The following is a 55,052-nucleotide window of genomic DNA, read 5'->3' as shown; positions in this document are numbered from 1 at the left end:
GCGATGCACTGGCCTTGCTGACCGCCGTGCCGGTTGCCGGCCTGACGACCGACCAGCTCGCCGGCCTGACCGCCAGCCAGGCGCCTGGCCTCAGCCTCGCCGAGCTGTCTTCTCTGACCCCGCAGCAGCTCGCCGCGCTGACGCCGGCCGCCCTGCACGCGCTGACCACGACTCAGTTCCAGGCTCTGCATGGCAACCAGTTCACCGGCCTGACCGGTGCGCAAATGGCCGCCCTGCCCGCTGCCGACATCAGCCTGCTGGCGACGGACGCGCTGCACCTGCTGTCAGCCAGCCAGGTGCAGGCCCTGGACAGCAGCCAGACCGCGGCGCTGAGCGTGCAGCAGCTGCAGGCCCTCGCGCCCGACAGCCTGGCAGGCATGACGGTGACGGCCCTGCACGCTTTGTCGCTGGCCGGCATCGCGGCGCTGTCGCCCGCACAGATCGGCGCCTTGACCAATGCCCAGATCACCGCGCTGGACCCGGCCCAGATCGCCGCCATCTCGCCACAAGGCCTGCTGGCCCTGAACGCCGACCAGATCGCCCGCATGAGCAGCGCGCAGCTGCAGACGCTCTCGCCCGAGCAGCTGGCGGTGCTCGAGCCCCAGCAGCTGGCGGCCTTCGGCAGCGCCGTCATCGCCAGCCTGACCGGCACCCAGCTCGCGGCGCTGAGCCCGTCGCAGTTCGCCAGCCTGAGCCCGCAGCAGTTGTCGGCCATTTCGCCCTATCACCTCAGCGGCCTGACGACGGCCGTCATCGGCACGCTGGACAGCGAGCAGGTCAGCGGCCTCACCGTGGCCCAGGTGCTGTCGCTGACGCCGGCGCAGTTCGGCGCCCTCGCCGACACGGCCATGTCGGGCCTGGCGCCCGACGCCCTGCACGCGATGTCGGTGTCCCAGTTCAGCCAGTTGCGCCCCGACCAGATCGCCATGCTGACGGCCCAGCAGTTCAGCGCGCTGACCCAGTCCGAGATCGCGACGCTGACGCCCGCCCACATCGCCGCGCTGGAGCCCAGCCAGCTGCTGGGCCTGACCGTCAACCAGGCCGAGGCCCTCAGCCCTTCGCAGCTGGCCGCCCTGCAGCCGCTGCAGCTGTCCGCCTTCAGCCCGCTGGTCATGGCCAGCCTCAGCGCCACCCAGCTGCAGGCCCTGGACCCCAGCCAGTTCGCCAGCATCAGCCCCAACCAGCTCGCCGCCATCTCGCCCTACGAGCTCAGCATGCTGTCCAGCTCGGTCATCGCGACGCTGGACGGCGAGCAGGTCAGCGGCTTCAGCGTCGCCCAGGTGCTGTCCATGAGCGCCAGCCAGCTGGCCGCGCTGGCCGACGCCGCGATGCCGGGGCTGGACCCCAGCGCCCTGCATGCGATGTCAGTCGCTCAGTTCAGCCAGCTGCGACCCGACCAGGTCGCCATGCTGAGCTCACAGCAGTTCGGCGCGCTGACGCCCACCGAGGTCGCAGCGCTGACGCCGGCCCACATGGCGGCGCTCGAGCCCTGGCAGATGTCGGCACTGACGCCTTCGCAGCTGGCCATGCTGGGCACCGACCAGGTCGCCGCGCTGAGCCCCGGCAACTTCGGCCGCCTCAGCGCCACGCAGATCACGGCACTCGGCGCGGCCGAGGTCGGCGCCCTGGACGGCAGCCAGATCAATGCGATGACGACCGATGCGCTGCAGGCCTTCACGCCGCAGCAGATCTCGGCGATGACGACCGCCGAGCTGTCGGGCATCGACATGAACCACGTCGCCGCCTTCACGGCCGCGCAGCGCTCGGCCATGTCGGCCGACCAGCTCAATGCGCTGGCCGGCGCTTCACCGCTGGTGCTGGACCTGTCCGGCCTGGGCGTGCAGACCGTGGACGCGGCCCATGGCATCGCCTTCGACATCAACGCGACCGGCCAGGCCCAGCACATCGGCTGGGTGGGCGCGGGCAGCGGCCTGCTGGCCCTGGACCGCAACGGCAACGGCAAGATCGACGACGGCAGCGAGCTGTTCGGCACCGCCACCCACCTGCCCAACGGCCAGCTGGCCGAGAACGGCTTCCAGGCCCTGGCCCAGCTGGACAGCAACCACGACGGCAAGCTCACGGCGGCCGACGCGGAGTTCGCCCACCTGAAGGTCTGGGTCGGCAGCAACGCGCAGTCCGGTGGCCAGCTGGAAAGCCTGGCCGACCTCGGCATCGTCGAGCTGGACCTGAACGCCGCGCACACCAGCACGCTGCAGAACGGCAACCTGATCGGCATGGACGCCAGCTACACGACCCAGGACAGCAGCCGCCACGAACTGGCCGACGTCTGGTTCGCCCAATCCGCTCAGGCGAGTGCGCCACCGCTGCCCGCCTTGACTGACCTGCTGGCGCCGGCCACCACGTCGCTGCTGGATGGCGGTTCCAGCATCCACACCACGCTGACGGGCGGCCACGACCCGTTGCTGCACCTGGCCCAGCTGGACCGCCAGTTGCGCGAGTTCCACGAAACGCAGCGCCAGATCAGCAGCAACGCCTGGTAACCGGTGACAGGCCGCGCTGCTGCCACAAACTGGCAGTGGGGCTGCGAGGATGTGGGGCTTAACAGCCACCGCGAGCCCCCCGCCATGCTCAAGACCTACACCGGCAGCTGCCACTGCAAGGCCGTGCGTTTCGAAGTCGACCTCGACCTCGCCGCCGGCACCGGCCGCTGCAACTGCTCCATCTGCTTCAAGACGCGCAACTGGAGCGCCAGCGTCAAGCCCGAGGCCTTCCGCCTGCTGGCCGGCGAGGACGCGCAGAGCGACTACCAGTTCGGCAGCAACAGCGTGCACAACCTGTTCTGCAAGACCTGCGGCGTGCGCTCCTACGGCCACGGCTATATCGAGCAGGTCGGCGGCGCCTTCGTGTCGGTCAAGCTCAACTGCCTGGACGACGTGTCACCCGAAGAGCTGGTGGCCGCACCCGTCCAGTATTACGACGGCCTGCACAACAACTGGTGGAACAAGCCCGACGAAACCAGGCACCTCTGACCAGAGCGCGTCCGGCGCCTGCACGGCGTGCAGGGTCACTTCCGGCTCACCATCGCGCTGGCGCCAGCGCAGCCACCAGACGGCGCCCTTCTTGACGGCCCAGTCCTGCGCTACACCTGCCAGCAGGCGCCCAAGAGCTGGTCTGCCGAGCAGGCGCGCACACGCTACCTGCTGAAGGAAGAGGCCGAGGCCTGGGCGCGCAGCGGCCTGACCGAACTGCTGGTGGCATGAAGCCACCCGGCCTCGCCGCCGGGCCGTGATGTCGCCCCCCGGACCGAGCCGGATCCGGTGGCGGGTCAGCATAAGATCACGCATCACATCTTCAATGTCTGCCTGGGAGGGCATATGGCAAAGACCTGGTTGCGGCGCAGTGTGCTGGCTTGTGGCGTTCTGCTGGCGATACCGGTCTCGGCACAAAGTATCGACGCCGCGAAACTGTCCTCTGTCGGCGTGTTTTCGCTGTTGGGCGACAGCGTGCAGGCGAGCTGGGCGGAGGACAAGCCGACCGGCACGCGCGTGGATCGCAACGGCGGCCAGAACCTGGATTTCAAGGGCATCGGCTTCGACCTCATCGCGCTGCGTGCCAGCGATGCTGCACTCAAGCGTGCCAATCCGCGAGTCCAGACCGGCCTCTACCGGGCGCCGCAGGAACTCAGCCCCGCACAGCAACGCGCGCTGTCCGAAGGCGCGGCCAAGGCCGAACTGCCGGCGTGGATGGTGGCCACGATCAACAAGGACAAGCTCGACCATCTGCTCATCATCACCCGCCAGCGCGGCACGATCTCGGCCGACACCGCCGACAGCATGGCCATCGGCCGGGGCGCCGTGGAAGGCATCGGCTTCTACCTGGACACGCTCTACACCATGCGCAACCAGACCACTGGCGCCCTGTCGAGCGGGCTGATCGCGCCGTATGCGCAGATCCGCTATCAGCTGATGGAGGTCAAGAGCGGCGACATCGTCGCGCAGTACGACGTGCGCGAGTCCTTCGCCTACGCGTCGCGCGAGGCGCAGGGCTCGCTCGACCCGTGGATGTTCATGTCCAACGAGGAGAAGGTCCGCGCACTACGCGACCTGGTGGAGAGGGGCACCGAGCGCGCCCTGCAGAACCTGCTGGCCGCCAAGCGCTGACGCGGCGCCGTTCCTACAGCGCGTCGGGGCCCTGCACCGCGTGCAGTGTCACTTCGGGCTCGCCATCGCGCTGGCGCCAGCGCAGCCACCAGACGGCGCCCTTCTTGACGGCCCAGTCCTGGTCCACGCCAGCCAGCAGATGGGCCGCGAGCTGGCCCAGCGTCGGCTGATGGCCGCAGATCAGCACGGGCTCGCTGGATTTGGGCCAGCGCGAGGCTTCGATCAAGGCAGCGATCGGCGCGTCCGGCGCGATGGACGGCACGATGCGCACCTCGCGGCCCAGGGCCTCGGCCGTCTGGCGGCAGCGCAGGGCCGGACTGACCAGCACGCGCGTCGTTGCCGCCAGGCGGTGGTTGAGCCAGGCCGCCATGCGCCGCGCCTGGCGCTCGCCCTTGGGCGTCAGCGAACGCAGCAGATCGTCCTGCCCGGGAGCGGGCACTTCGGCTTCGGCGTGGCGCCAGAGGATGAGGTCCATGTTCAAGCGCCTTCCGAATAACGCCGCATCAAAGCCTGCTGGGCGCTGACGCCGGTTTCGCTGATGCGCACCGAGCGGCCATCGGGGCCCAGCTGCCAGGCGTCCATGGTGTCGTGCAGATAGGGCTGCAGGGCCTCGTCGATGACACGCTGGCGCAGGCGGGCGTCCTGCACCGGCCAGGCCACCTCGATGCGGCGGAACATGTTGCGGCTCATCCAGTCGGCACTGGACAGGAACAGCGCCTCGCCCTCATCGCCTTCCGCCCAGCGGAAATACAAGACCCGCGTGTGCTCCAGGAAGCGGCCAACGACGGAGCGCACGACGATGTTGTCGCTGACACCTGGCAGGCCCGGTGGCAGCATGCAGGCACCGCGCACGATGAGGTCGACCCTGGCACCCGCCTTGGCCGCGCGCAGCAGGCCATGGATAAGCTCGGCATCGGTCAGCGCATTGATCTTCACGACGACGCGTGCAGGCTTGTAACCGGCCAGGGCCGCAGCCTCGACCTGGGCCAGCAGCTCCAGCATGCGGCTGTGCATGTTGAAGGGCGCCAGCAGCATGCTGCGCAGCGCCTTGAACTTGCCGAGCGATGCCAGTTGGCGGAACACCGAGTCGGCATCGGCCGTCAGGTCGGCATCCGCCGTCAGCAGGCCCAGGTCGGTGTACAGGCGCGCCGTCTTGGGGTTGTAGTTGCCGGTGGAGATGTGGGCATAGCGGCGCAGCTTGCCGTTCTCGCGCCGCGTGATCATCAGCAGCTTGGCGTGGGTCTTGTAGCCGACGATGCCGTACACCACCTGGGCACCGACCGCCTCCAGCCGCTCGGCCCAGTTGATGTTGGCCTCTTCGTCGAAGCGCGCCTTCAGCTCCACGACGGCCATGACCTCCTTGCCACGCCGTGCCGCCTCGATCAGCAGGTCCATCAGCTCCGACTTGGCACCGGTGCGGTAGATGGTCTGCTTGATGGCCAGCACGTCCGGGTCCAGCACCGCCTCACGCAGCATCTGCACGACGGGCTCGAAGCTCTCGAAGGGATGGTGCAGCAGCACATCGCCCTTCTTCAGCTTCTCGAAGATGGACTTGTGGCGCGGCAGGCGACCCGTCGGCCAGGCCGGCTCGAAGGGCGTGAAGCGCAGGGCCGGTGCGTCCGTCTGGTCGATCAGCTCGTTCAGGCGCACCAGGTTGACCGGGCCATTGACGCGGTAGAGCGCCGCATTCGGCAGGCCAAACTGCTCGAGCAAAAACTCCGACAGCTCGGCCGGGCAGGTGTTGACCACCTCCAGCCGCACCGCGCGGCCGAAATGGCGCGTCGTCAGGCCCGAGCGCAGCGCATGGCGCAGGTTGGCGATTTCTTCCTCGTCGACTTCCAGGTCGGAGTCGCGCGTGACGCGGAACTGCGAGAAGGCCTCGACCTTGCGACCGGGAAACAGCTCTTCCAGGTGGGCGCGGATGACGCTGGTCAGCAGCACGAAAGCCTGGCGGCCGTCGCTGAGATTGGCCGGCAGCTTGATGACGCGCGGCAGCACGCGCGGCACCTTGACGATGGCGATGCGGTTGTCGCGGCCAAAGGCGTCCTTGCCTGACAGCCGCGCGATGAAGTGCAGCGACTTGTTGGCCACCTGCGGAAAGGGGTGGGCGGGGTCCAGGCCCACCGGCACCAGCAGCGGCTTGACCTCGCGCTCGAAATATTTGGCCACCCAGCGCCGCTGCGGCTCGTCGCGGTCGGCGTGGTTGAGGATGACGATGCGCTGCTTCAGCAGCAGCGGCGTCAGCTGCTCGTTGAAGATCAGGTATTGCTCGTCGATCAGCGTGTGGGCGGCGCGGCCGACGCGGTCGACGTCCTGGCCGGTCACGCTGCTGAGCGGATCGCGCGCGGCCTCCAGCATGTCGGCAAAGCGCACCTCGAAGAACTCGTCCAGATTGCTGGACACGATGCAGACATAGCGCAGCCGCTCCAGCAGCGGCACGTCCTCGCGCTGGGCCTGGGCGAGCACGCGCCGGTTGAATTCGAGGATGGCCTGTTCGCGGTTGAGCAGCTTCAGCGGAGTCGGGTCGGTCATGAAGAAAAGTGTATGAAGCTTGTGTGACAAGCGCTTGAAAAGCCCCCCGGGATAATCCGGACCCATGCATCTGATGATTCCCCATGCCAGCGCCCTCGATGACGCCGCGCGGCATGCCTTCTCCAGCCTGGCCTTGCCCAACCTGGCCGCGCAACTGGCCCGCTTGAGCCCGGCTGACACCTGGGGCAGCGACGAGTACGCCCCCCAGCCGCCGCATCACCTGGCCCTCGCCGCCCTGCGTGGCCAAGCCGAGCCCAGCGCAGCCGCCTGGGCCGTGGACGCCGGCCCCGAACTGTCCTGGGCCTTGATGACGCCCCTGCATCTCGCCGTCGGCACCGATGGCGTCGACGTGTTGCCGCCGGGAGCCCTGCAGCTTTCAGAGTCGGACGCGGCCCGCTTCTTGGCTTTGCTGAAGGAGCTCTGGCCCGAAGGTGAAGGCTGGCAGTGGCGCCTGCTGGATGCCCAGCGCTGGGCCATCGGCCACGCCACCGCACTGGAGGGTTTGAGCGCCGCCAGCATCGAACGCGCCGCGGGCCGACCCATCGAACCCTGGCTGCCGCAGAGCCGCGTCTTGCGCCGCTGGCAGAACGAGGCCCAGATGCTGATGCACGAACATCCGCTCAACGTCGAGCGCGAGTCGCGCGGCCAGCACGCGATCAACTCGATCTGGATCGGCGACATCGGCCGCAGCAACGGCCAGCAGTCCGAGGTGACGGTGGACGCCCGCCTGACCGAGCCGCTGATGAACGGCGACCTCGCCGCCTGGGCCGAAGCCTGGCAGCGCCTGGACGGCGGCCCGCTGGCCCAGGAGCTGCGCAGCCTGACCCTGTGCGGCGAGCGTTTCGCGCGTCGCTTCACGGCCCAGCCGCTGTCGTTCGTCGAGAAGATCAAGCGACGCTTCCAGACGCCCGATGTGGCGGCCGTGATGGAGGCGCTGTGAACTCGCCCCGCCTTGTCGAACGCGATGTCAACCCGCGCACCGCCTGGGCGCTGGAGCAGGCCGGCGTCGCACCGCTGCTGGCCCGCCTGCTGGCCGCACGCGGCGTGCGTGAGGCCGCGGAGCTGGACGAGAACCTCAACCAGCTGCTGCCGCCCACCGGTCTCAAAGGCTTGAGCGAAGCCGCCAAGCTGCTGGCCGATGCGATCCAGTCCGGCGAGCGCCTCGTCATCGTGGCCGACTACGACTGCGACGGTGCCACTGCCTGCGCCGTCATGCTGCGCGGCCTGCGCCTGCTCGGCGCGCAGCCGGAACAGCTCGGCTATGTCGTGCCCGACCGCGCCGTGCACGGCTATGGCCTGACACCGACCATCGTCGACCTCGCCCAGGCCCAGAAGCCCGGCCTGCTGGTGACCGTGGACAACGGCATTGCCAGCCTTGCCGGCGTCGCGCATGCGCGCGCACTCGGCATCAAGGTGCTGGTGACCGACCACCACCTGCCTGCCCAGGTCGCTGACGCCATCGTCGTTCCCGAGGCGGAGGCCATCGTCAACCCCAACCAGCCCGGCTGCACCTTCGCGAGCAAGTCGCTGGCGGGCGTCGGCGTGGCCTTCTATGTGCTGATGGGCCTGCGCGCCGAGCTGCGTTCCCGCGGTGCGTTCACGGAGGTGCCACGCCTGGACGGCCTGCTGGATCTCGTCGCACTCGGCACGGTCGCCGACGTCGTCAAGCTCGACGCCAACAACCGTCGCCTCGTCGCCCAAGGCCTCAAGCGCATGCGTGCCGGCCGCGCCCAGCCGGGCGTCATGGCCCTGTTCAGCGCCGCCAAACGCGACGCGAGCAAGGCGCAGGGCTTCGACCTCGGCTTCGCTTTGGGCCCGCGCATCAACGCGGCCGGGCGGCTGTCCGACATGACGCTGGGCATTGAAGCACTGACCACCGACGACCCCGAGCGCGCCATGCAGCTCGCTACCCAGCTCGACGCCATCAACCGCGAGCGCCGCGAGATCGAGAGCGGCATGCGCGAGATGGCCGAGGCACGGCTGGATGCCCTCGTCGAAGCCCTCTCCGGCGCCCTGCCCCCGGCCGTCGCCTTGTTCGATGCGGACTTCCACGAAGGCGTGGTCGGCATCGTGGCCTCGCGCATCAAGGACCGTGTGCACCGCCCCACCTTCGTCTTCGCGCGCGGCGCCGATGGCCAATTGAAGGGCTCGGGCCGCTCCATCCCTGGATTCCATCTGCGCGACGCGCTGGACCTGGTCAGCAAGCGCGAGCCCGAGCTGCTGGCCAAGTTCGGCGGCCATGCGATGGCGGCCGGCGCGACTTTGGCCAGCCCCGAGGTCGGCGATGTGCACCGCTTTGCGCTGGCCTTCGCGCGCGTCGCCGAGGAATGGCTGAACGAGCAGGACCTGACCCGCACCCTGCGCCACGACGGCGCCCTGCCGCCCGAGGCCGCCACGGCCGAGACGGCGCGGCTGCTGGACGCCCAGGTCTGGGGCCAGGGCTTCGAGCCGCCCATCTTCTGCGACCGCTTCGAGCTGATCTCGCAGCGCCTGGTCGGCGAGAAGCACTTGAAGCTGCGCCTGCGCCGGGCCGGCCAGCTCATCGACGGCATCTGGTTCAACCATGTGGACATGCTGCCGGAGAAGGTGACCCTGGCCTATCGCCTTTCCCTCGACGAATGGCAGGGTCAGCAGCGCGTCCAGTACGTCATCGAGGCGGCAGCTTGAAGCCCCTCGCCCAGCGAGTACGCTGATCGGTCCCCCGAGGGGACGGCGATGCTCGCGGCATTGAGCCGCGAGCACATCGCCCAACGCGGGCCGGCTAGGGAGCGGCCCGTCGCTCAGCCCACAATACGTGAAGGAGTTGGCGGGGTCGCGCGCCCTGCCGCCCCAAGTCACCTGACTGTCACGGGGGACTCCAAGAATCCGCGGCGCCAGCCAGCCCGGAGTCATCCCCCATGCGCGCCACCGCGCCCGATCCCCTTGCCGACGCTCTCGATCGCCTGATCGAGCAGCGCAGTTTTGACCTGCACTTCCAGCCCCTGGTCGCCATCGACCGCGCCGAGATCTATGGCTTCGAGGCCCTGACGCGCGGGCCGGCCGACGGTCCCCTGCATTCGCCGCTGGTGCTGTTCGAGGCCGCCGCCCGCCTGGGCCGCCTCGTCGAGCTGGAGCACCTCATCGTGCAGCGCGCCCTGCAGCGCTTCAAGCAGCTCGGCCTGCCGGGCCAGCTCTTCCTGAACGTGACGGCCGACACCTTGCTCGGCGCGCGCGAGCATGCCGGCCGCCTGGCCAGCCAGTTGAGCGAGCTGGGCCTGCCGACCTCGCGCGTCGTCATCGAGCTGACCGAAACCCGGCCCATCGAGGACCTGGCCCAGCTCGACGATGCGCTGCAGGCCCTGCGCGAACGCGGCTTTCGCGTCGCCCTCGACGACCTCGGCGAGGGCTTTGCCTCGCTGCGCCGCTGGATGCAGATGCGTCCCGACTTCGTCAAGATCGACCGCCATTTCATCGACGGCATCGCCCAGGAGCCGCTGAAGCAGCAGTTCGTGCGCTCCATCATCGAGATGGCCGCCACCAGCGGCTGCGAGGTCGTGGCCGAAGGCCTGGAGCAGGAGCCCGACCTGGACGTGCTGCGCCGCCTGGGCCTGTCCATCTGCCAGGGCTATCTCTTCGCCCGCCCCTGCGCCACGCCGCGTGCGAGCTTGAGCGCGCAGTGGAGCGGCCGCCTGGCCGCCGAGGCCCAGCCCCGCCTGCTGCAGAACGACCTCGCCCTGCCGCTGGCCCAGGGCGCCATCACCAGCGCGGCCCAGCTGGCGCGCCGCGGCCTCACCGTCACACCTGCCACCAGCTGCCGCAGCATCGTCGACCTCTTCCACCGCGACGAGCAACTGCTGGCCATTCCGGTGCTGGACGACCAGCAGCGCCCCATCGGCCTGCTGCGATCGCTGCATGTGCTCAAGCGCAGCACCGAGCGCTATTTCATGGACATCTTCGACAAGCGCAGCTGCGTCGGGCTGATGGACGCGCAGCCGCTGATCTTCGACGTCGCCACGCCGCTGCGAGCCATGAGCGATGCCGTCTCCAACCTCGACGAGCGACTGCTGACCGACGGCTTCATCGTCACGCGCGACGGCGCCTATTTCGGCTCAGGCCGCAGCTCCGACCTGCTCAAGGCCGTGTCCGACCTGCAGGTGCATGCGGCCCGCTATGCCAACCCCCTGACCCTGCTGCCCGGCAATGTGCCCATCGACAACCACCTGGACCGTCTCATCGAAGCCGGCGAGACCTTTGCCGCCGTGGTCTGGGACATCGACCACTTCAAGCCCTTCAACGACGTCTACGGCTACCGCATCGGCGACGACATCATCCGCCTCGCCGCCCGCGCACTCACGCAGGCCGCTGACCCGCAGATCGACTTCGTCGGCCACATCGGCGGCGACGATTTCGTCATGGTGCTGAGTAGCAGCGACTGGGAGGACCGCCTGACGCGCGTCTGCGAGGCCTTCGACACCGGCGTGCGCAGCTTCTTCTCGGCCGAGCACCTGGCCGCCGGCGGCTATGTGACGCTGAACCGCCAGAACCAGCCCAGCTTCCATCCGCTGCCCACCATCTCGGCCGGCGCCGTGCTGCATCTGCCGGGTCATTTCGACAGCGCCCGTGCGCTGAGTGCCGCCCTGGCAGAGCCCAAGCGCGTCGCCAAGGGCCGGGCCGGCGGCAGCCGCTTCTTCGTCGACCGGCGCCAGCCGCCGCAGCGGGCCTTGTTGGCGGCCTGAGTTTTCCGTCTTCCCGCCGGCCCCTGTCTGCGGCATGCTGCCTCTCACCAATCCTTTGTGAGGTGGAGCATGCTCAGACAGATGACGATCAAGCTGCGCCTGGCGGTGGCCTTCGGCGTGATGCTGTTGTTGATGCTGGTGTTGGGCCTGGGCGGGCGCTTCGCCACCGGGGCCATGTACGGCGCCTTCAAGCAGTTCAACGAGACCGTCGTCGGCTCGCTGCGCAGCGTGGACCAGTTGCGCGCCGGCCTGCTGACCGCGCGCCGCTACGAGAAGGACATGATCTTTGCCGCCATCGGCGTGGCCGACTTCAAGCGCGCCAGCACGCGCTGGGAGGAGTCCATGGCCGAGGCCGACAAAGGGCTGAAGGACCTGGAGCAGCGCGTCAAGCGCGATGAGGTGCGCCAGGCCCTGGGCCAGGTGCGCGAGAACTTCGACGCCTACCGCAAGGAGATGAAGCCCGTCATGGAGAAGCTGTCGCAGGGCGACATGGCCAGCGACCTGAAGGCCGCCTGGGACACGCCGCGCGAGGCCAAGAAGAAGGTGGACGAGGCCGAGAAGATCCTCGACGGGGCCATCCAGCGCGTCGACGAGGCGGTCGTCGAGGCGCAGAAGAAGCTGGCCAGCGTCTACTCGACCATCTCCCTGGTGATCTGGGCCGCGCTGCTGGCCGGCGCCCTGCTGGCCGTGCTGATCGGCTGGCGCATCACGCAGTCGGTGCTGGAGCCGGTGGACGCCAGCATCCGTTTCGCCTCGGCCGTGGAAGGCGGCTCGCTGGACGAGGAGCTGCGCACCGACGGCCGCGACGAGCTGACCCGGCTGTCCAACAGCCTGGTGGAGATGCAGGCCGGCCTGCGCAGCATCGTGCTGAGGGTGCGCGAGGGCTCGGAGTCCATCCAGCTCGCCGCGGCCGAGGTGGCCACCGGCAACCTGGACCTGTCCAGCCGCACCGAGCAGGCTGCGGCCAGCCTGCAGCAGACCGCCTCATCGATGGAGCAACTGACCGAGAACGTGCGCCACAACGCCGACTCGGCCCGCCAGGCCAACCAGCTGGCGGCCAATGCCTCGGAGGTGGCCACGCGCGGCGGCGAGGTGGTGTCCCAGGTCGTCAGCACCATGGACGAGATCAGCGCCAGCGCGAAGAAGATCGCCGACATCATCGGCACCATCGACGGTATCGCCTTCCAGACCAATATCCTGGCCTTGAATGCCGCCGTCGAGGCAGCCCGCGCTGGCGAGCAGGGGCGCGGCTTTGCCGTCGTGGCCGGCGAGGTGCGGCTGCTGGCCCAGCGCAGTGCCGAAGCCGCCAAGGAGATCAAGACGCTGATCACCGCCTCCGTCGAGCGGACCGGCGCCGGCGCGACCCTGGTGCAGCAGGCCGGCGAGACGATGACCGAGATCGTCGCCTCGGTGCGGCGCGTGACCGACATCATGGGCGAGATCACCGCCTCGACGACCGAGCAGAGCCAGAGCATCGGCGAGGTCGGCCAGGCCATCACCAACCTCGACCAGATGACGCAGCAGAACGCCGCATTGGTCGAGGAAGGTGCCGCGGCGGCTTCCAGCCTCAAGGACCAGGCCCTGGGCCTGACCCATGCCATCAGCAGCTTCCGCGTGCGCACGCGCTGAGCCCCAAGGCCCTGTAACAGGCCGGGAGCGGGGCCCTTTCTACAATGGGGCCGTGAACCTCGACCCCACGCTCAACGCCGATCTGCACTGCCACTCCGTCATCTCGGACGGTACGCTGACGCCCGAGGCCCTGGCCGAACGCGCCAAGGCCGGCGGCGTGCAGTTGTGGGCGCTGACCGACCATGACGAGATCGGCGGCCAGGCCCGCGCCATCGCCGCGGCGCGCGCCAACGGCATGGCCTATCTGACCGGCACCGAAATCTCGGTGACCTTCGCCGGCCGCGTCGTGCACATCGTCGGCCTGGGTTTCGACCATGAGTCCGCCGAGATGATCGAAGGCCTGCGCGCCACCCGCGGCGGCCGCGAGGCGCGTGCCCGCGAGATGGCCGCCAGCCTGGCCCAGGTCGGCATCCACGGCGCCTTCGAGGGCGCGCTGAAATACGTCGGCAACCCCGAGCTGATCTCGCGCACCCATTTCGCCCGCTTCCTCGTCGACAGTGGTCACTGCAGCGACGTGCCCGAGGTATTCCGCCGCTTCCTGACCGAAGGCAAGCCCGGCTTCGTCGAGCACCGGTGGGCGACGCTGAAGAACGCGGTGGGCTGGATCACGCGCGCCGGTGGCATCGCCGTCATCGCCCACCCGGGCCGCTACGACTTCACGCCGACGGAAGAGTACGCACTGATCACCGAGTTCATGGCCCATGGCGGCCGCGGCATCGAGGTGGTCACCGGCAGCCACACCACGGCCGAGTTCGAGCAGTACGCCAACACGGCCCTCGAGTTCGGCCTGCTGGCCTCGCGCGGCTCGGACTTCCATTGCCCGGAAGAAAGCCGCATAGCCCTGGGCACCCTGCCCGCGCTGCAGGCCCGGCTGACGCCGGTCTGGGCCGAGCTGGCCGACCGCATCCACCAGTAAGTCCTGCCGACCGCCACCACCGCGGGTTTCCCTCGATAGGCCTCATCGACAACACGCGTTGACAATTGATCGTCAACAAACGTTGTCGATCATGAGCACCATCTCCGACGCCGAATCGCAAATCATGCGCACCCTCTGGGAGCGCCACCCGCTGACCGCCGACGACATCCTCGCCGCCCTTCCCGCAGAAGACGGCTGGCAGCTCGGCACCGTCAAGACCCTGCTGAACCGCATGCTCAACAAGGGTGCGCTGAAAGCCGAGCGCGACGGGCGGCGCTATCTCTACGAGCCGCTGGTGGCTCGCGAGGACTGGGAACAGGGCGAGTCCCTCGGCCTGCTGGACCGCGTCTTCGGCGGGCGGCTGTCGCCGCTGGTGGCGCATTTCTCTTCGCAGCGCAAGCTGAGCCCGGAAGATGCCGAGGCCCTGCGCCGCCTGCTGCAGGAGCATGACGATGCTGAGTGAGGTCTTGTTCGACACGCTGTGGCGGGCGCACCTGGGCCTGAGCCTGGGACTCGCCGCCGTGCTGCTGTTGCGCCGGCCCTGGCGCCGCTTTGCCGGCGCCCAGGCGGCCTATGCGCTGTGGCTGCTGCCGCTGTGGCTGGCCGCGGCGGCGCTGCTGCCGCGGGCGAGCCTGCCGGGCTGGGTGCTGCCGCCCGTGCTCGTCACAGGACCGCGGACTGCCGCGCTGGCGGACATGCCGGCGGTCTGGGCCCTCTCGATGACGGGGTTATGGGCCGCTGGCGTGCTGGCTGTTGCCGCGGCGTATGTCGCGCTGCACTGGCGGTATCGCCGGCGGCTGCAACACACCACGGGCGGGCACCTGCTGGCCCCGGTGGGCGACTCGCCCGGCCTGCTGGGCCTGTGGCACGCCCGCCTGGTGCTACCGGCTGACTTTCGCCAGCGTTTCGACCGGTCGGAGCGGCGCTGGATCCTGGCGCATGAATCGGCCCATGCCCGCCGGCTGGACAACCCGGCGCGGATGTTGGCGGCCGCGCTGGCGGCGCTGGCCTGGTTCAACCCGCTGGCGTGGTGGGCGCTGGGCGCGTTGCGCCACGACCAGGAACTCGCCTGCGACGCTACTGTGATGCAGCGCTATCCCGGCAGCTGGCGCCGCTACGGCCTGGCGATGTTGAAGCTCGATGGCGCCTTGCGCGTCCCGCCCACTGCCTCGGCCTGGCAGTCCCACCACCCCTTGAAGGAGAGGATCATGTTGCTGAAGAAAACCGCCCCCCGAGCAGACGCGCGCAGGGCCACCCGCCTTGCACTGGCCGTCAGCGCCTTGCTGGGCTTTGGTGCCGTGCAGGCGCTGAACGCCGGATCGCCAGACGCCGCCAGCGCGTCCAAGCCGGCCTCCCAACGCATGAAGGCGACCGAGGCCTGCCCGCAGATGGTCAAGCCCGAGCTGCCCCAGCTGCCGGACACGATCAAGGGTGACTACCGTCTGGATGTGAAGTTCAGGATCGGGCGCAACGGCCATCCCGACGCCGTCCAGGTGCAGGGGCAGGGCGACCCGCTCCTGGTCGATGCGGTCCAGAAGGCGGTGCAGAGCTACGGCTGCAAAACGGCACTGGCCGGCACCGAAGTCGAACAGCAGTTCGCGTTCAAGATCGATTAGACCTGCTAACACCACGGTCCCCACCAGCTGGGCCATGCGGTCGCACAATGCCGCATGGCCCAGCTCTTCGAAGTCCACCCCGACAACCCGCAGCCGCGCTTCCTGCGCCAGTGCGCCCAGATGCTGCAGGCGGGCGGCATCGGCGCGGTGCCGACGGACTCCAGCTATGCCTTCGTCTGCCACCTGAACGACAAGTCCGCCGCCGAGGCCCTGCGCCGCGTGCGCGGCGTGGACGACAAGCACCACCTGACCCTGCTGTGCCGCGACCTCTCGGAGCTGGCCACCTATGCCATGGTGGACAACCGCCAGTACCGCCTGCTGAAGCTGGCGACACCCGGCGCCTACACCTTCATCCTGCCGGCCACCAAGGAAGTGCCGCGGCGCCTGTCCCACCCCAGCCGGCGCACCATCGGCCTGCGCGTGCCCGAGCACAAGGTCATCCAGGAGCTGCTGTCGCTGTTCGGCGAGCCCCTGCTGTCGACGACGCTGATCCCGCCCGGCGACACCGAGCCCATGAACGACGCCGCCGACGTCTGCGACCGCCTGGACCGCCAGCTGCAATTCGTGCTGGACGCCGGCGCCTGCCCAGCCCAGCCGACCACGGTGCTGGACCTTAGCCAGGGCGACGAGCCCATCCTGGTGCGCCAGGGGCGCGGCGACCTGGCCCGGCTGGGCCTGCAGCTCGACTGAATCAGGCCGCGTCGCGCGGCTGCGGCGGCGCCTGCAGGCGTCGGCGCAGGTCGGCCACCGAGGCCAGCCAGTCTTCGGCGCTGTCGCTCTCGTCCCACAGCTCCTTCAGCTCGGAGTCCTCGTCGACGAGGCGATCCAGCACGGTCAGTGCCTGTTGCACCAGAGCCTCGGGCGGCGTCAGCCGCATGCGGGCGATCCAGTCCTCGGCGACTTCGGGGCAGCTCTCCTCGCTCCCATGACCCCGCAGCCGGGCGATCAGCTCGATGGCCGCCAGGGCCTCCGAGGCCTGGGGTGCCTCCACGTAGTCGCTGCCCTCTTCGAGAACGGTGGCCAGGGCCTCCTCGATCAGCGACAGGTCGTCGACCTGCTCCAGGCCGTGGACCCAGTCGAGGGCGTCGTCGTTGCCGAAGGTTTCGTGGCTCCAGGCTCCCATGGCGCGTACCCGTTGTTGGTGATGGCGCCGCAGTGTAGGAAGGGCACCGTGCCGCCGTGCCGGCCATATTCACATCGTCGGTTCATCCGCCGCGCCTGCAGTTCATCCCGCGCGGCTGGCGCTTGATCGCAGCGCCCTGGAAGCGCCCCGGTCCATTGCCGAAACTGACTCCATCGAACAAGCAATCACGCGGTTCGAAACCCAAGCAAACGGAGTCCATCATGAGCAAGCAAGTCACCTTCCTCGCCGCTGTCGCCCTGGCCTTCTCGGCCTTCGCCGCGCAAGCCGCCCCGGTCGTCAAGCTGGAACGTGTCGTCGTCACGGGCAAGGCCACCCGCGAAGTTGCCCAACTGCCGCGCGTTGTCGTCACCGGCTACGCCCAGCGCGAAGTCGCCCAGCTGCCCCGCGTTGTCGTCGTCGGCTACAGCGAAGCCACCCTGGCCCGCCAGACCCTGGCCGCCGCCAAGACTTCCACCAAGCGCGGCTGAACCAGGCGTCGTCCCGATATGCATCTGACGCCTTTTTCCACCATCGCCGAGCCGAGTCGCCAGCGCTGCTGAGCAGCGTTGCCGACTCGGCTCGGCCTTTTGCCTTTCCGTCTTCAGCAAGCCGCCTTCGGGCGGCTTGGTCGTTGGCAGCCCAGCCGCAGTTGGTCCGCCGCGCCTGCAGTTCATCCCGCGCGGCTGGCGCTTGATCGCAGCGCCCTGGAAGCGCCCCGGTCCATTGCCGAAACTGACTCCATCGAACGAGCAATCACGCGGTTCGAAACCCAAGCAAACGGAGTGCATCATGAGCAAGCAAGTCACCTTCTTCGCCGCTGTCGCCCTGGCCTTCTCGGCCTTCGCCGCGCAAGCCGCCCCGGTCGTCAAGCTGGAACGTGTCGTCGTCACCGGCAAGGCTGTCCGTGAAGTCGCGCAACTGCCGCGCGTTGTCGTGACCGGCTATGCCCAACGCGAAGTCGCCGTCCTGCCCCGCGTCGTCGTCACCGGCTACAAGACCGCCACCGTGGTCGCCGCTCTCTGATCCAGGCGTCGTCTGAACATGCGAATGACGCTCTTGATTTCCACCGCCGCCGAGCCGAGTCGCCAGTACTGCTGAGCCAGTGCTGCCGACTCGGCTCGGTCCATCTATTTCAGGATTTCCAGCAGCCGCGCGCGGTCGAAGCCGATGACGCGCTGGCCACGCACGATGAGGGTGGGCGTACCGACGCTGCCCTGCGCCTGGTAGTCCGCCAGGCAACGCGCTTCACGCTCGATGAAGCATTCCTGGAAGGGGATGCCTTCCTGCGTCATCCAGCGCCGCGCCGCCAGGCAATAGGGGCAGGTCTCGGACGAGATCATGCGGATGTCGCCCGGCCGCACGCGCTGGGCCAGCATCAGCCCATCCTGGCCGGCCACACGCTCGCGCCAGACCGTCGAGCCCGCCCAAGCCAGAGCGATGACGACGAACAGTGAGATCGGGGGCCACTTCATGCCCCCGATGCTAGGTCCGGCTCAAAAGATCTTCACGAACAGCCAGTAAAGCCCCGCCGACAGTGCGATGGCCGCCGGCAGCGTCAGCACCCAGGCCATCAGCAGGTTGCGCACCGTGCTCCATTGCAGGCCCGAGCGGTTGGCGGCCATGGTGCCGGCCACGCCCGAGGACAGCACCTGGGTCGTCGACACCGGCAGGCCATAGATGTCGGCCGCGCCGATGGTCAACATGGCCACCAGCTCGGCCGAAGCGCCCTGGGCATAGGTCAGATGGCTCTTGCCGATCTTCTCGCCCACGGTCACGACGATGCGCTTCCAGCCCACCATGGTGCCCAGGCCCAGGGCAATGGCCACGGCCACCTTCACCCACAGCGGGATGAACTTGGTGGCGTCATCCATCTGCTTCTTGAAGGCCTTCAGGTTGGCATCGGCCTGTGCTTCGAGCTTGACCGTCGGCTCTTTGCCCAGATGGCGGATGGCCTCGGACGTCAGGTACATGTCATTGCGCACGTTCGCAACGGCTGCCGCGGGCAGCTTGGCCAGGCTGCCGGCCTGACGCACCTGCGCGCCGATGCTGTCGGCCATGGCCGCCACCGCCCCCACGACCTCGGGCGTCAGCGTGCGCGTGCGCACATAGTCGGCCAGCACGGTGCGCGGCTCGGTCGGGACGACGAGGGTCGCCGTCTGGCGCAGCGACTGGGCCGTGACCTGGGCCACGGCGGCGAACTGCGTCGCCTGGTCGGCCGGCATGGCGCGGTTCAGCGCGTAAGCCATGGGCACGGTGCCGATGAGGATCAGCATGATGAGGCCCATGCCCTTCTGGCCGTCGTTGCTGCCATGGGCGAAGGACACGCCCGTGCAGGTCAGCACCAACAGGCCACGGATCCACCACGGCGGCGGCTTCTTGCCGGCCGGCTCGCGGTACAGGGCCGCGTTCTTGACGAAGGCGCGCAGGGCCAGCAGCAGCCCGGCCGCGGCGATGAAGCCGATCAGCGGCGACAGCAGCAGCGAGTAGCCGACCTTGGTGGCCTGCGCCCAGTCCACACCGCTGGTGCCGTCACGGCCGTGCATCAGCGCATTGGCCACGCCGACGCCGATGATGGAGCCGATCAGCGTGTGCGACGAGGAAGCCGGCAGGCCCAGCCACCAAGTGCCGAGATTCCAGATGATGGCGGCGATCAGCAGCGCGAACACCATCGCGAAGCCCGCCCCCGAGCCCACCTGCAGGATCAGTTCCACCGGCAGCAGCGAGATGATGCCGAAGGCCACCGCGCCGCTGGACACCAGCACGCCGAGGAAGTTGAAGCAGCCCGACCAGATGACCGCCACATTGGGCGGCATGGAGTGGGTGTAGATGACGGTGGCGACCGCATTGGCGGTGTCGTGGAAGCCGTTGACGAACTCGAAGGCCAGCGCGATCAGCAGGGCCACGCCGAGCAGGATGTAGGGCAGCCAGGTCGTGGTCAGGGCGCCCGTGTCGGCCACGTCGCCGATCAGGCTCCAGCCGGCGAACAGCAGGCCGGCGGCCAGCAGGAAGATGAAGACGATGCTGGTCAGCGGGCCGGACTTCTGGTCCAGCCGGGGTTTGGCCGAAGTGGCATCGGCAGCGAGCGTGGCAGTGTTCATGCGGATGCTCCCGGCTCAATAGATTTCAGGCACGACGATGTCGTCGGGCACTGGGTGGCGGATGTAGTCCTCGCGGCGCTCGCGGGCCGGCAGCTCGATGTCGGCATGCACCACCTCCTGGTAGGGCATCTGCGACAGCAGGTGGTGGATGCAGTTCAGCCGCGCGCGCTTCTTGTCGTCGGCCTTGACAACCCACCACGGCGACTCGGGCGTGTGGGTGCGCTCCAGCATCACCTCCTTGGCCCGCGTGTACTCCTCCCAGCGCCGGCGCGACTCGAGGTCCATGGGGCTGAGCTTCCACTGCTTCAGCGGGTCATGGATGCGGCCCAGGAAGCGCACGCGCTGCTCGTCGTCGCTGATGGAGAACCAGTACTTGATGAGCTGGATGCCCGAACGCTGCAGCATGCGTTCGAACTCGGGCGCGGAGCGGAAGAACTCCTCGTACTGGTCGTCGGTGCAGAAGCCCATGACGCGCTCGACGCCGGCACGGTTGTACCAACTGCGGTCGAACAGCACGATCTCGCCGGCCGCCGGCAGATGCGACACATAGCGCTGGAAGTACCACTGCGTGCGCTCGCGGTCGTTGGGCGCCGGCAAGGCCGCCACGCGGCAGACCCGCGGGTTCAGGCGCTGGGTGATGCGCTTGATGACGCCGCCCTTGCCCGCCGCGTCGCGGCCCTCGAACAGGATGACGACCTTGTGGCCGGTGTGCTGCACCCAGTCCTGCAGCTTGACCAGCTCGCTCTGCAGCCGGAACAACTCGCGGAAGTAGCGCTTGCGCTCGCTCGCGGCATCGCCCGGCGCGTCGCTGGGCATGCTGCCGTAGTCGCGGTCCTCGAGTTCGAGCTCCAGCTCTTCGTCGAAATCGTCCTGCAGGTCGCGGTGAATGCGCTTCACCAGTTCGTCTTCGATGTGGCTCACAGGGCTCTCCGGCCGCGACGGCGGCTGAACACGGGATGCTGGATCGCGGATGTGGCGGTGTCATGACAGCGGGGGCTTGACGCCATCGTTTACAGGCGTAATCATTCGCCATCGTTTACGGATGTAATCAATGACGACACCCCCCGCCATCAGCGACGCCGAGAGCCTGGTCATGCGCCAACTCTGGCAGCGCTCGCCGCAGACCGCCGAGGAGCTCACCGCCATCCTCGGCACCAGCCAAGGCTGGCAGCCCGCCACGGTCAAGACGCTGCTGAACCGCCTGCTGAAGAAGGGCGCACTGACCGCCGAGCGCGACGGCCGGCGCTTTCTGTACACGCCGGCCATTCCCGAGGAAGCCTGGGTGGCCGACACCGGCCTGTCGCTGATCGATCGCCTGTTCGGCGGGCGCCTCGCGCCACTGGTGGCGCAGTTCGCGTCCGAGCGCAAGCTGAGCGCCGATGACATCGAAGCGCTGAAGGCGCTGCTGAAGGAGCAGGAGCGTGGCTGACAACACATGGCTCACCGGGCTGGGCCAGCAGGCTTTGCTGCTGACACTCGCCGTGCTGCTGCTGGCGCTGGCTCGCCCGCTGCTGAGACGCCTCGGCGCTGGCGCCCTCTACGCCGCCTGGCTGCTGGTACCCGCGCTGCTGTTGACCCCCGCACTTCCCCGGCCCACTTTGCAGCACGAGCCGCTTGCACGGATGCTCAGCGCAGCCGGCGTGAATGCGCCAGCCGCCCTGCCTGCGTTGAAAGCCGCCACGCCCGATCACGGCGGGCCCTGGCTCACGATCTGGCTGGCCGGCGCGGCCCTGTCGCTGGCGCTGCAGTGGCGGCGGCAATGGCGGCTGCAGCGGCATGGCGGCAGCCTCCCGGCGGGGCACAGCCCTGCGTTGATCGGACTGCTGCGGCCGCGGGTCGGCTTGCCCGAAGACTTCGAAGCACGCTTCAGCCCGGCAGAGCAGGTGTTGATCCTGGCGCATGAAGACATGCACCGCCGGCGCCAGGACAACCTGTGGAACCTGATCGCCGGCCTGCTGGTCGCCCTGCACTGGTGGAACCCGCTGGCGCACTGGGCCTGGCGGCGCATGCAAGGCGATCAGGAGCTGTCCTGCGACGCCGCAGTCCTCGCCGCGCAGCCCCATCAACGCCACATCTACACCCGCGCCTTGCTGCTGGCCCATGGGCTGGATGCGCAGGCCACTCCGCTGGCCAGTCGCTGGGCCTCTTACCACCCCCTCATCGAAAGAATCACGATGCTCAACCGCCCCCGCTCCGCCAGCATGCGCAGCCGCGTCACCGTGGCCGCCTCCGTGCTGACGCTGTCCGGCCTGGTCTACACCGCCCAGGCTGCCGACCTGCCAGCGCCGCGCGAGTACGAAGGCGCAACCGTCGATCTGCAATGGCAGGACGGCCAGGGCCGCACGCAGACCCGCATGCCCGTCACCCTGCCCTGGCATTTCTTCGAGACCCACCAACCCCTGGTCTTTTCGCCACCCGCCACGGCCAAGCCTCTGGAAGTGGTGTTGCGCGGCAGCAAGCTCGCCGATGGAAGCAGGCAACTCACCGCGGCCCTGCGCGACACCCGGACCCAGGACGGCTTGACCGCCGAGCAAGCCTTGAGCGAGGGGGCAGCCACCAGCGCGGAAGTTGCCGCGCCGGTGCAGGCCGGCGGCGGACGGCTGGTGTTCAAGTTCATCAAGTCATGAGCGAGTTGCTGCTGTCCTCGCTGCTGCATCAGGCCTTGCTGCTGAGTGTGGCCATCGTGCTGCTCCGGACCCTGCGTCGCCCTCTGCAACGGCTTGGCGCCGGCGCGGTCTATGCCTCATGGTTGTTGCTGCCCCTTCTGCTGCTGACGCCGGCGCTGCCCCGGCCCGTCGTCGAGCCCCTGCGAGTCTTCGCCACGGCTGCAGGCCGCGCCGCCGACAACGGCGTGCCAAGCCTGGCGGCCCAGCCCCTACCCACCTCACTGGCCGCACTGTGGCTTTCGCTGTGGCTGGCGGGCACTGCTTTTGTGCTGGCCGTGCAGGCCTGGCGGCAATGGCGGCTGGTGCGGCTGGGCTTGCGACTGCCCGCCGGCAGCAGCCCGGCCCTGGTGGGCGTGCTGCGCCCGCGCGTGGCCCTGCCTGTCGACTTCGACGACCGCTTCACGCCCGCGGAGCGCGAGCTGATCCTGGCCCATGAGGCCGTGCACCGCGCGCGGCAGGACAACCTGTGGAATCTGATCGCCACGCTGCTGGCGGCCCTGCACTGGTGGAACCCGCTGGCCTGGTGGGCCGCGCGCCGCCTGCGCGCCGACCAGGAACTCGCCTGCGATGCCACTGTGCTGGCCTCCCGGCCCGGCGCCGTCGCCACCTATTCCCGTGCGCTGCTCGCAGCCCACGGACTCACACCCCACGGCGCGCCGCTGGCCAGCCGCTGGGTTTGCGCCCACCCCCTTGTCGAAAGGATGACCATGCTCCAACACCATCTGCCGATATCCCGCCGCCGTGGCCTGGCCTTGGCCACGGCCCTGCTCTGCCTCGCCGGTACAGCCTATGCGTTGCAGGCCGCGCCGGGCGAGCCACCCGTCGTCGAAGGCTTCACCCAGCTGCGCTTCGAGTTGCAGTTGACGGTGGACGGCAAGCTGGCGGCCAAGTCCAAGCTGGTCAGCTTTCCGGCCAAGCCCGCCGTGATCCTCACCAGCGATGCCGAGGACAAGGAGCAATGGATCATCTCGCTCAGCGCCAGCTTTGCCGGCGAGGACCGGCTGATGATCGACAGCGAGATCCGCCGGAACCAGGACAAGGCCAGCATCCAGGGCTGGCGCGAGCAGCGCAAGCCGGCACCAGAGACTTTGGGCAGCGTCGTCGCGTCGCCGCGGCTGCTGATCAAGGACGGCGACTTGGGCCGCATCAGGGCGACGACGCCGGACGGCCACGAGATCGAACTCAGCGTCAAGGCGACTTCCTTCCGCGGCGAGCCCAGCGTCGGACTGAAGGGCTGACCCGCTACAGTCGCGCCCTCCCGAATCCACCCCCCTGTTCCGATGAGCCTTGCCGACGTGCGTTCGGCGCTGGATGCCGAGCTGTCGGCCACGCCCGAGTACTACGACTTCAAGGTGCTGAACAGCGAGCGCGAGGGCTCGCTGTGGCGGGTCACGCTGGAGGGGGGCTATGTGTTCGCCGAGGGCCAGCGCCCGGGCGCGGCCTCGGCCCAGGCCCTGCTGGACGACAGCCTGGATGGCGCCAGCGCCTGGTGGGGCGCGCCGATCAAGGGCGGCGCCAGCGTGCTGGCCGTCGTCGCCGAGGACGACCAGCTGGTGCTGCAGAACGCCAGCAGCCCGCCACCACCGGCAGGCCACCTGATCCGCCTCTACCCGACGCGCTTCTTGAAGGCCGTCGCCGACGCCTGGTGGGACACGTCCTGGGCCGAGCGCGCCCTGGCCTGCCTGCCAGACCTGAGTCAGCCACAAACCATCGACCACGCGCCGGCCCTGACCGGCGCGCCCTTTCGCTGGCTGCGCCAGGCCCAGCGCGAGGCCCTGGCCCTGGTCGGCCACAGCAGCGCCTTTCTGTGGGGCCCGCCCGGCACCGGCAAGACGACGACGCTGGGCGTGCTGCTGGCCGAATACCTGGACAGCCGGCCGACGGCGCGCGTGCTGCTGCTGTCGACGACCAACCACGCCGTCGACCTCGCCACGCTGGCCGTCGACAAAGCGTTGGAGAAGGGTCGCCGCGAGCATTGCCGGCCCTTCGTGCAGCGCCTGGGCACGCGCTTCGACGCGGCGGCCTATGCGGGCCGCGAGCACCTGATCCCGACCGAGGACGCCGACCTGATCGCCCGCCTGGCCCGCGCCGAGGCGGCGCGGCCGTCGGCACGCGATGCCGTCGCGCTGAAGGCCTGGGCCGACCGCGTCGCGTCGCTTCGGGACGAACTGCGCGCGGCGTCGCTGAAGGTGCTCAAGCGCTGCCGCCTGGCGGCGATGACAACGACACGCGCCGCCTTCACGCTGAAGTCGCTGCGCGAGCTGAGCACCGACGACGAGCCGCCCTTCGACCTCGTCGTCTTCGACGAGGCCAGCCAGGTCAGCCTCGCCCATGCGCTGGCGCTGATGCCGCTCGGTCGCGCGCGGCTGTTCGCGGGCGACCCGCAGCAGCTGTCACCCGTGCAGCGCAGCGAGGACCGCGGCGCGCGGCGCTGGCTGGGCCGTTCGGCCTTTGCGCACATGCCGCGTACCGGCGCCTCGGTCGCGCTGCTGGATGAGCAGTCGCGCATGGCCGGCCCCATCGGCGACCTGGTCAGCCAGCTGTTCTACGACGGTGCGCTGCGCGTGGCGGCCGACACCTCGGCCGACTGGCAGGCAGCTCGGCGCCGTGCGTTGGGCGACATCGCGCCCGACGCGCATGTGCATCTGCAGCGCATCCAGCGTGATGGCAGCTGGTCCGCGGCCCTGCGCGGGCCGGCGAGGCGGGAATCGGCCGAGGCGATCGCCGCCCTGTGTGCCGAGGCCCTGGCCAGCGGCCGGTGGCAGCCCGAGGAGCTGATCGTGCTGACGCCCTTCCGCGCCCAGCGCGCGCTGATCCGCCAATGCCTGAACGCGCGCGGCCTGCCGGATTCGCTGCGGGTCAGCACCGTGCACCGGGCGCAGGGCAGCGAGGCCCCCGTCGTGATGCTCGACCCCGCCGACGGCGCCCAGCCCTTTCTGCAGGGCGAGGAAGCACAGCGCCTGCTCAACGTCGCGTTGAGCCGCGCCCAGGCCAAGCTGGTGGTCTTCGTGTCCGCGGCGGATGCGGCCGGCGCCTTGCTGGCGCCGCTGGTGAGCAAGCTCAGGCTGGCGGCCGACGACCGCGCGGCCCAACCCCTGATCGAACTGGCCCGTCAGCCCGGCTTCCCGGCCAATGCCGTCGGCCGCCGGGTGTCTGCGGGCCGGCATGTCGGCGAGGTGGCGCGCATCAGCGCCGACGGCCGTCAGTTCTGGCTCATCAACGCCGGCACCGGCACGCAGCAGGTCTTCGACGTCGAGTTCTGGCGCGAGCGCGCCCGGGGTGCCTAGACCGCGGCGGTGACGACGATCTCCACCTTCCACTCCGGTCGGGCCAGGCCGGCGATGACGGTGGCGCGCGGCGGCGTGTGGCCGGAGGCGACCCAGGCGTCCCAGGCGGCGTTCATGCCGGGGAAGTCGGCGCGGTCGGCCAGGAAGATCTGGGCCATCAGGATGCGGCTCTTGTCGGTGCCGGCACGGGCCAGCAGCTTGTCGATGGCCGCCAGCACCTGGGCCGTCTGGGCGGTGATGTCGACGCTGGCGTCTTCGGGCACCTGGCCGGCCAGATAGGCCACGCCGTTGTAGACGGCCATCTCGGACAGGCGGGCGCCGATGTCAAAGCGTTCGACGGCGGAGGAGGAAGGGGTGGAGGCGCTCATGCTTTCTTCCGGTTCTTCTGGGGTTTGACGGGTGCCGCTGCGGCGCCTGCTTTCTGGCCGAGCTTGCTCTCGGTGCCGGCCATCAGCTTCTTGATGTTGGCCGAATGGCGCCACACCAGCAGCAAGCCCATGATGATCAGGGCCAGCGCGGTCGCTCCGGCTTCCCAAATGAGCAACTGATACATCGGCGCGAAGGCGGCCGACACGATGGCAGCCAGGGACGAATAGCGGCTGAACCAGGCAATGATGAGCCAGGTGGCCAGCGTCGCAACCCCCAGCAGGGGGTTGAGACCGAAGATGACGCCGGCCGCGGTGGCCACGCCCTTGCCGCCCTGGAAGCGGAAGAACACCGGCCACAGATGGCCCAGGAAGGCCGCCAGGCCGACCAGGGCCGCCGTGCCCTCGCCGAGGCCGAAACGCGGGCCCCAGATCAGCACCGCCAGCACCGGAAAATAGCCCTTGAGGGCGTCGAACACCAGGGTCAGGATGGCGGCGGCCTTGTTGCCCGAGCGCAGCACATTGGTGGCGCCCGGGTTGCCCGAACCATAGGAGCGAGGGTCCGAGAGGCCCATGGCGCGGCTGATGATGACGGCAAACGACAGCGAGCCGATCAGATAGCCGGCGAGAGCGGCAAGCAGGGTGAGAGCGGTTTGCATGGGGCGGCATTGTCATGCAGCGCTGCCCGCCCAGACGTCAACGCTTGTCCCGACTCACCAGCCGTGGCAGCGCCGCCAGCACAGCCAACGCCAACAGCGTGCTCAGCAGCGCGGTGCTCTCCCGGCCCAGGCCGCAGGCGACGCCGATGGCCGCCGTCATCCAGATGCCGGCCGCCGTCGTCAGGCCCTGCGTGTCTTCCTCGGTGCTGCGCTTGATGATGGCGCCGGCCCCCAGGAAGCCGATGCCCGTGACGATGCCCTGCATGACGCGGCTCATGTCGGCCACCGCCATGCCGTCCAGCTCGGGCACCAGCACGAACAGTGCGGCGCCCATCGCCACCAGCATGTGGGTGCGGATGCCGGCCGCCTTGCCCTGGCTCTCGCGTTCGTAGCCCAGCACGCCGCCCAGCAGCGCCGCCAGCAGCAAGCGAACCATGATGCGCGTGACCTGCTCGACGTCCGGCGCGTCGGAGAACTCGGACTGGAGTGTTTTCAGGATGGTGGCCCACATGGGCCGACCCTGAGCAATCGACGTACCCGGCCTCAGCCCGCGTTAGCGCAGTTCACCGGTCGTGCGCCGAGCAGTTCGGTGAGCACCTGCGGCGCGATGCCGACGAGATAGCCACGCCGCCCGCCGTTGATGCAGATCCTGGGCAGCTCGAGGATGCTCGCTTCGACGAACACCGGCATGGCCTTGCGCACGCCGAAAGGCGAAGTGCCGCCCACCTGGTAGCCGCTGTGGCGCTGGGCCACCTCGGGCTTGCAGGGCTCGACCTTCTTGCAGGGAATCTGCCGCGCCAGCTCCTTCAGGCTGACCGTGCGGTCGCCATGCATCAGCACGATCAGCGGGTCGGCCTTCTCGTCCTGCATGACCAGGGTCTTCACGACGGCGTGCTCGTCCACGCCCAGCTGCTTGGACGACTCGGCCGTGCCGCCGTGCTCGACGTAGTCGTAGACGTGCTCGGTGAAGGCGACGCCGGCGCGCTTCAGGGCCTGCGTCGCCGGGGTCTCGCTGACATGACTGCCTTTTTTGCTCATCCCGGCATTTTCAGCCCCTCGCCCGGTCTCGCACCGCTGCACGCGGCGAGCCCGGTCGGTCATGCAGACCGCGCAGCCGGCGGAGCCGCTGCTCTTCGGCAGGCACGGCAAGTCCACAGGACTCGCCGTGTCCGGCCTCAGCCCCCGAGGGGACGGCGACGCTCGCGGCATTGAGCCGCAAGCACATCGCCTGCGGGCCGGCTTGGGGCGGCCCGGCGCCGGTCCGCTTGTGAAAATTCTGCTCTACGACAACGAATTATTGTTTTACAGTAAGTTTTTCCTGTTTCAAGAAGGCCGCCATGCCCGATTCCTTTTCCGCCGACGGCCTGCGACGCATCCGCCGGCTGGCCTGGATCGTGCGGTTGCTGTGCCTGCTCGGCGTGGTCGTCATCGGCACCCTGCCCTTCATCTTCTGGGCCGACGCGGTCTGGGTCGCCGAGGTCGCGGCGCGCACCTGGAATCTGGGCAAGGTGCAGCTCGACCTGGGCTCGCGCCTGTGGGGGCTGGCAGCCTCGATGCTGCCGACCTCGATGAGCCTGTTTGCGCTGTGGCAGATGTGGTCGCTGTTCGGCTGCTTCGCCGAAGGCGAATTGCTGGCGCGCCGCCCGGCCCAGCATCTGCGCCGCCTCGGCCTGGGCCTGTGCGCGCTGGCCGCGGCCCAACCGCTGAGCCACACGCTGGCCATCCTCGCGCTGACCTGGGGCAATCCCAAGGGCGAGCGCCAGCTCTGGTTCGGCCTGTCCGGCGATCACTACCTCGCCCTGCTCTTCGGTCTGCTGCTGCTGGCCCTGGCGCAAGTCCTCTTCGAGGCTGCAAGGGTCGCCGACGAGAACGCCGAGTTCGTCTGAAGCCATGCCCATCATCGTCACCCTCGACGTCATGCTCGCGCGCCGCAAGATGCGCTCGCGCGAGCTGGCCGAGCGCGTGGGCATCACCGAGGCCAATCTGTCGCTGCTGAAGAGCGGCAAGGTGCGCGGCGTGCGCTTTGACACCCTCTCGCGCATCTGCGAGGTCCTGCAATGCCAGCCCGGCGATCTGCTCGCCTGGGAACCTGGTCCCGAGCCCCCTGAAGAACCCTGATCCATGCGAATCCTGCTTGCCTGCCTGCTGGCCGTGGCCACGGCCGCCCATGCCCAGACCGAAGTGCTGCCCACCGTCAAGACCGAACTCAAGCGCGACGGCGGCGTGCTGCCCTATGGCCAGATCAACAGCCTGCTGAGCCGCCTGCGCCAGCATGGCGAGGGCCTGTTCCGCATGGACTTCAGCGTCGACGTCGAGAAGACCAAGATGCCGCTGGCCGACATCCGCCTGGCGGTGCGCAGCGACGAGGCGGACTACCCGCTCAAGATCAACGCCGCCGGCGGCTTCGAACTGCCCATCCTGTCGGAGGCCGAGGCCAAGACGGCCGATCTCGCCACCAACGTGCCCAAGGGTCAGATGGCGGTGCGCGGCAGCCTGGAGCTGAACACCCAGCCCGAGGAGGTGACGATGGCCAAGGTGCGCCAGATCATGCGCGTCGCCCGCACGCTGCGCGAAGAGCTGTTGCCCTGGTATCTGCGTTGGCTGTTCCCGCGCATCGAAGCCGTGCGCATCTGCAGCGCCACGCCGAGCTGGCAGCTGCAATGGCAGGAGAACGGGCAGCTGCTCGGCCTGCCCCTGCCCGTCGCCACCGGCGAGCGCGACCCCGAAGCCAAGAAGGGCGAGGCCGGCCGCCCCTGCACGCTGCTGACCGGCCAGGAGAACTGGCCCGACGCAGCCCGCCTGGTGCCGCCGCCCAACAGCAAGGTCAGCGTCAAGCTCTAGGCGCCATGGACCACCGCTGGATTGCGCGCGGACTCGTCGCGGCCCTGCACCTCGGGCTGCTGGCGGCGCTGTGGATGCACAAGCCGCCGTCGCTCGGCGAGCACGCCGACCGGCGCGTGACGACGGTGCGCCTCATCGCGCTGCCCCAGCCGCGCGTGCCGCAGCTCATCGAGAAGGAGCCGCCCCGCAACATCGGGCCGCACATCACCCTGCCACCCCGCGTCGTCGTCGCCCCGCCGCCCGTGCCCGACACCGTCCCTGCGCCGGCGCCGGTCACTCCTGTGGCGCCTGCGCCGTCCGCGGAACCACCGCGCACGACGCTGCGGCTGGCCCTGCCGCCCGGCTATGCCGCGTCCAGCGCCGCGGCCCGCAACCCGGCGCTCAACGACCCGCGCAGCAACACGCCACGCCCGACCTTCGAAGACCGCATCGCCGACGCCACCGGCGGTGCAGGTGCCTGGGTCGAGGAAAGCACGAGCGAGAACCGCTCCCAGGCCGTCGGCGCCCAGGGCGACCGCCGCACCGTCATGCGCCGCGGCGACACCTGCGTCGAGATCTTCCGCTCACGCATCGCCGATGTGGACCAGTTCAACGGCAGCGTGGCCCCGCGGGCGATCAGCATGGTTGGCAAGCCCTACAAGTGCAAATGAGAGGCCACCGGCCCTGACATAGACTGCGCGCACAACAGATCAGGGGGAGATGGCCAGCATGCTGCTGACCACGGAGGCCGTACTCGCGCTCGCACCGGATGCCGCCTCGGCCAAGGCCGCGCATGGCCTGGTCAGGCCCGCACAGTGGCCGCTGCTCGGCGCCGATGAGGCCGCCGTCTGGGGCGAATGCCAGGGCAGTGGCTCCAAGCCCTACCAGACCCAGGTCGACCTCAGCGGCCCGGCCTTCCGCTGCTCCTGCCCCAGCCGCAAATTCCCCTGCAAGCATGGCCTCGCCCTGCTGCTGATGCGGGCCCAGCAGGCCGCTGTCTTCACGGCGACCGAAGCACCCGCCTGGGTCAGCGAATGGCTGGGCAGCCGCGCCGACAAGGCCGAGAAGCAGGCGGAGAAACAGGCCGCCAAGGCCGCTGCCCCGCCCGCCGATCCCGAAGCCGCCGACAAACGCGAAGCCCAGCGCTGGCAGCGCATAGGCACCGCCGCCAGTGACCTGCAACGCTGGCTGGCCGACCAGCTCGCCCGCGGCCTCGGTGCCCTGGACGACGAGGCCCTGGCCAATTGGCAGACGCAGGCGCGCCGGCTGGTCGACGCGCAGGCGCCGGGCCTGGGCCAGCGTGTGCTCGCGGCCGCCCAGGGTGTACGTCGCGGTGCCGACTGGCCCGAGCAGACGCTGCAACGTCTGGGCCTGCTGCAGCTCGCCTGCGAAGGCCTGTCTCGCCGCGAGCAGCTGCCCGCGCCCTTGCAGGCCGACCTGCGCACCGTCGCTGGTTGGCCGCTGGAGCGCAGCGAGGTGCTGGACCAGGGCGAGCGTGTGCTGGACCGCTGGACGGTGCTGGGCAGCCTCACCGAGGAGCGCGACGACAAGCTGACCGAGAGACGCGTCTGGCTGCAGGGCGAGCGCAGCGGCCGGCGCGCCTGGCTGCTGGACCACGCTTTTGGCGGCCGCGGCTTCGAACAGTCCTGGCTGGTCGGCACCTCGACCGAGACCGCCCTCGCCTTCTTTCCCGGGGCGGCGCCGCTGCGCGCCCTGCCCGCCGAACCAACGTCGGACACTGGCCCGGCGCGCTGGCCCGAGGCCGCCGCTGCGTCTGAATGGCAGGCCATCGCCAAGCGCTTTGCCGCCAACCCCTGGGTGAACCTGCATCCCCTCGTGCTGGCCGATGCCCTGCCCCTGCGCCAGGGCGATGGCATGGCCGTCGTCGGCGCCGGCCGCCTGCTGCCCATGACCCTGCCCGACACCGAGGCCTGGACCCTGCTCGCCATCGCCGGCGGACGTCCGCTGCGGCTGATGGGGGAATGGGACGGCCGCAGCTTTGCACCGCTGACGGCCTGGTCCGCTGACGGCACCATCATCTGGCTGCGGAGGTCGACATGAGCGCCGCGCCGGGCCGCCCCAAGCAAGCTCGCTCCCGCCTGGCGGGACAGGCCGCAGGCCGAAGGGGGCACCAATGAGTTCGCCCTGGACTGCCTTGCTGCCCGCCGCCACGGTCGGCACGGACCGCCTTGCGGCGCCGCTGCCCACCTGGCCCGGCGACATCGGCGACACCATCAGCCAAGCCGCTGGTGCCGCCACGGACCCCGCCACCGCGCTGCTGCGCACCGTCGCCGTGCTGGCCGCCTGCGGCCTGGCCGGCGCGCAGGGCGCGGCCGCGCCCGCCGAACTGCCCACACCGGCCGCCGACGAGACCCTGCCCGCGCCCGGACCCGGCCTGGTGTTCGACGCGCTGCGCCAGGCCCTCTTCGACAGTCCCGCGCGCCTGCCGCACGAGGCCTTCGTGATCCTGGCCCGGGCCGGGCTGCGCCTGCCCGGGCTGCTGCTGCCGCAGGCCCTGGAGCTGGGCCGCCGCTCGATCGCGCTGCGCGCCGCCCTGCTGCCGGCCCTGGGCCAGCGCGGCCTGTGGCTGGCGGCGCAGCGCGAGGACTGGGCCTATGCGGCCGGCGTCAGCGAAGACGACGGCGGCGACACGCCATGGACGGAAGGCACGCTGGAGCAGCGCCGCGCCTGGCTGACCCGTCTGCGTGCCACCGACGCGACCGCCGGTCGCGAACGCCTGCAAGCCGCACTCGCAGAACTGCCCGCCCGTGAGCGCGCCGACCTGGCGAGCGCCCTCGCCACCGGCCTCAGCCTGGCGGACGAGCCGCTGTTGGAAACACTGCGCGGCGACCGCAGCAAGGAAGTGCGCCAGGCCGCCCTGCAACTGCTGCTGCGCCTGCCCGATGCCGCCCATCCGCGCCGTGCCGTCGAGCGCATCACGCCCCTGCTGACCCAGGATCGCGACCTGCTGCTGCGCAAGCGCTGGCAAGTCGATGCGCCCACCGCCGCCGGCAGCGACTGGAAGGCCGACCAGGTCGACGCCACCCGGCCCACCCACGAGACCCTGGGCGAGCGCGCCTGGTGGCTGTACCAGCTCGTGCGCCAGACGCCGCTGGCCTGGTGGAGCCGCCACACCGGCATGACGGCCGCCGAGCTGCTGGCCTGGGCCGCCGGCACCGACTGGACCGAGGCCCTGGTGCGCGGCTGGGCCGACGTGCTGCTGGCCGCGCCCGACGACGCCTGGTGCGACGCGCTGCTGGACCGCTGGCCTCCCGCGCTGCGCATGGACCCCGCCACGGTGCTGGGCCTGCTGCCACCGGCCGCGCGCGACCGCCATCTGATGGCCGCAGCACGCAACGGCTCGCAGCAGCTGGCCATCGTGCTCATGCAGGCGCTGAACGCCTGCCCGCCGGGGCAGTCGCTGTCGGCCGAACTGTCGGGCGTGCTGGTGCGCGCCCTGCACGACAAGGCCCGCGACGGCGCGCTGAACACCGACTACGGCCTGCGCGGCCAGCTGGCCGACTTCGCCTGCGTCGCCCACCCGAGCAGCTTCGGCGCCCTCGCCGACCTGCCGCGCCGTGCCGATGAAACCCCCAGCTGCGTCGAGGCGCTGGCCCTGGTCGACAGGACCATCGCCGCGCGACGCACCCTGCACACCCTGATCCCGACGAGGACACCATGAACTCTGTACTTCGCCAGCATGCCGAGACCCAGTTCGCCGAGGAGCTTGCCGAACTGAAGCGCGCGGACACGCGCCAGCGCCCGGCCAACTGGGAGCTGTCGCCCTGGGCCGTCGTGCGCTATCTGATGGGCGGGCGGCTGGACAACGGCTTCGAGCTCAGCCCCAAATACATCGGCGATGCGCGGTTGATGGAGATCGCCGTCGCGACGCTGGCCACCGACCGCGCGCTGCTGCTGTACGGCGTGCCGGGCACGGCCAAGTCCTGGGTGTCGGAGCACCTGGCCGCGGCCATCAGCGGCGACTCCACGCGGCTGATCCAGGGCACCGCCGGCACCAGCGAGGAGCAGCTGCGCTACGGCTGGAACTACGCCCAGCTGCTGGCCCACGGCCCGTCCGAAGCGGCCCTGGTGCCCAGCCCGCTGATGCAGGCCATGCGCCACGGCAAGATCGCCCGTGTCGAGGAGCTGACGCGCATCCCGGCCGACGTGCAGGACAGCCTCATCACCGTGCTGTCCGAGAAGACCCTGCCCATCCCCGAACTCTCCAGCGAGGTGCAGGCCGTGCGCGGCTTCAGCGTCATCGCCACGGCCAACAACCGCGACAAGGGCGTCAACGAACTGTCGGCCGCGCTGAAGCGCCGCTTCAACACCGTCGTGCTGCCGGTGCCCTCCAGCGCCGAGGACGAGATCGCCATCGTCACCAAACGCGTCGGTGAGATGGGCCGGGCGCTGGAGCTGCCGGCCGAGCCGCCCGCACTGAAGGAGGTGCAGCGCGTCGTGCAGATCTTCCGCGAGCTGCGCAGCGGCCAGACCGAGGACGGCAAGACGCGCATCAAGTCGCCCACCTCCACGCTGTCCACCGCCGAGGCCATCTCCGTCATCAACAGCGGCATGGCCCTGGCCGGCCATTTCGGTGACGGCGTGCTGCGCCCAGCCGACATGGCCGCCGGCTTGATCGGGGCCGTTGTCAAGGACCCGGTGCAGGACAAGGCTGTCTGGACGGAGTACCTCGAGACCGTCGTCAAGGAGCGATCGGACTGGAAGGATCTGTACCGGGCGTTCAGGGAACTGAACTGAACATGGCCCACCTCTTCGGCATCCGCCATCACGGCCCGGGCTGCGCGCGCAGCCTGGTGCGTGCGCTGGAAGCGCTGAAGCCCGACTGCGTGCTGGTCGAGGGCCCGCCCGAGGCCGACGAGCTCGTCGGCGCGGTGCTGCAGGCCGGTATGAACCCACCGGTGGCCCTGCTGAGCTATTGCCCCGACGAACCAGGGCTGGCGATCTACCACCCCTTTGCCGAGTTCTCGCCCGAATGGCAGGCCCTGCGCTGGGCGGCCACGAACGGCGTGCCGGTGCGATTCATCGACCTGGCCGTGGCGCATTCGCTGGCGATGACGAAAGTGCAGCGCGAGAGCGAGGACGAAGCCAAGGACAGCCCGCGTGAAGACCCGCTGGGCGAACTGGCCAAGGCCGCCGGCTATGCCGACGGCGAGGCCTGGTGGAACCACCAGGTGGAGGAGCGCGGCGACGGCGAGGAGCTGTTCTCGGCCATCGCCGAGGCCATGACGGCCCTGCGCGCCGAGGTCGGGGAGACCGACACCCGCGACCTGCTGCGCGAGGCCCAGATGCGCCAGGGCCTGCGGGCAGCGCAGAAGGAAGGTTTCGAGCGCATCGCCGTCGTCTGCGGCGCCTGGCATCTGCCGGCCCTGCAGGCGAACGTCACGGCCAAGGCCGACACGACGTTGCTGAAGGACGGCCTGGCCGGTTGCCCCAAGCTCAAGGTCGCCGCCACCTGGGTGCCGTGGACCAACCGGCTGCTGACGCGCGCCAGCGGCTATGGCGCCGGCATCGCGTCGCCGGGCTGGTACGAGCATCTGTGGGCCGACACCGGCGCGCGCCGCAGCATCGGCTGGCTGGCCCGCGTGGCCGCGCTGATGCGCGAACGCGACCTGGACTGCTCCTCCGCCCACCTCATCGAAGCCGCCCGGCTGGCCGACACGCTGGCCGCCCTGCGCGGCCGTCCCGCCCCCGGCCTGGAAGAACTGCACGAAGCCACGCGCACCGTGCTGACCCTGGGCGACGAGGCGATGCTGGCCTTCGTGGCCGACGCCCTCGTCGTTGGCGACCGCCTTGGCACGGTGCCACCCGACCTGCCCACGGTGCCGCTGCAGCGCGACCTGGAGCAGACGCAGAAAAGCCTGCGTCTCAAGGCCGAGGCCCTGCGCAAGACCCTGGACCTGGACCTGCGCCAGCCCAACGATCTGGCGCGCAGCCACCTGTTGCACCGCCTGAAGCTGCTGGACCTGCCCTGGGGCGAGATCGCCCAGGTGGGCCGCTCGTCGCGCGGCAGCTTCCACGAGCTCTGGACCCTGCAATGGCAGCCCGAGTTCGCGCTGCGCCTCATCGAGGCCAGCCGCTTCGGCCAGACAGTGGCCCAGGCCGCCGCCAACCGTGCCATCGAGCGCAGTGCCCAGACCGAGGCCCTGGGCGAGCTGGCTGCGCTGATCGACGCGGTGCTGCTGGCCGATCTGCCCGCCGCCGTTCCGGCCGCGACCCAGGCCCTGCAGGACCGCGCCGCCCTGACCGGCGATGCCGGCCAGCTGCTGGCCGCCCTGCCGCCGCTGGCCCAGGTCTTCCGCTACGGCAATGTGCGCCAGACCGATGCCAGCCTGGTGTCGCATCTGCTGGACAGCCTCATCGTGCGCGGCGCCATCGCGCTGCCGCTGGCCGCCACAGCCCTGGACGATGAGGCCGCCGCCACGCTGCGCACTCAGCTGCTGGCTGCCCACTCGGCCGTCGGCTTGCGCGACGCCGAGGATCAGACCGCCGCCTGGCGCAAGGCCCTCGAGCAACTGGCCGGCCTGCCCACCGCCCACGAGCTGCTGCAAGGCCTGGCCACGCGCCTGCTGCTGGACGCCGGCGACTGGACCAGCGAGCGGGCCGCCCAGCAGCTGTCCCTGCATCTGTCGGCCGGTGCCGATGCACCCAAGGCCGCGGCCTGGCTGGATGGCTTTCTGAACCGCAATGCCGTCGTGCTGCTGCACGACGCCACCGTCTGGGGCCTGGTGGATGCCTGGCTGGCCGGCCTGGGCGAAGCCCATTTCGTGCAGGTGCTGCCGCTGGTGAGGCGCAGCTTCGCGCAGTTCTCGGCTGGCGAGCGGCGCGACCTGGGCCAGCGCGCCGTGCAGGGCGCCGTGGCGGCCGACCCGCAGGCCGGCGCCGACTGGGACGAGGCCCGCGCCGTGTTGCCGTTGCCGACACTGCGGCTGTTGATGGGATTGAACGCATGAGCACCGACGAACGACTGCGCCGCTGGCGCCTCGTGCTGGGCGGCGAAGCCGAGGCGGCACTGGGCGACCTGTCGGGTCCGGCCCAGGAGATGGACCAGGCGCTGGCGGCCTTGTACGAAGCCCCAGGCCCGGGCGGCGCCAAGTCGCGCGACCGCGTCGGTGGCCGCGGCGGCTCGTCGCCCAGCGTGGCGCGCTGGCTGGGCGATATCCGCAAATACTTCCCCAGTTCCGTCGTGCAGGTCATGCAGCGCGACGCGCTGGAGCGGCTGAACCTGCGCGACATGCTGCTGCAGCCCGAGATGCTGAACGCGGTGCAGCCCGACGTGCACCTGGTCGCCCAGCTGATCTCGCTGTCGCGCGTGATCCCGGCCAACACCAAGGAGACGGCCCGCCTCGTGGTGAGGCGCGTCGTCGAGCAGCTCCTGCGCAAGCTCGAGGAGCCGATGCGCTCGGCCATCACCGGGGCCCTGGACCGCAGCCAGCGCAACCGCCGGCCGCGCCACGCCGAGATCGACTGGCATCGCACCATCCGCGCCAATCTGCGTCACTGGCAGCCCGAACACCGCACCGTCGTGCCCCAGCAGCTCATCGGCTACGGCCGCAAGGCGCGCCGGCCGCAGCGCGAGGTGGTGCTGTGCATCGACCAGAGCGGCTCCATGGCCAACTCGGTCGTCTACTCCAGCATCTTCGGCGCGGTGATGGCCTCGCTGCCGGCGGTGTCGACCAAGCTCGTCGTCTTCGACACCGCGGTGGTGGACATGACGGAGCAGCTCGACGACCCGGTGGAGCTGCTGTTCGGCGTGCAGCTGGGCGGTGGCACCGACATCAACGGCGCGGTCGGCTATTGCCAGTCCATCATCCGCGAGCCGCGCAACACCATCCTGGTGCTGATCTCCGACCTCTACGAAGGCGGCGTCGAAGCCGGCCTGCTGAGCCGCGCCGCGGCTCTGGTGGAAAGCGGCGTGCAGTTCGTGACGCTGCTGGCCCTGAGCGACGAGGGTGCGCCGGCCTACGACCGCGGCCTGGCCACCAAGCTCGCCGCCCTGGGCGTGCCGTCCTTCGCCTGCACGCCCGAGGCCTTCCCCGGCCTGATGGCCGCGGCCATCCGCCGCGAGGACATCGCGTCCTGGGCCGCCGGCCAGGGGCTCACGACCTCGCGCTGAGGCGCGCGCGCAGGGCCTGGCCGCTCGCACCGCCGCGGCGCTTGAGCTGGCGGAACAGGGTCTGGCGCGAACCCAGGCCGCTGCGCGCGGCGACCTCGTCCAGCGACAGCGTCGCGTCCTGCAGCAGGCGCAGCGCTTGCTCGGTGCGCTGCCGCGCCAGCCAGGCCATGGGCGTGCAGCCCTGCAAGGCACGAAAGCAGCGCACGAAGTGGTATTTGGACAGCCGCGCCACGGCGGCGATGTCGTCCAGTGACAGGGCCTCGGCCTGGCAGCTCAGCATGTAGTCGGTGGCGCGGTCCAGGCGCGCCAGCAACTCGGCATGCTGGCCACGGCTGAGTCCGGCGAGCTGGCCGCTGCGCGAACGCCAGCCGGGCTCGGCCTCCAGCATGCGCCACAGCAGCGACTGCAGGCGCTCTTCCAGCCAGGCTTCGTCATCGGCATCACCCAGGCTTTCGCCCCGCCCGGCGAGAACGGCATCGCGCAGGCTGGCCAGCTCGGCGCCCAGGGCACCGCCGGCCGGGCGCAGATGCTCCGCGAATCCCAGGGCCAGGCTTCCCAACTCGCCGTCGGCCGCCAGGGCCTGGGGCAGGCTCTGGCGGGCCGCATGCGCCATCTCCGCTGCCATGCCGGGCCGAAAGAACACGCCGAAGCTCAGCACCGGCTCGCGGCTCTGGATGCGGGCGCCATAGTGGCCACCCTGGTTCAGGATCAGGCAGTGGCCAGCGTCGACTCTCAGCCGCCGGTCGGTGAGCAGATAGTCCTCGCCCTCGCCGCCCCATGCCCGCTTGATGGACAGGGTCTGGGTGTGCGGCGGGAATTCGACCTCCCGCGACCAGCCCATCACGATGGCGTTCTCGCGGCCCCAATGCTCAGCGAACCACTGCCGGAAGCCGGCGTTGGTGGCGGTCAGGGGCCGGGGTGCCAGATCGGGCAGGTCGCGCAGGATCATGCGCGCAGTCTAGGGTGGCGCGGTCCTCGATGCCGGCGCGCTGGCAGCCGACGCCGCGGTGCCATCCCCGCCGCTGGGCTGGATGGGCCGGCTCGAATGCCCGCCCGCCGCCTGGCCAGCGGTCATCGCGCCGACGGCGGGCGGCGCCTGTGATTGGTCGGAGGCGCCACGCAGGTCCTCGCTAGGCGTCACGCGCGGCGTCGGCTCGGCCGGCGGCACCGGCGGGGGCGGCACCTCCTTGCGGCAGGCGGCCAGCAAGACGGCCAGCAGGGCCGCAGCGAAGCGGAGGCGGGAAGGCAGGTCGGTCATGGCGGACTCCAGCGCTGAAGCACACCAAGCGGGCAATCCGCGTGCCGCCCTAGCGAGGCGCCACCGGCACCCAGATCTCGACAAGCGAGGCGGGGTCGTCCGGGCAGAAGTCCTCGCCATAGCGCTCGAACAGCGGGCCGCCGACCTGCACATGACCTGAGGCCGGCAGCTGGCGTTCGAAGATGTCGCAATAGCCTTCGCCCAGGCCCGACAGCGGCACGCTGAAACAGGCATAGCGGCCCGCCGGCAACGTCAACCGCGTCATGCCATTGGGCGCCACCGCCGAAGGCGCAACGGAGACCGCGGCCAGGTAGTCGAAGCTCTGGTCCGCGGCCTGGTTGTGCATGACGCCATAGCTGACCCGCGGTTCGGCCACGGACTCGATTTCGGGGATGCGGGCCACGAAGCGCGGCCACAGCGCGGGGATGGCGGGCGACATCGGCGTGGCATGGATCTGCAGGCCCACGACGGTCAGGGCGGATCGTTCAATGATCTTCATCAGGCATCCTCGAGTGGCAGGGGATAAGCCCAAGACGAATGGGCGACGCTGCAATCGACACCACGGCACGCAATTTCTGCAACACCGCGGGCGACCGCCGCCGCCTAGGCTGGCGCCCTCGTCACTGCCCTTCGCCGCCATGCGCTCACTGCTCGCCGCCATCGCCATGCTCGCCACCCTGCTCTCGCCCGCCCAAGCCGCCACGCCTGCCGAACTGTTCGACTTCTGGGTCGGCGACTGGGTGGTCACCTGGAAGAACGCCAACGGCAGCCCCGGCCAGGCCCGCAACCGGGTCAGCAAGATCCTGGAGGGCAAGGTCATCGAGGAAGACTTCGCCGGCGACCCGGCCGTCGCGCCGCGCCTGCTGGGCCGCTCCCTGTCGGTGCTGGACAAGGCCGGCGTCTGGCACCAGGCCTGGGCCGACAACCAGGGCGGCTTCTTCGCGCTGACCGGTGGCAGCGAGGGCGAGACGCGCTTCTTCGCCACCGCCTTCCAGCCGGTGGGCGAGCGGCTCAAAGGCCAGCGCATGCGCTTCTACGACATCAAGCCCGACAGCTTCGACTGGGACTGGGAAGGCAGCAGCGACGGCGGCAAGACCTGGACGCTGATCTGGCGATTGCACTACCAGCGCGCTCGGTCTTGAGGTCTTGCCTAGACTGACGGGTCTGCATCTCTCGAGCTCGTCATGCCCTTCTCGACCTGGCTGCTGTTCTGCGGCGTCGCCCTGCTGACCTGCTTCTCGCCGGGCCCGGGCGTGCTGCTGGCCATCTCCAACTCGGTGGCCGTCGGCCCCCGACACACGATGTTCAGCTCGCTGGGCAATGCGGCCGGCCTCTTCATCGTTTCGGGCGCGGCCACGGCCGGCATGGGCGCCCTGCTGGCCGTGTCGGCTTCGGCCTTCCTGGTCGTCAAGCTGGTCGGCGCCGGCTACCTGATCTATCTCGGCATCAAGCAGTGGCGCAGTGCGCCGCTGCGGCTGGATGCCTCGCCCTCGGCCCACCAGCCGACAACGCCGGGCAAGCTCTTCCTGCAAGGCCTGGGCGTGGCCGTCACCAACCCCAAGGCCATCCTGTTCTTCACGGCGCTGTTCCCGCAGTTCCTGGTACCGGGCGAGTCGCTGCTGTGGCAGACGGTGCTGCTGACGATCACCTTCACGGCCTTCGCCCTGGTGTCGCATGCCTTCTACGTGAGCCTGTTCCGCACGCTGCGCCGCTTCCTGACCGAGGCCCGGCATCTGCGGCTGTTCAACCGCATCTCGGGCGGGCTCTTCGTGCTGCTGGGCCTGAGCCTGCTGAAGCTACGCAACCGCGCGGCTTGAGGCGAGTTCCTCTTCGCGCAGGCGCAGCACGCGGCGCTGCACCTTGCCGGTCGTCGTCATCGGCAGGGCGGCGATGAACTCGATCTCCTTGGGGTACTCGTAGGGCGCCAGCCGCGCCTTCACATGAGCCTGCAGGGCTTCGACCAGTTTTGCATCGCCCGCATGGCCGTCGGCCAGCACCACATAGGCCTTCACCAGCGCACCGCGCTCGGCATCGGGCTTGGGCACGACGGCCGCATTGGCCACGGCGGGGTGCTTGAGCAGGCAGTTCTCGATCTCGCCGGGGCCGATGCGGTAGCCCGCCGCCTTGAAGACATCGTCGGCCCGGCCTTCGTACCAGAGGGTGCCGTCGCGGTCGCTGCGGGCGAGGTCGCCGGTGCGGCACCAGTCGCCGGTGAACTTGGCCTTCGTCGCCGCCTCGTTGTTCCAATAGCCGAGGAAGAAGACCGGGTCGGGAGCGCCATGGCGGTCGAAGGCATTGACGGCCACCTCGCCGGTCTCGCCCGGCGCACAGACCTTGCCCTCGTCGTCGATGACGGCCACGCGATGGCCCGGGTAGGCCCGGCCCATGCTGCCGGGTTTGGCCGGCCACAGGGCCTGGCAGTTGCCGACGACGTAGTTCATTTCGGTCTGGCCGAACATCTCGTTGACCGGCACGCCCAGGGCGTCGCGGCACCAGCTGAACACCGCATCGCCCACCGCCTCGCCAGCGCTCATCAGCGCGCGCAGCTTCAGCGCATGGCGCTTGGGCCGCGGCTCGGCCTTCATCATGGCCTTGAGCGCCGTCGGGAACAGGAAGGCGTGCGTGACGCCATGGGCGGCCATCAGCTCGAAGGCCTTGGCGGCCGAGAAGCGGCCCTGCCAGGCGACGATGGGTCGGCCGAAGTAGAGCGTGGGCAGCAGCGCGTCCATCAGGCCGCCGGTCCAGGCCCAGTCCGCCGGGCTCCAGAACACGGCGTCAGACGGCTTGCTGGCGTCGAAGGGGTCGAAGCCGAACCAGTTCTGGCTGGCGACGAAGCCGGTCAGGTTGCCGATCAGCGCCCGCTGCGGGATCAGGGCGCCCTTGGGGTTGCCGGTGGTGCCGCTGGTGTAGATCAGGATGGCCGGGTCGTCGGCCTGGGTGGCAACGGGCTTGAAGCGGGCTTCCTCAGCCTGCAGGGCCTGCATCCAGGACAGCTCGTCGCAATCTGGATTGATGGAGGAAGGGCATTCGCCGACGACGAGGATGCGGCGCAGCGCCGGGCAGCGGGCCTTGACCTCGCGCAGCCCGGCCAGGGCCTCGCAGGCCGCGATGGCCAGCACGGCGCCGCTGTCCTGCAGCCGGTATTCCAGCGCCTCGGCGCCGAACAGCATGGACAGCGGCATGGCGACCGCGCCGATCTGCTGGATGGCGATATGGGCGACGGCCGTCTCGAAACGCTGCGGCAGCACGATGGCGACGCGGTGGCCGCGGCGCACGCCCTGGCTCAGCAGGGCATTGGACAGGCGGTTGGCGGCGCGCTGCAGCTGGGCATAGCTGTAGTGGGCGCGACAGCCGCTCTCGCTGTCGAAATGGATGGCGGTGGCATTGGGCGTGTCACGCGCCCAGCGCCCGCAGCAGGCCTCGGCGATGTTGAAGTCCGCCGGCACCTGCCAGCGGAAGGCGCCGTGCAGCTGCTCGTATCGGTCTTCCGCCATGGGCCACCCCCGGTTGGGACAAGGGGGCGAATGCTAGCCAGCCCGACCTCGGCTGTCCTAATGGATTGCACTGAGCCCCCGCGGGCCGAGCGCCGGGCCGCTCCCTAGCCGGCCCGTCTGGCGATGTGCTTGCGGCTCGACGCCGCAAGCATCGCCGTCCCCTTGGGGGACCGGCTGGACATGCCCGCGTTCAGCAGGGCAAGGCCAGACGAGGGGCTCACAGCCCGAGCCAGGAAGACGGCGACCACATGCTGGGACGGTCGCCCTCGGCATAGCGCTCCAGCGCCTCGCCGGTCAGGCGGCAGATGCGCCATTCGGGCATGACGTCGGCGCCCAGGCCCTCGTAGAAGCGGATGGCGTCCTCGTTCCAGTCCAGCACCGTCCAGTCGAAGCGGCCATAGCCGCGCTCACAGGCCGTCTGGGCCAGCTGGATGATGAGGGCCTTGCCCAGGCCGCTGCGGCGGTGGGCGGGGCGCACATAGAGGTCTTCCAGGTAGAGGCCGGGCTTGGCCAGGAAGGTCGAGAAGTTGGTGTAGAACAGCGCGAAGGCGACGACCTCGCCGTTCACGAGGCCCACCAGGCATTCCGCCGACGGGTTGTCACCAAACAGATGGGGCTCCAGCTTGTCCGGCGTGACCTCGAGCAGATGGGTCAGGTTTTCGAACTCGGCCAGCTCGCTGATCAGTTGGACGATGGCTTTGAGGTCGCTCGGCTCGGCGGCTCGGATGTCGTGGCGGGGTGCGGGCATGATGACCCCATTGTCGGCGCACTGCCGTGTCCTACAGTGCGGATATGCCCGATGTCTACACCCCGCGCCGCGTCCATCGCAGCGAATTCCTGGCCCTGCGCGGCCTGCGCCACCACATCCTGCGCTGGGGTCAGCCCTTGCCGGGCCGGCTGCCCCTGGTCATGGTGCATGGCTGGATGGACGTCGGCGCCTCCTTCCAGTTCGTCGTTGATGCGCTGAAGGACGAGCGCGAGGTCATCGCCCTGGACTGGCGCGGCTTCGGCCTCAGCGAGACGACGGGTGCCGACTGCTACTGGTTTCCCGACTACCTCGGCGACCTCGACGCCCTGCTCGATGCATTGAGCCCCGATGCACCCGTGGACCTGCTGGGCCACAGCATGGGCGGCAATGTGGCCATGAGCTATGCCGGGGTTCGTCCGCAGCGCATACGTCGCCTCATCAATCTCGAAGGCTTCGGCATGCCCGACATCGCCCCCGCCGCCGCGCCCGAGCGCCTGGCCAAGTGGCTGGACGAGCTCAAGGACCCGCCGTCGCTGCGACCTTACGCCACGCTGTCCGACGTGGCCGAGCGGCTGCGCAAGAACAACCCCCGCCTGGCCGCCGACAAGGCCGGCTGGCTGGCCCAGCACTGGTCGCGCGAAACGCCGGACGGCTTCCAGCTCAATGCCGACCCGGCCCACAAGCTGGCCAACCCCATGCTCTACCGCAAGGCCGAGGTGCTGGCCTGCTGGCAGCGCATCGCCGCGCCGACGCTGTGGGTCGAGGGCAGCGACGACCAGCTGACGCGTTTCTGGGGCACGCGCTATCCGCGCGCCGACTTCGAAGCCCGGCTCGCCCTGGTGCCCGACCTGAAGCAGACCGTGCTGCAGGACGCCGGCCACATGCTGCACCACGACCAGCCCGAAGCCCTGGCCGCGGCCATCGAAGCCTTCCTGGCCTGAGCATGCGGCTGGCCCGAGCCCTCTTCTGCCTGCTGACGCTGGCCCTGGCGCAGGGCGCGATGGCCTGCTCACGCGAGCTGCAGGTCGGCGTGTCCGAGCTCGGCTACGGCGCCTACCAGCGCGACGGCCTGTGGATGGGCATCGTGCCCGAGCTGATCGCCGAGCTGTCGCAGCGCAGCGGCTGCAAGCTCAAGCTGGTGGGCCGCCCACGCGCCCGCGTGCTGCTGGAGTTCGAGCAGGGCCAGCTGGACATCATCACCTCGGTCATGCGCGCCCCCGACCGCGACCGCATCGGCCAGTTCCTGCCCTATGCCTATGCCGAGCAGGACCTCATCGTGCTTGGCGAGCCCGTGCCGCGCACGCTGGACGAATTGCGCCGCATGCCCGAGCTCAAGCTCGGCGTCGTGCGCGGCGTGCGCCTGAGCCCGAAGCTGGATGAGCTGATCAACGCCATGCTGGTCTCGCGCCAGGCCGAACAATCGTCCGACTTCGACAACCTCGCCGCCAAGCTGAGCGCCGGCCGGATCCGGGCGGCGCTGATCCCCAGCGTCATCCACGTCAAGCAGCGCCAGGACGGCCTGCTGCCGGCGCAGATCACCCTCGTGGACCTGCCCGAGTCCCTGCCCGAGCCCATCGGCATCTATGTGAACCGCCAGCATGTGGCCGACGACGACCTGCAGCAGTTGACCCGCCACCTGGAGATGCTCAAGCGCGAGGGCCGGGTCGTCGCCATCTACCAGCGCCACGTCGGCGAGGCCGAGACGCGGCGGCTGTTCAGGGGCGAGGCGGCGGTTCGCTGATTTCCACAGGCGGCTCGGCCTCCAGCCTGTCCATCGCGCGGGCATAGATGACAACGATGGCGCAGAAGCCCAGCAGCGCGCCCTGCGAAGCCAGCCAGAAAGCCAGCGGCCAGCCGAACACCTCCACGCTGAGCTCGCGGGCGAAGAACACCGGCGCGAACGCGACGACGGCCCAGGCCAGCAACAGCTTGACCGTGAGCCGGCGCGTGCGGCGCCAGTAGGTGTCGCTCACTCCAGCAGTCCCCACTGCTGCAGCATGAAGGCATAGGTGCGCGCCGTTTCCTTCAGGGCGTCGAAGCGGCCCGAGGCGCCGCCATGGCCGGCCGTCATGTTGATGTCGAACAGCACCGGGCCGCTGCTGCTGTTCAGCGTGCGCAGCTTGGCCACGTATTTGGCCGCCTCCCAGTAGGGCACCTGGCTGTCGTTGATGGCGGTCTTGGCCAGCACGGCCGGATAGGCCGCGGGCTTCAGGTTGTCATAGGGGCTGTAGGCGCGCATCCAGGCGTACTCATCGGCCTTGTTCGGGTTGCCCCATTCGATGTATTCCTCGGTCGTCAGCGGCAGGCTGGCATCCAGCATGGTGTTGATGACGTCCACAAAGGGCACCTGGGCGACCACAGCCTTGAAGAGGTCGGGGCGCAGATTGGTCACGGCCCCCATCAACAGCCCCCCCGCGCTGCCGCCCTGGATGACGAGCTGGCTGGGCTGGGTATAGCCCTGGGCCACCAGGGCCTCGGCGCAGGCGACGAAGTCGGTGAAGGTGTTCATCTTCTTGCCGAGCTTGCCGTCCAGGTACCAACGCCGTCCCAGGTCGCCACCGCCGCGGATGTGGGCGATGGCATAGATGACGCCGCGGTCCAGCAGCGACAGGCGCGAGCTGGCAAAGCGCGGGTCGTTGGGGAAGCCGTAGCTGCCATAGCCGTAGAGCAGCAGCGGCTGCGGACCGCTCTTGCGCTTGTCCTTGCGGTAGACCAGGCTGACCGGCACCTTGGTGCCGTCGGCCGCCGTCACCCAGACGCGTTCGCTGGCATAGAGGCTGGCGTCATAGCCACCCTGCACCGGCGCCACCTTCAGCAGTTCCAGCTTGCCCGTCGCCAGGTCGGCTTCGTAGGTGCTGGTCGGCGTGGTCAGGGAGTTGTAGGCAAAGCGCACCCGCGGGGCATCGAACTCGCGCTGGCTGCCGAGCACGGCGTTGTAGGCCACCTCGTTGAACGCCACCTCGCGCGAGGGGCCGCCGGCCAAGGGATAGATGCGCAGCTTGACCGAGCCGCCTTCGCGGATCTGGGCCACGGCATGGGTCTTGAACACCATCGCCTGCTCGATCATGGCGTCGTCGCGGTGCGCGATCAGCTCACGCGCGTTGCGCAGATCCCTGGCGTTGAGCAGGGCGCCCTGCCCTGGCTTCATCGGCAGCCGCAGCAGCCGGTAGTTCACGCCACGGTCATTGATGCGCACCAGCATTTCGCGGCCAAAAGGCGTGACGGCGGACTGCTGGCCGTCCACGCGCGGCAGCACCTCGCGCCAGCGGCCCTGCGGCTGGTCGGCCGGCAGCACCCGCCAGTCCAGCGTGTCCTTGGACATCGAGCCCAGCATCAGCGTGCGGCCGTCCAGGGACTTGATCAGCCCCAGGTTGAAGAGCTCGCTGGGCTCCTCGTGCACCAGCACGTCGCCCGCCGTCGCACCGAGGCGGTGGCGCCACAACTGGTGGGAGCGGCGGGCTTCGTTGTGGCGGATGTAGAACAGCGTCTTGCTGTCGGTCGCCCAGACGAAGGCATCGGCATGCGGCGTCGTCGACACCACGCGGTCCTCGCCGGTGGCGATGTCGCGCACATGCAGCTCGAAGTCGCGGGCGCCGCTGCTGTCCACGCCATAGGCCAGCAGCTTGTCGTCGGGGCTGACGGCCATGCCGTTCAGGTTGACGAATTTGCGCGTCTTGGCCAGCTCGTTCATGTCGAGCAGCAGCTGCTCGGGCGCCTGCGGGTTGTCGGCCCGTTCGGGGCCTTGGGCCGCGCGGCGGAAGAAGATGGGGTATTGCAGGCCCACCTCGGTGCGGGAGCTGTACCAGTAGCGCCCCTGGCGCTGCGGCGTGGCCGTGTCGCGCTGCTGCACGCGGCCCTTCATCTCCTCGAACAGCTTCTCGGTGGCCGCCTCATGGGGCTTGAACCAGGCCTCCGCGTAGGCCGCCTCTGCCTTCAGATGGGCCTGCACCTCGGGATCGTCTTTCTCGCGCAGCCAGAAATAGTCGTCGATGCGGCGATCGCCGTGGACGCTGACGTCGCGAGGCTTCTTGGCCGCGACCGGCGGCGTGGCGGTGTCGGCCAGGGCCGGGCTGGTGGCCCAGATCAGGCTGGTGGCGAGCGCGGCCGTGTTGGCCAGCGCGCGGCATGAAGACATCAGGCGCATGTGGTTGGAGCTCCCACCGGGCGCTGCCTGCGGCAGTCTCGTCCCCGGCGGCCCGGAGTTTGCCTGCTCGCCATGCGAAAATCTCCCCCTTTTGACCCGCGTGCCCTCCATGGACATCGAACACATCAACCAAATCGGCAACAGCCTCGCCGACCTCGCAGCGCGTACCGACGCGCTAAGGGGGTATCTTTGACTTCGATCGCAAGGCCCTGCGCCTGAACGAAGTCAACGCGTCGCTCGAGAACCCCAACGTCTGGAACGACCCCAAGCGCGCCCAGGAACTGGGCAAGGAAAAGCGCACGCTGGAAACCGTGGTCGACACGATCACGCACCTGACTTCCTCGCTGGCGGACAACGCCGAGCTCTTCGAGATGAGCCGCGAGGAAGGCGACGAGACCGGCATGCTGGCCATCGAGGCCGACGCGGCCGCCCTGCAGGCCAAGGTCGAGGAACTCGAGTTCCGCCGCATGTTCAACAACCCGGCCGACCCGCTGAACTGCTTCATCGACATCCAGGCCGGTGCCGGCGGCACCGAGGCCTGCGACTGGGCCGGCATGCTGCTGCGCCAGTACCTGAAGTACGCCGAGCGCAAGGGCTTCAAGGCCACGATGGAAGACGAGACGCCGGGCGACGTGGCTGGCATCAAGAGCGCCACCATCAAGGTCGAGGGCGAGTACGCCTTCGGCCTGCTGCGCACCGAGACCGGCGTGCACCGCCTGGTGCGCAAGAGCCCCTTTGACTCGTCCGGCGGCCGCCACACGTCCTTCGCGTCGCTGTTCGTCTACCCCGAGGTGGATGACTCGATCGAGATCGACATCAACCCGGCCGATGTGCGCACCGACACCTTCCGCGCCAGCGGCGCTGGCGGCCAGCACATCAACAAGACCGACTCGGCCGTGCGCCTGACGCACATCCCAACCGGCATCGTCGTGCAATGCCAGGACGGCCGCAGCCAGCACAGCAACCGCGACGTCGCCTGGCGCCGCCTGCGTTCGCGCCTGTACGACCATGAGATGAAGAAGCGCATGGAAGAACAGCAGAAGCTGGAAGACACCAAGACCGACGTCGGCTGGGGCCACCAGATCCGCTCCTATGTGCTGGACCAGAGCCGCATCAAGGACCTGCGCACCAACTACGAGACCTCGGCGACGCAGAAAGTGCTGGACGGCGATCTCGACCAGTTCATCACCGAGTCCTTGAAACAGGGCATCTGATGAAGACCGGTTTTGCCCTGGCCATGGCCGTCGCCATCACCGGCCAGGTGCTCTACCACTTCATGCAGAAACAGGTCGCGCCCGGCGCCCATCCGGTGCTGGCGCTGATCGCCTTCTATCTCGGTGCGGCGGCTCTCAGCCTGCCTCTCTTCCTGCTTTTCCCGTTGCAGGCGCCCCTGGCGCAGGCCGCGGGTGAGCTGGGCGGGGCGGTCTGGGGCGTGGCCGTCGCCATCGTGCTGATCGAGCTGGGCTTTCTGCTCGCCTACCGGGCGGGCGGATCGCTGTCCAGCGCCTTCGTGCTGTCGGCCGCCGTCGTCACAGGCGCGCTGCTGATCATCGGCATGATGGTCTTCAAGGAGGCCGTGAGCCTCAAGCAATTCGCCGGCCTGGTGCTCTGCCTGGCCGGCATCTGGCTGCTGTCGGGCAACCGACCGGCCCATTAAAAGGAAACCTCATGCGTGAAGGTACTGCCACCCTGATCCAACGCCTGGATTACCAGCAGCCGGCGTTCTGGATCCGCAAGGTCGACCTGACCTTCGATCTCGATCCGGCCAAGACCATCGTCACGAGCAAGATGCAGGTCGAGCGCAACCGCTCGGTCGAGCACGGCCCGCTGCGCCTGCATGGCGAGGAGCTCAACCTGTTGCGCGTCCTCATAGCCGGCAACGGCGTGTCCTTCCGTCAGGAAGGCCATGAGCTGGTCATCGACAACCCGCCAGACGAAGACTTCCTGCTGGAGATCCGCAACACCATCTGCCCCGAGAAGAACACCGCCCTGTCCGGCCTCTACACCTCGGGCGGCAGCTTCTTCACGCAGTGCGAGGCCGAGGGCTTCCGCCGCATCACCTATTTCCTGGACCGCCCGGACGTGATGGCCGTCTACACGGTCACGCTGCGCGCCGACAAGGCCCGCTTCCCCATCCTGCTGGCCAACGGCAACCTGACCGACAGCGGCAATCTGGAGAACGGTCGCCACTTCGCGGTCTGGAGCGACCCCTTCCCCAAGCCCAGCTATCTGTTCGCCGTCGTCGCCGGCGACCTGGTGGCACGCGAGCAGCGCATCCGCACCCGCGCCGGCAAGGACCATCTGCTACAGGTCTATGTGCGCCGCGGCGACCTGGAGAAGACCGAGCATGCGATGAACTCGCTGATCGCCTCCATCGTCTGGGACGAGGCCCGCTTCGGCCTGCCCCTGGACCTGGAGCGCTTCATGGTGGTCGGCGTGTCCGACTTCAACATGGGCGCGATGGAGAACAAGGGCCTGAACATCTTCAACACGTCCGCCCTGCTGGCCTCGCCCGCGACCGCGACGGACGTCGACTTCGCCCGCATCGAGTCCATCGTCGCCCACGAGTATTTCCACAACTGGACCGGCAACCGCGTCACCTGCCGCGACTGGTTCCAGCTGTCGCTGAAGGAAGGCCTGACCGTCTTCCGCGACCAGGAGTTCTCGATGGACATGGCCGGCACGCCGTCGGCCCGCGCCGTCTGCCGCATCCAGGACGTGCGCCAGCTGCGCGCCATGCAGTTCCCCGAGGACAGCGGCGCCATGGCCCACCCGGTGCGCCCGGACAGCTACAGCGAGATCAACAACTTCTACACGGCTACCGTCTACGAGAAGGGTGCCGAGGTCGTGCGCATGTACCAGACCCTGGTCGGCCGCAAGGGCTTCGAGGCCGGCATGAAGCTCTATTTCGAGCGCCATGACGGCCAGGCTGTGACCTGCGACGACTTCGCCCAGGCCATCGCCGACGCCAACCCCGGCTCGGCCCTCAGCACCCGGCTGGACACCTTCAAGCGCTGGTACTCGCAGGCCGGCACGCCGCGCGTCAGCCTGCGCGGCGAGCATGACGCCGCTGCGCGTACGTTCACGCTGCGCCTGTCGCAGACGACACCGGCCACGCCCGGCCAGACCGACAAGCAGCCCCAGGTCGTGCCCATCGTCATGGGTCTGCTGGACCGCCACGGCGTCGCTCTGGCCCTGAACGCCAACGGCGACACCGAGCAGGTGCTGGTGCTGGACCAGGCCGAGCAGACCTTCGTCTTCGAGAACATCGACAGCGAGCCCGTGCCTTCGCTGCTGCGCGGCTTCTCGTCGCCCGTGGTGCTGGACGACGGCCTGTCCGACGCCGGCCTGATGGTGCTGATGCGCCACGACAGCGACCCGTTCAACCGCTGGGAAGCCGGCCAGCGCCTGGCGCTGAACCGCATCCTGCATTCGCTGCGGGCCGGCCAGCCGCTGGTGCTGAGCCCGGTGTTCATCGAGGCCATGCGCGGCATCCTCAACCACGCCGAGCTCGACCCCGCCTTCAAGGAACTGGCCCTGACCCTGCCCGGCGAGGCCTATATCGCCGAGCAGCTCGACGTCGTCGACCCGCAAGCGATTCATGCCGCCGTCATGGCCGCGCAAACCCAGCTCGCAAGCGCGCTGCGCGACGACTGGGCTGCGGCCTTCGAAGCCAACCAGATCGCCGGCGGCTACACGCCCGATCCGGTCTCTTCCGGCAAGCGCGCCCTGGCCAACCTGGCCCTGTCCATGCTCGTGCTGGACGCGCAGGCCACCGGCGACACCGTCTGGCCGGGCAAGGCCTACCAGCGCTTCAAGGACGCATCCAACATGACGGAGCGCCTGGGCGCACTGGCAGCCCTGGTCAACGCCGGCGCCGAGCTGGCCACTCCCGCGCTGGAGCGCTTCCACGCGCTGTTCAAGGACGACGCCCTGGTCGTGGACAAGTGGTTCTCACTGCAGGCCCGCGCGCCCGAGGTCAACGGCCGTGTCTTCGCCCGCGCCAAGGCCCTGACCAAGCATGCCGACTTCACGTTGAAGAACCCCAACCGCGCCCGCAGCCTGCTGGCCTCGCTGTGCATGTTCAACCCGGCCGCCTTCCACCGTGCCGACGCGGCGGGCTATGTGTTCTGGGCCGACCAGGTGCTGGCTGTCGATGCCATCAACCCGCAGCTCGCCAGCCGCATCGCCCGTGCGATGGACCGCTGGGCGGTGCTGGCCGAGCCCTACCGCGCGGCCGCCCGTGAAGCCGTCGCCCGTGTGGCCGCCAAGCCCGACCTGTCCAGCGACGTGCGCGAGATCGTCGAGCGCGCCCTGGCCTCCGGAGAGAAAGCATGACCCCCACGCAAATTTCATTTGCTGCCCCCCGAGGGGGCGCTTCACTCCTTTGGGGCGGCCCGGCAGGAGTGAAGGCATGAGCCGCGTCTCCCTGACCCAGTACCTGGTCGAGCAGCAGCGCGAGCACGGCCACATCCCGCAGGAGCTGCGCCTCCTCATCGAGGTCGTGGCGCGTGCCTGCAAGCACATCGCCATCGCCGTCAACAAGGGCGCCCTGGGCGGCGTGCTGGGCAGCGCCGGCAGCGAGAACGTGCAGGGCGAGGTGCAGAAGAAGCTGGACATCATCGCCAACGAGGTGCTGATCGAGGCCAACGAATGGGGCGGTCATCTCGCGGCCATGGCCAGCGAGGAGATGGACAGCATCTACGTCGTGCCCAACCGCTACCCCCAGGGCGAATACCTGCTGCTGTTCGACCCGCTCGACGGCTCGAGCAACATCGACGTCAATGTGTCCATCGGCACCATCTTCAGCGTGCTGCGCAAGGTGGGCCATTCGCGCGGCGTCAGCGACGAGGACTTCCTGCAGCCCGGCAAGCAGCAAGCCGCGGCCGGCTACTGCGTCTACGGCCCGCAGAGCATGCTGGTGCTGACGGTGGGCGACGGCGTCGCCATGTTCACGTTGGACCGCGAGACCGGCTCCTGGGTGCTGACCCAGGACGAGGTGCGCATTCCCGAGGACACCAAGGAATTCGCCATCAACATGTCCAACATGCGCCACTGGGCGCCGCCGATGCGCCGCTACATCGACGAATGCCTGGCCGGCTCCACGGGCACGCGCGCCAAGGACTTCAACATGCGCTGGGTCGCCAGCATGGTGGCCGACGTGCACCGCATCCTGACCCGCGGCGGCGTCTTCATCTACCCCTGGGACCAGCGCGAGCCCGACAAGCCCGGCAAGCTGCGCCTGCTTTACGAGGCCAATCCCATGGCCTTCCTCGTCGAGCAAGCCGGTGGCGCGGCCACCAATGGCCAGGAACGCATCATGGATCTGAAGCCCACCAAGCTGCACGAGCGCGTCGCCGTGGCCCTGGGCTCGAAGAACGAGGTCGAGCGCATCACCCGCTACCATCTGGACGACTCCACAAAATAGTGGCTATAATCGCGGGCTTGACGCTCAGTCAAAGGCCGGCATAGCTCAGTTGGTAGAGCAGCGCATTCGTAATGCGAAGGTCGGGGGTTCGACTCCTCTTGCCGGCACCAAGAATTCAAGAATAAAAAATCCAAGCTTCAAAGCCGCCCTGGTTCGCCAGCGCGGCTTTTGTTTTTTCCGCGGCCCTGCGGCGTAGAGCGCCTGCCACTCATCCCGGATTCAGACCGCTCGTCCAGCGCGGCGCAGCGCCGGTGTGGAAGGGCTGGAGCGCGCGTGAGGTGCTGAATACCGTGGCGGTATTCGACATTTGGAGACCGCCGCGATGCTCTCGATCCAGCGCCTGCACAAGACCTACGCCAACGGCGTCCACGCCACCAACGACATCAGCCTGGAAATCCCCAAGGGGCTGTTCGGCCTGCTGGGGCCCAACGGGGCCGGCAAGTCCTCGCTGATGCGCACCCTGGCGACGCTGCAGACGCCCGACAGCGGCAGCATCCACTTCGACGGCGTCGACGTGCTGAAGGACCCGCAGGCGCTGCGCCGCCAGCTCGGCTATCTGCCGCAGGATTTCGGCGTCTACCCCAAGGTCAGCGCGCTGGAGCTGCTCAACCACTTCGCCGTGCTGAAGGGCCTGACCCAGCGCGCCGAGCGCCGCGAGATGGTGGAGGCGCTGCTGCAGCAGACCAATCTGTGGGAGGCCCGCAGGCGCGCCGTGGCGAGCTTCTCGGGCGGCATGCGCCAGCGCTTCGGCATCGCCCAGGCCCTGCTGGGGGCGCCGCGGCTGATCATCGTCGACGAGCCCACGGCAGGCCTGGACCCCGACGAGCGCAACCGCTTCCTGAACCTGCTGGCGCGCATCGGCGAGGACGTGGTGGTCATCCTGTCCACCCACCTCGTCGACGACGTGACCGACCTGTGCCCGCGCATGGCCATCATCGGCGCCGGCCGCGTGCTGGCCGAGGGCGAACCGCAGGCCGCCATCGAAACACTCTACGGCCGCGTCTGGCAGCGCAGCGTCAGCGACGCCGCCCTCGCCGACTACCAGCAGCGCCTCACGGTGCTGTCCTCACGCCTGGTGGGCGGCAAGCCGCAGATCAACGTCTATGCGGACCGCCAGCCCGACGACGGCTTCGTCCCCATCGTGCCCGGCCTGGAAGACGTCTACTTCCTGCAGCTGCGCGCGCTGGCCTGAGGAGTGCAGCATGTGGCTTGAATTCCTTCGCTTCGACCTGCGCCTGCAGCTGCGCCAATGGCTGCTGTGGGTGACGACCCTGCCGCTGATGGGCATCGCCTTCCTGTCGGCCAGGAGCGACAGCTTTCGCATCGGCGGGGCCATCGGCAATCTGCACATGAATGCGCCGACGGTCATCGCCCAGCAGCTCACCGTGCTCAGCATCGTGGCCATGTTCCTGGTCACGGCCTTCATCGCCGGCGCCGTGCTGCGCGACAACGACGCCGGCATCGCCGACCTGCTGTTCGCCACGCCCATGCGCAAACTGGACTATCTGGGCGGCCGCTTCCTGGCCGGCCTGGCCGCTTGCCTGCTGGTGTTTGCGCTCGTCACGCTGGCCATGGTCATCGGCTCGCGCATGCCCGGCATCGCGCCGGAGCGCCTGGGCGACTTCTCGCTGTGGCCGTACGCCTGGAGCTTCGCCGTCTTCGTCGTGCCGAATCTGCTGTTCGTGGCGGCGCTGCTGATGCTGCTGGCTGCGACGACACGCTCGATGAGCATGGTCTACGTCGGCGTGGTGGCCTTCCTGGCGCTGTGGTCGGCCGCCAGCTTCCTCGGCCAGCGGCCCGACGGCTTCACGGTGGGCGCGCTGCTGGACCCCTTCGGCGTGCGCGTGCTGGCGCTGGCGACGCGCTATTTCACGCCCGCCGAAGCCAACACCCGGCTGCCCGAGCTGGCCGGCGCGTTGCTGGCCAACCGCCTGCTGTGGAGCGCGATCTCGCTGGGGCTGTTTGCCGCCACGGTCGTGCTGTTCAAGCCGCAGCGGCTGGGCACCGGTCGCGCATGGCAGCGCCGCCGGGCCGCGGTGCCGTCGGCAGCGGCGCCCATCGTCAACGCACCGCGCCGCATCACGCCGCGCTTTGTCAACACGACGGCTTGGGCGCAATGCTGGCAGCTGCTGCGCTTTGACGCGCGCGGCGTGCTGAGGAGCTTGCCCTTCCTCGTCATGCTGATGCTGGCGGTGGCCAACTTCCTCGCCAACTACGCGGTCGGCGGCATGCGCTTCGACAGCGTGCCCTACCCGCTGACGCGGCTGATGCTGCAGGAGATCAGCGACGGCATGAACTT

General features: G+C 69.5%; 54 protein-coding genes and 1 tRNA gene (2 of these 55 only partly in view). 38 read left to right on the top strand and 17 right to left on the bottom strand.

Features of this window, described 5'->3' with window-relative positions:
* From ACS5PN_RS23140 to ACS5PN_RS23125, 4 genes are all read left to right on the top strand, one after another.
* Positions 1–2,501, top strand: the 3' end of a protein-coding gene (locus tag ACS5PN_RS23140) for a hypothetical protein (protein WP_439466364.1). 4,606 nt of this gene lie to the left of the window's left edge; 2,501 of the gene's 7,107 nt are visible here — the last part of the coding sequence; the start codon falls outside the window, past its left edge; its stop codon occupies positions 2,499–2,501.
* An 84-nt stretch (positions 2,502–2,585) separates the two neighbouring features.
* Positions 2,586–2,990: a GFA family protein gene (locus ACS5PN_RS23135; protein WP_439466363.1), complete on the top strand. Its 405-nt coding sequence runs from the start codon at positions 2,586–2,588 to the stop codon at positions 2,988–2,990.
* 27 nt (positions 2,991–3,017) lie between these two features.
* On the top strand, positions 3,018–3,221 hold the full coding sequence (locus tag ACS5PN_RS23130; protein ID WP_439466362.1) for a hypothetical protein: 204 nt from the start codon (positions 3,018–3,020) through the stop codon (positions 3,219–3,221).
* A gap of 114 nt (positions 3,222–3,335) precedes the next feature.
* The gene (locus ACS5PN_RS23125) at positions 3,336–4,121 is read left to right on the top strand and encodes a hypothetical protein (RefSeq protein WP_439466361.1); all 786 of its coding nucleotides are present in this window, start codon (positions 3,336–3,338) and stop codon (positions 4,119–4,121) included.
* Between the two features lie 13 nt (positions 4,122–4,134).
* On the opposite strand, the gene sixA is transcribed toward ACS5PN_RS23125, so the two are convergent.
* Both sixA and ppk1 read right to left on the bottom strand, forming a co-directional pair.
* On the bottom strand, positions 4,135–4,596 hold the full coding sequence (gene sixA / locus ACS5PN_RS23120) for a phosphohistidine phosphatase SixA (RefSeq protein ID WP_439466360.1): 462 nt from the start codon (positions 4,594–4,596) through the stop codon (positions 4,135–4,137).
* A 2-nt stretch (positions 4,597–4,598) separates the two neighbouring features.
* Positions 4,599–6,653, bottom strand: a complete 2,055-nt coding sequence (gene ppk1 / locus ACS5PN_RS23115; protein WP_439466359.1) for a polyphosphate kinase 1 — start codon at positions 6,651–6,653, stop codon at positions 4,599–4,601.
* Between the two features lie 64 nt (positions 6,654–6,717).
* On the opposite strand from ppk1, the gene ACS5PN_RS23110 reads away from it, so the two are divergent.
* From ACS5PN_RS23110 to ACS5PN_RS23075, 8 genes are all read left to right on the top strand, one after another.
* Complete coding sequence (locus tag ACS5PN_RS23110) at positions 6,718–7,593, top strand: hypothetical protein (RefSeq protein ID WP_439466358.1); 876 nt, start codon at positions 6,718–6,720, stop codon at positions 7,591–7,593.
* On the top strand, positions 7,590–9,320 hold the full coding sequence (recJ, locus tag ACS5PN_RS23105; RefSeq protein ID WP_439466357.1) for a single-stranded-DNA-specific exonuclease RecJ: 1,731 nt from the start codon (positions 7,590–7,592) through the stop codon (positions 9,318–9,320). The genes ACS5PN_RS23110 and recJ overlap by 4 nt, the downstream gene beginning before the upstream one ends.
* A 230-nt stretch (positions 9,321–9,550) precedes the next feature.
* Positions 9,551–11,368 carry a bifunctional diguanylate cyclase/phosphodiesterase gene (locus ACS5PN_RS23100; RefSeq protein ID WP_439466356.1) on the top strand — a complete coding sequence of 606 codons (1,818 nt, stop codon included), beginning with the start codon at positions 9,551–9,553 and terminating at the stop codon, positions 11,366–11,368.
* 81 nt (positions 11,369–11,449) lie between these two features.
* A complete protein-coding gene (locus ACS5PN_RS23095; RefSeq protein WP_439466355.1) occupies positions 11,450–12,997 on the top strand; it encodes a methyl-accepting chemotaxis protein in 1,548 nt (515 codons plus the stop codon).
* A 52-nt stretch (positions 12,998–13,049) separates the two neighbouring features.
* A complete protein-coding gene (locus ACS5PN_RS23090) occupies positions 13,050–13,913 on the top strand; it encodes a 3',5'-nucleoside bisphosphate phosphatase (protein ID WP_439466354.1) in 864 nt (287 codons plus the stop codon).
* Between the two features lie 91 nt (positions 13,914–14,004).
* Positions 14,005–14,376 carry a BlaI/MecI/CopY family transcriptional regulator gene (locus ACS5PN_RS23085; protein ID WP_439466353.1) on the top strand — a complete coding sequence of 124 codons (372 nt, stop codon included), beginning with the start codon at positions 14,005–14,007 and terminating at the stop codon, positions 14,374–14,376.
* The gene (locus ACS5PN_RS23080; RefSeq protein WP_439466352.1) at positions 14,360–15,529 is read left to right on the top strand and encodes a M56 family metallopeptidase; all 1,170 of its coding nucleotides are present in this window, start codon (positions 14,360–14,362) and stop codon (positions 15,527–15,529) included. The genes ACS5PN_RS23085 and ACS5PN_RS23080 overlap by 17 nt, the downstream gene beginning before the upstream one ends.
* Before the next feature lie 54 nt (positions 15,530–15,583).
* On the top strand, positions 15,584–16,219 hold the full coding sequence (locus ACS5PN_RS23075; RefSeq protein WP_439466351.1) for an L-threonylcarbamoyladenylate synthase: 636 nt from the start codon (positions 15,584–15,586) through the stop codon (positions 16,217–16,219).
* A 1-nt stretch (position 16,220) separates the two neighbouring features.
* Here ACS5PN_RS23075 and ACS5PN_RS23070 read toward each other — a convergent pair whose 3' ends face one another.
* Positions 16,221–16,652, bottom strand: a complete 432-nt coding sequence (locus tag ACS5PN_RS23070; RefSeq protein ID WP_439466350.1) for a DUF4259 domain-containing protein — start codon at positions 16,650–16,652, stop codon at positions 16,221–16,223.
* 221 nt (positions 16,653–16,873) lie between these two features.
* Here ACS5PN_RS23070 and ACS5PN_RS23065 point away from each other — a divergent pair, with 221 nt between their 5' ends.
* Both ACS5PN_RS23065 and ACS5PN_RS23060 read left to right on the top strand, forming a co-directional pair.
* Entirely contained in the window at positions 16,874–17,140 is a 267-nt protein-coding gene (locus tag ACS5PN_RS23065; protein WP_439466349.1) for a hypothetical protein, read from the top strand.
* A 301-nt stretch (positions 17,141–17,441) separates the two neighbouring features.
* On the top strand, positions 17,442–17,675 hold the full coding sequence (locus tag ACS5PN_RS23060; RefSeq protein ID WP_439466348.1) for a hypothetical protein: 234 nt from the start codon (positions 17,442–17,444) through the stop codon (positions 17,673–17,675).
* 104 nt (positions 17,676–17,779) lie between these two features.
* Here the strand turns inward: ACS5PN_RS23060 and ACS5PN_RS23055 are convergent, their stop codons facing one another.
* Genes ACS5PN_RS23055 through ppk2 form a run of 3 tightly spaced genes read right to left on the bottom strand, consistent with a single transcriptional unit; the run spans position 17,780 to position 20,671 of the window.
* Positions 17,780–18,124, bottom strand: a complete 345-nt coding sequence (locus ACS5PN_RS23055) for a glutaredoxin family protein (protein ID WP_439466347.1) — start codon at positions 18,122–18,124, stop codon at positions 17,780–17,782.
* Positions 18,125–18,145: 21 nt separating this feature from the next.
* Positions 18,146–19,750 carry an inorganic phosphate transporter gene (locus ACS5PN_RS23050; protein WP_439466346.1) on the bottom strand — a complete coding sequence of 535 codons (1,605 nt, stop codon included), beginning with the start codon at positions 19,748–19,750 and terminating at the stop codon, positions 18,146–18,148.
* Positions 19,751–19,765: 15 nt separating this feature from the next.
* Positions 19,766–20,671 carry a polyphosphate kinase 2 gene (gene ppk2, locus ACS5PN_RS23045; protein WP_439466345.1) on the bottom strand — a complete coding sequence of 302 codons (906 nt, stop codon included), beginning with the start codon at positions 20,669–20,671 and terminating at the stop codon, positions 19,766–19,768.
* A 130-nt stretch (positions 20,672–20,801) separates the two neighbouring features.
* On the opposite strand from ppk2, the gene ACS5PN_RS23040 reads away from it, so the two are divergent.
* Genes ACS5PN_RS23040 through ACS5PN_RS23025 form a run of 4 tightly spaced genes read left to right on the top strand, consistent with a single transcriptional unit; the run spans position 20,802 to position 25,703 of the window.
* Positions 20,802–21,179 carry a BlaI/MecI/CopY family transcriptional regulator gene (locus ACS5PN_RS23040; RefSeq protein WP_439466344.1) on the top strand — a complete coding sequence of 126 codons (378 nt, stop codon included), beginning with the start codon at positions 20,802–20,804 and terminating at the stop codon, positions 21,177–21,179.
* Positions 21,172–22,377, top strand: coding sequence for a M56 family metallopeptidase (locus ACS5PN_RS23035; protein ID WP_439466343.1), 1,206 nt, complete (start codon positions 21,172–21,174; stop codon positions 22,375–22,377). The genes ACS5PN_RS23040 and ACS5PN_RS23035 overlap by 8 nt, the downstream gene beginning before the upstream one ends.
* The gene (locus tag ACS5PN_RS23030) at positions 22,374–23,654 is read left to right on the top strand and encodes a M56 family metallopeptidase (RefSeq protein ID WP_439466342.1); all 1,281 of its coding nucleotides are present in this window, start codon (positions 22,374–22,376) and stop codon (positions 23,652–23,654) included. Before ACS5PN_RS23035 ends, ACS5PN_RS23030 begins: the two co-directional genes overlap by 4 nt.
* Positions 23,655–23,696: 42 nt before the next feature.
* Complete coding sequence (locus tag ACS5PN_RS23025; protein ID WP_439466341.1) at positions 23,697–25,703, top strand: DEAD/DEAH box helicase; 2,007 nt, start codon at positions 23,697–23,699, stop codon at positions 25,701–25,703.
* Here ACS5PN_RS23025 and ACS5PN_RS23020 read toward each other — a convergent pair.
* Genes ACS5PN_RS23020 through ybaK form a run of 4 tightly spaced genes read right to left on the bottom strand, consistent with a single transcriptional unit; the run spans position 25,700 to position 27,765 of the window.
* Complete coding sequence (locus tag ACS5PN_RS23020) at positions 25,700–26,071, bottom strand: RidA family protein (RefSeq protein ID WP_439466340.1); 372 nt, start codon at positions 26,069–26,071, stop codon at positions 25,700–25,702. The genes ACS5PN_RS23025 and ACS5PN_RS23020 overlap by 4 nt on opposite strands.
* Positions 26,068–26,727, bottom strand: a complete 660-nt coding sequence (gene plsY / locus ACS5PN_RS23015) for a glycerol-3-phosphate 1-O-acyltransferase PlsY (protein WP_439466339.1) — start codon at positions 26,725–26,727, stop codon at positions 26,068–26,070. The genes ACS5PN_RS23020 and plsY overlap by 4 nt, the downstream gene beginning before the upstream one ends.
* A 37-nt stretch (positions 26,728–26,764) precedes the next feature.
* Positions 26,765–27,238 (bottom strand): MgtC/SapB family protein, encoded by a 474-nt coding sequence (locus ACS5PN_RS23010; protein ID WP_439466338.1) that lies wholly within the window; start codon positions 27,236–27,238, stop codon positions 26,765–26,767.
* A gap of 32 nt (positions 27,239–27,270) precedes the next feature.
* On the bottom strand, positions 27,271–27,765 hold the full coding sequence (gene ybaK / locus ACS5PN_RS23005; protein WP_439466337.1) for a Cys-tRNA(Pro) deacylase: 495 nt from the start codon (positions 27,763–27,765) through the stop codon (positions 27,271–27,273).
* A gap of 299 nt (positions 27,766–28,064) precedes the next feature.
* Between ybaK and ACS5PN_RS23000 the strand changes: the two genes are divergently transcribed.
* The 9 genes from ACS5PN_RS23000 (at position 28,065) to ACS5PN_RS22960 (ending at position 37,681) form a co-directional block, all read left to right on the top strand.
* Positions 28,065–28,613 carry a DUF2975 domain-containing protein gene (locus tag ACS5PN_RS23000; RefSeq protein WP_439466336.1) on the top strand — a complete coding sequence of 183 codons (549 nt, stop codon included), beginning with the start codon at positions 28,065–28,067 and terminating at the stop codon, positions 28,611–28,613.
* Positions 28,614–28,617: 4 nt separating this feature from the next.
* Positions 28,618–28,845 (top strand): helix-turn-helix domain-containing protein, encoded by a 228-nt coding sequence (locus ACS5PN_RS22995; protein ID WP_439466335.1) that lies wholly within the window; start codon positions 28,618–28,620, stop codon positions 28,843–28,845.
* A 3-nt stretch (positions 28,846–28,848) separates the two neighbouring features.
* Positions 28,849–29,568 (top strand): hypothetical protein, encoded by a 720-nt coding sequence (locus ACS5PN_RS22990; protein ID WP_439466334.1) that lies wholly within the window; start codon positions 28,849–28,851, stop codon positions 29,566–29,568.
* A gap of 5 nt (positions 29,569–29,573) precedes the next feature.
* Positions 29,574–30,218, top strand: coding sequence for a hypothetical protein (locus tag ACS5PN_RS22985; RefSeq protein WP_439466333.1), 645 nt, complete (start codon positions 29,574–29,576; stop codon positions 30,216–30,218).
* A gap of 58 nt (positions 30,219–30,276) precedes the next feature.
* Complete coding sequence (locus tag ACS5PN_RS22980; RefSeq protein WP_439466332.1) at positions 30,277–31,608, top strand: SWIM zinc finger family protein; 1,332 nt, start codon at positions 30,277–30,279, stop codon at positions 31,606–31,608.
* A gap of 73 nt (positions 31,609–31,681) precedes the next feature.
* On the top strand, positions 31,682–33,229 hold the full coding sequence (locus ACS5PN_RS22975; RefSeq protein WP_439466331.1) for a DUF5691 domain-containing protein: 1,548 nt from the start codon (positions 31,682–31,684) through the stop codon (positions 33,227–33,229).
* Positions 33,226–34,305 (top strand): ATP-binding protein, encoded by a 1,080-nt coding sequence (locus ACS5PN_RS22970; protein ID WP_439466330.1) that lies wholly within the window; start codon positions 33,226–33,228, stop codon positions 34,303–34,305. Before ACS5PN_RS22975 ends, ACS5PN_RS22970 begins: the two co-directional genes overlap by 4 nt.
* A gap of 2 nt (positions 34,306–34,307) precedes the next feature.
* Positions 34,308–36,518 (top strand): DUF5682 family protein, encoded by a 2,211-nt coding sequence (locus ACS5PN_RS22965; protein ID WP_439466329.1) that lies wholly within the window; start codon positions 34,308–34,310, stop codon positions 36,516–36,518.
* Entirely contained in the window at positions 36,515–37,681 is a 1,167-nt protein-coding gene (locus ACS5PN_RS22960) for a VWA domain-containing protein (protein WP_439466328.1), read from the top strand. The genes ACS5PN_RS22965 and ACS5PN_RS22960 overlap by 4 nt, the downstream gene beginning before the upstream one ends.
* Here the strand turns inward: ACS5PN_RS22960 and ACS5PN_RS22955 are convergent.
* The 3 genes from ACS5PN_RS22955 to ACS5PN_RS22945 are packed head-to-tail and all read right to left on the bottom strand — an operon-like array spanning position 37,665 to position 39,438.
* Positions 37,665–38,630, bottom strand: coding sequence for a helix-turn-helix domain-containing protein (locus ACS5PN_RS22955; RefSeq protein WP_439466327.1), 966 nt, complete (start codon positions 38,628–38,630; stop codon positions 37,665–37,667). The genes ACS5PN_RS22960 and ACS5PN_RS22955 overlap by 17 nt on opposite strands.
* 9 nt (positions 38,631–38,639) lie before the next feature.
* Positions 38,640–38,939, bottom strand: coding sequence for a hypothetical protein (locus ACS5PN_RS22950; RefSeq protein ID WP_439466326.1), 300 nt, complete (start codon positions 38,937–38,939; stop codon positions 38,640–38,642).
* Between the two features lie 49 nt (positions 38,940–38,988).
* The gene (locus ACS5PN_RS22945) at positions 38,989–39,438 is read right to left on the bottom strand and encodes a GyrI-like domain-containing protein (protein ID WP_439466325.1); all 450 of its coding nucleotides are present in this window, start codon (positions 39,436–39,438) and stop codon (positions 38,989–38,991) included.
* A 139-nt stretch (positions 39,439–39,577) separates the two neighbouring features.
* On the opposite strand from ACS5PN_RS22945, the gene ACS5PN_RS22940 reads away from it, so the two are divergent.
* Both ACS5PN_RS22940 and ACS5PN_RS22935 read left to right on the top strand, forming a co-directional pair.
* Positions 39,578–40,081, top strand: a complete 504-nt coding sequence (locus ACS5PN_RS22940; protein ID WP_439466324.1) for a hypothetical protein — start codon at positions 39,578–39,580, stop codon at positions 40,079–40,081.
* Between the two features lie 42 nt (positions 40,082–40,123).
* Positions 40,124–40,756, top strand: a complete 633-nt coding sequence (locus ACS5PN_RS22935) for a LysE family translocator (RefSeq protein WP_439466323.1) — start codon at positions 40,124–40,126, stop codon at positions 40,754–40,756.
* Here ACS5PN_RS22935 and ACS5PN_RS22930 read toward each other — a convergent pair.
* Positions 40,736–42,433: an acyl-CoA synthetase gene (locus ACS5PN_RS22930; RefSeq protein WP_439466322.1), complete on the bottom strand. Its 1,698-nt coding sequence runs from the start codon at positions 42,431–42,433 to the stop codon at positions 40,736–40,738. The genes ACS5PN_RS22935 and ACS5PN_RS22930 overlap by 21 nt on opposite strands.
* Positions 42,434–42,650: 217 nt before the next feature.
* On the bottom strand, positions 42,651–43,181 hold the full coding sequence (locus tag ACS5PN_RS22925; RefSeq protein WP_439466321.1) for a GNAT family N-acetyltransferase: 531 nt from the start codon (positions 43,179–43,181) through the stop codon (positions 42,651–42,653).
* A 44-nt stretch (positions 43,182–43,225) separates the two neighbouring features.
* Between ACS5PN_RS22925 and ACS5PN_RS22920 the strand changes: the two genes are divergently transcribed.
* Positions 43,226–44,122: an alpha/beta fold hydrolase gene (locus ACS5PN_RS22920; protein WP_439466320.1), complete on the top strand. Its 897-nt coding sequence runs from the start codon at positions 43,226–43,228 to the stop codon at positions 44,120–44,122.
* A gap of 2 nt (positions 44,123–44,124) precedes the next feature.
* Positions 44,125–44,922: a substrate-binding periplasmic protein gene (locus ACS5PN_RS22915; RefSeq protein WP_439466319.1), complete on the top strand. Its 798-nt coding sequence runs from the start codon at positions 44,125–44,127 to the stop codon at positions 44,920–44,922.
* On the opposite strand, the gene ACS5PN_RS22910 is transcribed toward ACS5PN_RS22915, so the two are convergent.
* Together ACS5PN_RS22910 and ACS5PN_RS22905 are read right to left on the bottom strand one after the other, a co-directional pair.
* The gene (locus ACS5PN_RS22910) at positions 44,897–45,154 is read right to left on the bottom strand and encodes a DUF4212 domain-containing protein (protein WP_439466318.1); all 258 of its coding nucleotides are present in this window, start codon (positions 45,152–45,154) and stop codon (positions 44,897–44,899) included. The two genes, ACS5PN_RS22915 and ACS5PN_RS22910, sit on opposite strands and share 26 nt — an antisense overlap.
* A complete protein-coding gene (locus ACS5PN_RS22905; RefSeq protein WP_439466317.1) occupies positions 45,151–47,316 on the bottom strand; it encodes a S9 family peptidase in 2,166 nt (721 codons plus the stop codon). Before ACS5PN_RS22905 ends, ACS5PN_RS22910 begins: the two co-directional genes overlap by 4 nt.
* 118 nt (positions 47,317–47,434) lie before the next feature.
* Between ACS5PN_RS22905 and prfB the strand changes: the two genes are divergently transcribed.
* The 7 genes from prfB to ACS5PN_RS22870 all read left to right on the top strand — a co-directional run.
* Positions 47,435–48,539 (top strand): peptide chain release factor 2 gene (prfB, locus tag ACS5PN_RS22900; RefSeq protein WP_439466316.1). Its coding sequence is split into 2 segments (ribosomal slippage): positions 47,435–47,515 and positions 47,517–48,539, totalling 1,104 coding nucleotides; the frame shifts between segments, so codons are not numbered across the junction.
* Positions 48,539–48,982 (top strand): hypothetical protein, encoded by a 444-nt coding sequence (locus ACS5PN_RS22895; protein ID WP_439466315.1) that lies wholly within the window; start codon positions 48,539–48,541, stop codon positions 48,980–48,982. Before prfB ends, ACS5PN_RS22895 begins: the two co-directional genes overlap by 1 nt.
* Positions 48,983–48,993: 11 nt before the next feature.
* On the top strand, positions 48,994–51,663 hold the full coding sequence (gene pepN, locus ACS5PN_RS22890; RefSeq protein WP_439466314.1) for an aminopeptidase N: 2,670 nt from the start codon (positions 48,994–48,996) through the stop codon (positions 51,661–51,663).
* Positions 51,664–51,739: 76 nt separating this feature from the next.
* Positions 51,740–52,753, top strand: a complete 1,014-nt coding sequence (locus ACS5PN_RS22885) for a class 1 fructose-bisphosphatase (RefSeq protein ID WP_439466313.1) — start codon at positions 51,740–51,742, stop codon at positions 52,751–52,753.
* 34 nt (positions 52,754–52,787) lie between these two features.
* Positions 52,788–52,863 (top strand) — tRNA-Thr (locus ACS5PN_RS22880).
* Positions 52,864–53,075: 212 nt separating this feature from the next.
* On the top strand, positions 53,076–53,945 hold the full coding sequence (locus ACS5PN_RS22875) for an ABC transporter ATP-binding protein (protein WP_439466312.1): 870 nt from the start codon (positions 53,076–53,078) through the stop codon (positions 53,943–53,945).
* Between the two features lie 10 nt (positions 53,946–53,955).
* Positions 53,956–55,052 carry the 5' end (the start) of an ABC transporter permease/M1 family aminopeptidase gene (locus ACS5PN_RS22870; protein ID WP_439466311.1) on the top strand. It continues 2,461 nt past the right edge of the window, so only the first 1,097 of its 3,558 coding nucleotides appear in the window; it begins with the start codon at positions 53,956–53,958; the stop codon falls past the right edge of the window.

It is taken from the genome of Roseateles sp. NT4 (assembly GCF_051857475.1).
Taxonomy (GTDB): Bacteria; Pseudomonadota; Gammaproteobacteria; order Burkholderiales; family Burkholderiaceae_C; genus Pelomonas.
Note: the sequence above shows the minus strand (reverse complement) of the source record. Positions and strands in the feature narration are given on the sequence as shown.

Excerpts from the sequence above, each read along its gene's own strand:
- ACS5PN_RS22950 (WP_439466326.1), bottom strand. The coding sequence starts at position 38,939 with ATGACCGACCTGCCTTCCCGCCTCCGCTTCGCTGCGGCCCTGCTGGCC.
- ACS5PN_RS22960 (WP_439466328.1), top strand. The coding sequence starts at position 36,515 with ATGAGCACCGACGAACGACTGCGCCGCTGGCGCCTCGTGCTGGGCGGC.
- ACS5PN_RS23135 (WP_439466363.1), top strand. The coding sequence starts at position 2,586 with ATGCTCAAGACCTACACCGGCAGCTGCCACTGCAAGGCCGTGCGTTTC.
- ACS5PN_RS22985 (WP_439466333.1), top strand. The coding sequence starts at position 29,574 with ATGGACCACCGCTGGATTGCGCGCGGACTCGTCGCGGCCCTGCACCTC.
- sixA (WP_439466360.1), bottom strand. The coding sequence starts at position 4,596 with ATGGACCTCATCCTCTGGCGCCACGCCGAAGCCGAAGTGCCCGCTCCC.
- ACS5PN_RS22905 (WP_439466317.1), bottom strand. The coding sequence starts at position 47,316 with ATGTCTTCATGCCGCGCGCTGGCCAACACGGCCGCGCTCGCCACCAGC.
- ACS5PN_RS22915 (WP_439466319.1), top strand. The coding sequence starts at position 44,125 with ATGCGGCTGGCCCGAGCCCTCTTCTGCCTGCTGACGCTGGCCCTGGCG.
- plsY (WP_439466339.1), bottom strand. The coding sequence starts at position 26,727 with ATGCAAACCGCTCTCACCCTGCTTGCCGCTCTCGCCGGCTATCTGATC.
- ACS5PN_RS23025 (WP_439466341.1), top strand. The coding sequence starts at position 23,697 with ATGAGCCTTGCCGACGTGCGTTCGGCGCTGGATGCCGAGCTGTCGGCC.
- ACS5PN_RS23075 (WP_439466351.1), top strand. The coding sequence starts at position 15,584 with ATGGCCCAGCTCTTCGAAGTCCACCCCGACAACCCGCAGCCGCGCTTC.
- ACS5PN_RS22920 (WP_439466320.1), top strand. The coding sequence starts at position 43,226 with ATGCCCGATGTCTACACCCCGCGCCGCGTCCATCGCAGCGAATTCCTG.
- ACS5PN_RS22995 (WP_439466335.1), top strand. The coding sequence starts at position 28,618 with ATGCCCATCATCGTCACCCTCGACGTCATGCTCGCGCGCCGCAAGATG.
- ACS5PN_RS23000 (WP_439466336.1), top strand. The coding sequence starts at position 28,065 with ATGCCCGATTCCTTTTCCGCCGACGGCCTGCGACGCATCCGCCGGCTG.
- ACS5PN_RS22945 (WP_439466325.1), bottom strand. The coding sequence starts at position 39,438 with ATGAAGATCATTGAACGATCCGCCCTGACCGTCGTGGGCCTGCAGATC.
- ACS5PN_RS22980 (WP_439466332.1), top strand. The coding sequence starts at position 30,277 with ATGCTGCTGACCACGGAGGCCGTACTCGCGCTCGCACCGGATGCCGCC.
- pepN (WP_439466314.1), top strand. The coding sequence starts at position 48,994 with ATGCGTGAAGGTACTGCCACCCTGATCCAACGCCTGGATTACCAGCAG.
- ACS5PN_RS22990 (WP_439466334.1), top strand. The coding sequence starts at position 28,849 with ATGCGAATCCTGCTTGCCTGCCTGCTGGCCGTGGCCACGGCCGCCCAT.
- ACS5PN_RS22955 (WP_439466327.1), bottom strand. The coding sequence starts at position 38,630 with ATGATCCTGCGCGACCTGCCCGATCTGGCACCCCGGCCCCTGACCGCC.
- ACS5PN_RS23085 (WP_439466353.1), top strand. The coding sequence starts at position 14,005 with ATGAGCACCATCTCCGACGCCGAATCGCAAATCATGCGCACCCTCTGG.
- ACS5PN_RS22940 (WP_439466324.1), top strand. The coding sequence starts at position 39,578 with ATGCGCTCACTGCTCGCCGCCATCGCCATGCTCGCCACCCTGCTCTCG.
- ACS5PN_RS22965 (WP_439466329.1), top strand. The coding sequence starts at position 34,308 with ATGGCCCACCTCTTCGGCATCCGCCATCACGGCCCGGGCTGCGCGCGC.
- ACS5PN_RS23050 (WP_439466346.1), bottom strand. The coding sequence starts at position 19,750 with ATGAACACTGCCACGCTCGCTGCCGATGCCACTTCGGCCAAACCCCGG.
- ACS5PN_RS23070 (WP_439466350.1), bottom strand. The coding sequence starts at position 16,652 with ATGGGAGCCTGGAGCCACGAAACCTTCGGCAACGACGACGCCCTCGAC.
- ACS5PN_RS23040 (WP_439466344.1), top strand. The coding sequence starts at position 20,802 with ATGACGACACCCCCCGCCATCAGCGACGCCGAGAGCCTGGTCATGCGC.
- ACS5PN_RS23010 (WP_439466338.1), bottom strand. The coding sequence starts at position 27,238 with ATGTGGGCCACCATCCTGAAAACACTCCAGTCCGAGTTCTCCGACGCG.
- ACS5PN_RS23030 (WP_439466342.1), top strand. The coding sequence starts at position 22,374 with ATGAGCGAGTTGCTGCTGTCCTCGCTGCTGCATCAGGCCTTGCTGCTG.
- ACS5PN_RS22875 (WP_439466312.1), top strand. The coding sequence starts at position 53,076 with ATGCTCTCGATCCAGCGCCTGCACAAGACCTACGCCAACGGCGTCCAC.
- ACS5PN_RS22930 (WP_439466322.1), bottom strand. The coding sequence starts at position 42,433 with ATGGCGGAAGACCGATACGAGCAGCTGCACGGCGCCTTCCGCTGGCAG.
- ACS5PN_RS22975 (WP_439466331.1), top strand. The coding sequence starts at position 31,682 with ATGAGTTCGCCCTGGACTGCCTTGCTGCCCGCCGCCACGGTCGGCACG.
- ACS5PN_RS22885 (WP_439466313.1), top strand. The coding sequence starts at position 51,740 with ATGAGCCGCGTCTCCCTGACCCAGTACCTGGTCGAGCAGCAGCGCGAG.
- ACS5PN_RS23080 (WP_439466352.1), top strand. The coding sequence starts at position 14,360 with ATGACGATGCTGAGTGAGGTCTTGTTCGACACGCTGTGGCGGGCGCAC.
- ACS5PN_RS22970 (WP_439466330.1), top strand. The coding sequence starts at position 33,226 with ATGAACTCTGTACTTCGCCAGCATGCCGAGACCCAGTTCGCCGAGGAG.
- ACS5PN_RS22935 (WP_439466323.1), top strand. The coding sequence starts at position 40,124 with ATGCCCTTCTCGACCTGGCTGCTGTTCTGCGGCGTCGCCCTGCTGACC.
- ACS5PN_RS23125 (WP_439466361.1), top strand. The coding sequence starts at position 3,336 with ATGGCAAAGACCTGGTTGCGGCGCAGTGTGCTGGCTTGTGGCGTTCTG.
- ACS5PN_RS23065 (WP_439466349.1), top strand. The coding sequence starts at position 16,874 with ATGAGCAAGCAAGTCACCTTCCTCGCCGCTGTCGCCCTGGCCTTCTCG.
- ACS5PN_RS23095 (WP_439466355.1), top strand. The coding sequence starts at position 11,450 with ATGACGATCAAGCTGCGCCTGGCGGTGGCCTTCGGCGTGATGCTGTTG.
- ACS5PN_RS23110 (WP_439466358.1), top strand. The coding sequence starts at position 6,718 with ATGCATCTGATGATTCCCCATGCCAGCGCCCTCGATGACGCCGCGCGG.
- ACS5PN_RS23100 (WP_439466356.1), top strand. The coding sequence starts at position 9,551 with ATGCGCGCCACCGCGCCCGATCCCCTTGCCGACGCTCTCGATCGCCTG.
- ACS5PN_RS22895 (WP_439466315.1), top strand. The coding sequence starts at position 48,539 with ATGAAGACCGGTTTTGCCCTGGCCATGGCCGTCGCCATCACCGGCCAG.
- ACS5PN_RS23055 (WP_439466347.1), bottom strand. The coding sequence starts at position 18,124 with ATGAAGTGGCCCCCGATCTCACTGTTCGTCGTCATCGCTCTGGCTTGG.
- ACS5PN_RS23020 (WP_439466340.1), bottom strand. The coding sequence starts at position 26,071 with ATGAGCGCCTCCACCCCTTCCTCCTCCGCCGTCGAACGCTTTGACATC.
- ACS5PN_RS23060 (WP_439466348.1), top strand. The coding sequence starts at position 17,442 with ATGAGCAAGCAAGTCACCTTCTTCGCCGCTGTCGCCCTGGCCTTCTCG.
- ppk1 (WP_439466359.1), bottom strand. The coding sequence starts at position 6,653 with ATGACCGACCCGACTCCGCTGAAGCTGCTCAACCGCGAACAGGCCATC.
- ybaK (WP_439466337.1), bottom strand. The coding sequence starts at position 27,765 with ATGAGCAAAAAAGGCAGTCATGTCAGCGAGACCCCGGCGACGCAGGCC.
- ACS5PN_RS22925 (WP_439466321.1), bottom strand. The coding sequence starts at position 43,181 with ATGCCCGCACCCCGCCACGACATCCGAGCCGCCGAGCCGAGCGACCTC.